This window comes from Pseudanabaena sp. CCNP1317 (assembly GCF_034931345.1).
Classification (GTDB): Bacteria; Cyanobacteriota; Cyanobacteriia; order Pseudanabaenales; family Pseudanabaenaceae; genus Pseudanabaena; species Pseudanabaena galeata.
In genome coordinates, this window is the sequence record NZ_JAYGIF010000104.1 from 1 (window position 1) to 52,774 (window position 52,774).

Annotated in this window: 49 protein-coding genes, 1 tRNA gene, 1 other RNA gene and 1 pseudogene; 32 read left to right on the forward strand and 20 right to left on the reverse strand. The window is 42.2% G+C overall.

The annotated features are described in order from the left end of the window. The first annotated feature begins 804 nt into the window (after positions 1 to 804). A complete protein-coding gene (locus tag VB775_RS18795) occupies positions 805 to 1,764 on the forward strand; it encodes an orange carotenoid protein N-terminal domain-containing protein (protein WP_281007259.1) in 960 nt (319 codons plus the stop codon). Between the two features lie 94 nt (positions 1,765 to 1,858). Further along, the gene (locus VB775_RS18800; RefSeq protein ID WP_281007260.1) at positions 1,859 to 2,602 is read left to right on the forward strand and encodes a fatty acid desaturase; all 744 of its coding nucleotides are present in this window, start codon (positions 1,859 to 1,861) and stop codon (positions 2,600 to 2,602) included. Between the two features lie 161 nt (positions 2,603 to 2,763). Here VB775_RS18800 and VB775_RS18805 read toward each other — a convergent pair whose 3' ends face one another. Beyond that, positions 2,764 to 3,651, reverse strand: a complete 888-nt coding sequence (locus VB775_RS18805; protein ID WP_407073009.1) for a phytoene synthase — start codon at positions 3,649 to 3,651, stop codon at positions 2,764 to 2,766. Between the two features lie 4 nt (positions 3,652 to 3,655). Beyond that, on the reverse strand, positions 3,656 to 5,095 hold the full coding sequence (gene pds / locus VB775_RS18810) for a 15-cis-phytoene desaturase (protein WP_281007262.1): 1,440 nt from the start codon (positions 5,093 to 5,095) through the stop codon (positions 3,656 to 3,658). Positions 5,096 to 5,310: 215 nt separating this feature from the next. Between pds and menA the strand changes: the two genes are divergently transcribed. The 5 genes from menA (at position 5,311) to VB775_RS18835 (ending at position 11,627) form a co-directional block, all read left to right on the forward strand. Further along, the gene (menA, locus tag VB775_RS18815) at positions 5,311 to 6,225 is read left to right on the forward strand and encodes a 2-carboxy-1,4-naphthoquinone phytyltransferase (RefSeq protein WP_281009447.1); all 915 of its coding nucleotides are present in this window, start codon (positions 5,311 to 5,313) and stop codon (positions 6,223 to 6,225) included. 245 nt (positions 6,226 to 6,470) lie between these two features. Next, the gene (locus VB775_RS18820; protein ID WP_281007263.1) at positions 6,471 to 7,418 is read left to right on the forward strand and encodes a glycosyltransferase family 8 protein; all 948 of its coding nucleotides are present in this window, start codon (positions 6,471 to 6,473) and stop codon (positions 7,416 to 7,418) included. A 495-nt stretch (positions 7,419 to 7,913) separates the two neighbouring features. Then, positions 7,914 to 9,053 carry a glycosyltransferase family 4 protein gene (locus tag VB775_RS18825; RefSeq protein ID WP_281007264.1) on the forward strand — a complete coding sequence of 380 codons (1,140 nt, stop codon included), beginning with the start codon at positions 7,914 to 7,916 and terminating at the stop codon, positions 9,051 to 9,053. 64 nt (positions 9,054 to 9,117) lie between these two features. Continuing rightward, positions 9,118 to 10,263: a glycosyltransferase family 4 protein gene (locus VB775_RS18830; protein WP_281007265.1), complete on the forward strand. Its 1,146-nt coding sequence runs from the start codon at positions 9,118 to 9,120 to the stop codon at positions 10,261 to 10,263. Positions 10,264 to 10,520: 257 nt separating this feature from the next. Further along, positions 10,521 to 11,627, forward strand: coding sequence for a glycosyltransferase family 4 protein (locus VB775_RS18835; protein WP_281007266.1), 1,107 nt, complete (start codon positions 10,521 to 10,523; stop codon positions 11,625 to 11,627). Between the two features lie 36 nt (positions 11,628 to 11,663). Here VB775_RS18835 and rpaB read toward each other — a convergent pair whose 3' ends face one another. After that, positions 11,664 to 12,401, reverse strand: a complete 738-nt coding sequence (gene rpaB / locus VB775_RS18840; protein WP_103668290.1) for a response regulator transcription factor RpaB — start codon at positions 12,399 to 12,401, stop codon at positions 11,664 to 11,666. Between the two features lie 346 nt (positions 12,402 to 12,747). On the opposite strand from rpaB, the gene VB775_RS18845 reads away from it, so the two are divergent. The 4 genes from VB775_RS18845 (at position 12,748) to VB775_RS18860 (ending at position 15,165) form a co-directional block, all read left to right on the forward strand. Beyond that, positions 12,748 to 12,921, forward strand: a complete 174-nt coding sequence (locus VB775_RS18845; RefSeq protein ID WP_094532635.1) for a hypothetical protein — start codon at positions 12,748 to 12,750, stop codon at positions 12,919 to 12,921. A gap of 62 nt (positions 12,922 to 12,983) precedes the next feature. Next, a complete protein-coding gene (lspA, locus tag VB775_RS18850; protein ID WP_281007267.1) occupies positions 12,984 to 13,466 on the forward strand; it encodes a signal peptidase II in 483 nt (160 codons plus the stop codon). 328 nt (positions 13,467 to 13,794) lie between these two features. Beyond that, positions 13,795 to 14,436: a ParA family protein gene (locus VB775_RS18855; RefSeq protein ID WP_190577028.1), complete on the forward strand. Its 642-nt coding sequence runs from the start codon at positions 13,795 to 13,797 to the stop codon at positions 14,434 to 14,436. Positions 14,437 to 14,493: 57 nt separating this feature from the next. Beyond that, the gene (locus VB775_RS18860) at positions 14,494 to 15,165 is read left to right on the forward strand and encodes a hypothetical protein (protein WP_281007268.1); all 672 of its coding nucleotides are present in this window, start codon (positions 14,494 to 14,496) and stop codon (positions 15,163 to 15,165) included. 123 nt (positions 15,166 to 15,288) lie between these two features. Here VB775_RS18860 and VB775_RS18865 read toward each other — a convergent pair whose 3' ends face one another. Further along, positions 15,289 to 15,504 (reverse strand): hypothetical protein, encoded by a 216-nt coding sequence (locus VB775_RS18865; protein ID WP_281007269.1) that lies wholly within the window; start codon positions 15,502 to 15,504, stop codon positions 15,289 to 15,291. Positions 15,505 to 15,565: 61 nt separating this feature from the next. Further along, positions 15,566 to 16,678 carry a quinone-dependent dihydroorotate dehydrogenase gene (locus tag VB775_RS18870; RefSeq protein WP_281007270.1) on the reverse strand — a complete coding sequence of 371 codons (1,113 nt, stop codon included), beginning with the start codon at positions 16,676 to 16,678 and terminating at the stop codon, positions 15,566 to 15,568. A 71-nt stretch (positions 16,679 to 16,749) separates the two neighbouring features. Between VB775_RS18870 and VB775_RS18875 the strand changes: the two genes are divergently transcribed. Together VB775_RS18875 and VB775_RS18880 are read left to right on the forward strand one after the other, a co-directional pair. Continuing rightward, positions 16,750 to 16,977 carry a gas vesicle protein GvpG gene (locus VB775_RS18875; protein ID WP_281007271.1) on the forward strand — a complete coding sequence of 76 codons (228 nt, stop codon included), beginning with the start codon at positions 16,750 to 16,752 and terminating at the stop codon, positions 16,975 to 16,977. A gap of 190 nt (positions 16,978 to 17,167) precedes the next feature. Beyond that, positions 17,168 to 17,899 carry a pentapeptide repeat-containing protein gene (locus VB775_RS18880; RefSeq protein WP_281007272.1) on the forward strand — a complete coding sequence of 244 codons (732 nt, stop codon included), beginning with the start codon at positions 17,168 to 17,170 and terminating at the stop codon, positions 17,897 to 17,899. An 83-nt stretch (positions 17,900 to 17,982) separates the two neighbouring features. On the opposite strand, the gene VB775_RS18885 is transcribed toward VB775_RS18880, so the two are convergent. The 3 genes from VB775_RS18885 to VB775_RS18895 form a co-directional block, all read right to left on the reverse strand. Continuing rightward, positions 17,983 to 18,597, reverse strand: coding sequence for a precorrin-8X methylmutase (locus VB775_RS18885; protein ID WP_281007273.1), 615 nt, complete (start codon positions 18,595 to 18,597; stop codon positions 17,983 to 17,985). A 136-nt stretch (positions 18,598 to 18,733) separates the two neighbouring features. Further along, positions 18,734 to 19,777: a response regulator gene (locus VB775_RS18890; protein ID WP_281007274.1), complete on the reverse strand. Its 1,044-nt coding sequence runs from the start codon at positions 19,775 to 19,777 to the stop codon at positions 18,734 to 18,736. Between the two features lie 155 nt (positions 19,778 to 19,932). Further along, positions 19,933 to 23,502 (reverse strand): PAS domain S-box protein, encoded by a 3,570-nt coding sequence (locus VB775_RS18895; protein WP_281007275.1) that lies wholly within the window; start codon positions 23,500 to 23,502, stop codon positions 19,933 to 19,935. Positions 23,503 to 23,859: 357 nt separating this feature from the next. Here VB775_RS18895 and mnmE point away from each other — a divergent pair, with 357 nt between their 5' ends. After that, on the forward strand, positions 23,860 to 25,263 hold the full coding sequence (mnmE, locus tag VB775_RS18900; RefSeq protein ID WP_281007276.1) for a tRNA uridine-5-carboxymethylaminomethyl(34) synthesis GTPase MnmE: 1,404 nt from the start codon (positions 23,860 to 23,862) through the stop codon (positions 25,261 to 25,263). Between the two features lie 328 nt (positions 25,264 to 25,591). Continuing rightward, a complete protein-coding gene (locus VB775_RS18905) occupies positions 25,592 to 26,773 on the forward strand; it encodes a rhodanese-related sulfurtransferase (protein ID WP_281007277.1) in 1,182 nt (393 codons plus the stop codon). Here the strand turns inward: VB775_RS18905 and VB775_RS18910 are convergent. After that, positions 26,763 to 27,575, reverse strand: coding sequence for an inositol monophosphatase family protein (locus tag VB775_RS18910; protein ID WP_281007278.1), 813 nt, complete (start codon positions 27,573 to 27,575; stop codon positions 26,763 to 26,765). The genes VB775_RS18905 and VB775_RS18910 overlap by 11 nt on opposite strands. A 174-nt stretch (positions 27,576 to 27,749) precedes the next feature. Between VB775_RS18910 and VB775_RS18915 the strand changes: the two genes are divergently transcribed. The 3 genes from VB775_RS18915 to VB775_RS18925 all read left to right on the forward strand — a co-directional run bounded on the left by VB775_RS18915 (position 27,750) and on the right by VB775_RS18925 (position 30,493). Next, positions 27,750 to 28,547, forward strand: a complete 798-nt coding sequence (locus tag VB775_RS18915; protein WP_281007279.1) for an ABC transporter permease — start codon at positions 27,750 to 27,752, stop codon at positions 28,545 to 28,547. A gap of 93 nt (positions 28,548 to 28,640) precedes the next feature. Continuing rightward, a complete protein-coding gene (locus VB775_RS18920; protein ID WP_281007280.1) occupies positions 28,641 to 29,768 on the forward strand; it encodes an aldo/keto reductase in 1,128 nt (375 codons plus the stop codon). Positions 29,769 to 30,001: 233 nt separating this feature from the next. Beyond that, positions 30,002 to 30,493 carry a YajQ family cyclic di-GMP-binding protein gene (locus VB775_RS18925; RefSeq protein ID WP_190577005.1) on the forward strand — a complete coding sequence of 164 codons (492 nt, stop codon included), beginning with the start codon at positions 30,002 to 30,004 and terminating at the stop codon, positions 30,491 to 30,493. Between the two features lie 178 nt (positions 30,494 to 30,671). Here the strand turns inward: VB775_RS18925 and VB775_RS18930 are convergent, their stop codons facing one another. Beyond that, a complete protein-coding gene (locus tag VB775_RS18930; protein WP_281007281.1) occupies positions 30,672 to 31,154 on the reverse strand; it encodes a DUF4079 domain-containing protein in 483 nt (160 codons plus the stop codon). A gap of 306 nt (positions 31,155 to 31,460) precedes the next feature. Here VB775_RS18930 and VB775_RS18935 point away from each other — a divergent pair, with 306 nt between their 5' ends. After that, positions 31,461 to 32,423 carry a hypothetical protein gene (locus tag VB775_RS18935; RefSeq protein WP_281007282.1) on the forward strand — a complete coding sequence of 321 codons (963 nt, stop codon included), beginning with the start codon at positions 31,461 to 31,463 and terminating at the stop codon, positions 32,421 to 32,423. A 37-nt stretch (positions 32,424 to 32,460) separates the two neighbouring features. On the opposite strand, the gene VB775_RS18940 is transcribed toward VB775_RS18935, so the two are convergent. From VB775_RS18940 to VB775_RS18950, 3 genes are all read right to left on the reverse strand, one after another. Continuing rightward, positions 32,461 to 32,907, reverse strand: a complete 447-nt coding sequence (locus tag VB775_RS18940; protein ID WP_281007283.1) for a CopD family protein — start codon at positions 32,905 to 32,907, stop codon at positions 32,461 to 32,463. A 67-nt stretch (positions 32,908 to 32,974) separates the two neighbouring features. Beyond that, positions 32,975 to 33,397, reverse strand: coding sequence for a hemerythrin domain-containing protein (locus tag VB775_RS18945; protein ID WP_281007284.1), 423 nt, complete (start codon positions 33,395 to 33,397; stop codon positions 32,975 to 32,977). Between the two features lie 224 nt (positions 33,398 to 33,621). Beyond that, positions 33,622 to 33,996, reverse strand: coding sequence for a group I truncated hemoglobin (locus tag VB775_RS18950; protein ID WP_281007285.1), 375 nt, complete (start codon positions 33,994 to 33,996; stop codon positions 33,622 to 33,624). 339 nt (positions 33,997 to 34,335) lie between these two features. On the opposite strand from VB775_RS18950, the gene VB775_RS18955 reads away from it, so the two are divergent. After that, complete coding sequence (locus VB775_RS18955) at positions 34,336 to 35,016, forward strand: Crp/Fnr family transcriptional regulator (protein ID WP_281007286.1); 681 nt, start codon at positions 34,336 to 34,338, stop codon at positions 35,014 to 35,016. An 83-nt stretch (positions 35,017 to 35,099) separates the two neighbouring features. Here the strand turns inward: VB775_RS18955 and ispE are convergent, their stop codons facing one another. Both ispE and pipX read right to left on the reverse strand, forming a co-directional pair. After that, complete coding sequence (gene ispE, locus VB775_RS18960; protein WP_281007287.1) at positions 35,100 to 36,008, reverse strand: 4-(cytidine 5'-diphospho)-2-C-methyl-D-erythritol kinase; 909 nt, start codon at positions 36,006 to 36,008, stop codon at positions 35,100 to 35,102. Then, positions 36,005 to 36,274, reverse strand: a complete 270-nt coding sequence (gene pipX, locus VB775_RS18965; protein ID WP_281007288.1) for a transcriptional coactivator PipX — start codon at positions 36,272 to 36,274, stop codon at positions 36,005 to 36,007. The genes ispE and pipX overlap by 4 nt, the downstream gene beginning before the upstream one ends. Positions 36,275 to 36,521: 247 nt before the next feature. Here pipX and VB775_RS18970 point away from each other — a divergent pair, with 247 nt between their 5' ends. The 4 genes from VB775_RS18970 to VB775_RS18985 all read left to right on the forward strand — a co-directional run bounded on the left by VB775_RS18970 (position 36,522) and on the right by VB775_RS18985 (position 39,712). Next, positions 36,522 to 36,929, forward strand: a complete 408-nt coding sequence (locus VB775_RS18970) for a hypothetical protein (protein ID WP_281007289.1) — start codon at positions 36,522 to 36,524, stop codon at positions 36,927 to 36,929. Between the two features lie 222 nt (positions 36,930 to 37,151). Then, entirely contained in the window at positions 37,152 to 37,334 is a 183-nt protein-coding gene (locus VB775_RS18975; protein ID WP_190576992.1) for a hypothetical protein, read from the forward strand. Next, entirely contained in the window at positions 37,334 to 38,368 is a 1,035-nt protein-coding gene (locus VB775_RS18980) for a fatty acid desaturase (RefSeq protein WP_281007290.1), read from the forward strand. The genes VB775_RS18975 and VB775_RS18980 overlap by 1 nt, the downstream gene beginning before the upstream one ends. 162 nt (positions 38,369 to 38,530) lie before the next feature. After that, the gene (locus tag VB775_RS18985; RefSeq protein WP_281007291.1) at positions 38,531 to 39,712 is read left to right on the forward strand and encodes an RtcB family protein; all 1,182 of its coding nucleotides are present in this window, start codon (positions 38,531 to 38,533) and stop codon (positions 39,710 to 39,712) included. A 175-nt stretch (positions 39,713 to 39,887) separates the two neighbouring features. On the opposite strand, the gene VB775_RS18990 is transcribed toward VB775_RS18985, so the two are convergent. Further along, positions 39,888 to 41,480, reverse strand: coding sequence for an NAD(P)H-quinone oxidoreductase subunit 4 (locus VB775_RS18990; RefSeq protein WP_281007292.1), 1,593 nt, complete (start codon positions 41,478 to 41,480; stop codon positions 39,888 to 39,890). Positions 41,481 to 41,805: 325 nt separating this feature from the next. Between VB775_RS18990 and psbU the strand changes: the two genes are divergently transcribed. The 5 genes from psbU to VB775_RS19015 all read left to right on the forward strand — a co-directional run bounded on the left by psbU (position 41,806) and on the right by VB775_RS19015 (position 46,472). Continuing rightward, entirely contained in the window at positions 41,806 to 42,189 is a 384-nt protein-coding gene (gene psbU, locus VB775_RS18995; protein WP_281007293.1) for a photosystem II complex extrinsic protein PsbU, read from the forward strand. A gap of 172 nt (positions 42,190 to 42,361) precedes the next feature. Then, positions 42,362 to 42,712: a hypothetical protein gene (locus tag VB775_RS19000; protein WP_281007294.1), complete on the forward strand. Its 351-nt coding sequence runs from the start codon at positions 42,362 to 42,364 to the stop codon at positions 42,710 to 42,712. 199 nt (positions 42,713 to 42,911) lie between these two features. After that, positions 42,912 to 44,654, forward strand: a complete 1,743-nt coding sequence (gene ftsY / locus VB775_RS19005; protein WP_281007295.1) for a signal recognition particle-docking protein FtsY — start codon at positions 42,912 to 42,914, stop codon at positions 44,652 to 44,654. Between the two features lie 134 nt (positions 44,655 to 44,788). Continuing rightward, positions 44,789 to 46,177 carry a PP2C family protein-serine/threonine phosphatase gene (locus tag VB775_RS19010; RefSeq protein WP_281007296.1) on the forward strand — a complete coding sequence of 463 codons (1,389 nt, stop codon included), beginning with the start codon at positions 44,789 to 44,791 and terminating at the stop codon, positions 46,175 to 46,177. A gap of 16 nt (positions 46,178 to 46,193) precedes the next feature. After that, complete coding sequence (locus tag VB775_RS19015) at positions 46,194 to 46,472, forward strand: hypothetical protein (protein ID WP_281007297.1); 279 nt, start codon at positions 46,194 to 46,196, stop codon at positions 46,470 to 46,472. A 41-nt stretch (positions 46,473 to 46,513) separates the two neighbouring features. Here VB775_RS19015 and VB775_RS19020 read toward each other — a convergent pair. From VB775_RS19020 to VB775_RS19030, 3 genes are all read right to left on the reverse strand, one after another. Beyond that, positions 46,514 to 46,587, reverse strand: a tRNA-Met gene (locus VB775_RS19020). 115 nt (positions 46,588 to 46,702) lie between these two features. Then, positions 46,703 to 46,889, reverse strand: a non-coding RNA gene (gene ssrS / locus VB775_RS19025) — 6S RNA. A gap of 156 nt (positions 46,890 to 47,045) precedes the next feature. Beyond that, positions 47,046 to 47,786: a DUF554 domain-containing protein gene (locus VB775_RS19030; RefSeq protein ID WP_281007298.1), complete on the reverse strand. Its 741-nt coding sequence runs from the start codon at positions 47,784 to 47,786 to the stop codon at positions 47,046 to 47,048. 401 nt (positions 47,787 to 48,187) lie between these two features. On the opposite strand from VB775_RS19030, the gene VB775_RS19035 reads away from it, so the two are divergent. From VB775_RS19035 to bchL, 3 genes are all read left to right on the forward strand, one after another. After that, on the forward strand, positions 48,188 to 49,468 hold the full coding sequence (locus tag VB775_RS19035; RefSeq protein ID WP_281007299.1) for a ferredoxin:protochlorophyllide reductase (ATP-dependent) subunit N: 1,281 nt from the start codon (positions 48,188 to 48,190) through the stop codon (positions 49,466 to 49,468). Between the two features lie 135 nt (positions 49,469 to 49,603). After that, on the forward strand, positions 49,604 to 51,295 hold the full coding sequence (gene bchB, locus VB775_RS19040; protein WP_281007300.1) for a ferredoxin:protochlorophyllide reductase (ATP-dependent) subunit B: 1,692 nt from the start codon (positions 49,604 to 49,606) through the stop codon (positions 51,293 to 51,295). 93 nt (positions 51,296 to 51,388) lie between these two features. After that, the gene (gene bchL, locus VB775_RS19045; RefSeq protein ID WP_190579856.1) at positions 51,389 to 52,261 is read left to right on the forward strand and encodes a ferredoxin:protochlorophyllide reductase (ATP-dependent) iron-sulfur ATP-binding protein; all 873 of its coding nucleotides are present in this window, start codon (positions 51,389 to 51,391) and stop codon (positions 52,259 to 52,261) included. A gap of 358 nt (positions 52,262 to 52,619) precedes the next feature. Here the strand turns inward: bchL and VB775_RS19050 are convergent. Continuing rightward, a pseudogene (locus VB775_RS19050) lies at positions 52,620 to 52,774 on the reverse strand (IS982 family transposase); the annotation flags it as partial.

Consider the following 52,774-nt stretch of genomic DNA (forward strand, 5'->3'; position numbering starts at 1 on the left):
CAGAGACGACTCTATCTACATTACGGGCTTGGTGTCCCTAGGGGTTGAACGAGTTTATCTCTGCTTTTGCTTTTTCGGATTTGAGTAAAGATTTTATCCTTTACTTTTCTTCCTAGATACAAGGGGTAGGTTTAGTAGATCAGTGATTGGCTTACAGCAAAGATTTTAGCAAAACTGCCCCTACGGTAAGATGCGGATTTCCACAGTTTTGTCAGTCAATCAGGTATGTAGGCAATGAATGAGAAAAGAGAGATTCGCAAACTTTATTTTATTTGGTTTTAGTAAAGCTCTATCTTTGAGAATAGATCTACCTATATCCTCCGACATAATTATTAGGATAAATCAAAATTTTAAGATCTGAAGTTTTCTCTTCATGAAGCGCTTATATATTTGATTTCTAAATCCTAATAAACATGATGATCCATTTGCTCTGTCTAATGATCATCATGTTTATTAAACTCATTTTTATTACTAAGCAACTAATTTTTTAGATAGATTTAGATGAACAAAGTAAAATTTAATATCTATCCTTAGAGGTTTTGTAAGTGTAAACAGATTATGAGTATATATATCTAAGGAAATCTAAACATCAAGGAACTATTGCAGCCCTCGCTGTTCTTGATAAGTCTAGTAAATGATTCTAATAGAAATTTTCTGATTACAAAGCCTGTAACGTTTTTTCTTGAATCTTTTATTAGATTTTAATTCCTAACCCTAAGTTTCCGTATTTTTGAATATAGAGCCAAATTTTTCTGTATAGGAAAATACGAACTCAAATCATCTAGTTGAACCAAAAAAACACCCATGACATACACAATTAACTCAGCCAGAAGCATTTTCCCTAGCACTTTAGCAGCCGATGTTGTACCTGCTACTACAGCTCGATTTAACCAACTTAGTCCTGAAGATCAACTTGCTTGGATTTGGTTTACTTACATTGAGATGGGTAAGACTGTAACGATCGCTGCTCCAGGTGCTGCAAGTATGCAACTAGCTGAGTTGACCTTGAATGAAATCAAGAAAATGAGTTTTCAGCAACAAACTCAAGTTATGTGTGACTTGGCAAATCGTGCTGACACCCCTATCTGTCGTACCTATGCAATTTGGTCACAAAACATCAAACTAGGCTTTTGGTATCAACTTGGTCAGTGGATGGAGCAAGGAATCGTTGCGCCAATTCCTGAAGGTTACAAACTTTCAGCTAACGCTTCAGCAGTGTTAGAAACTCTTAAAAGTCTAGAACCAGGACAACAAATCACAATTCTCCGTAACTCAGTTGTAGATATGGGATACGACCCTAACAAATTGGGCGAATATACTCGTGTTGCTGAGCCTGTTTCTGCTCCACAAGAAATGTCTAAGCGCACTCAAGTAAGTATTGAAGGTGTAAACAACCCCACAATCTTGTCTTACATGAATAACATGAATGCCAATGATTTTGATGCTCTAATTGCTCTATTTCTCCCAGATGGTGCTTTACAACCTCCTTTCCAAAGACCAATCGTTGGTAAAGATGCAGTTTTGAGATTTTTTAAAGAAGAATGTCAAAATCTTGTGCTTGTGCCAGAAAAAGGTGTTTCTGAAGCAGCCGATGGTGGTTATACCCAAATCAAGATTACTGGTAAAGTGCAAACTCCTTGGTTCGGCTCTGGCGTTGGTATGAATATTGCTTGGCGCTTTCTGCTCGATCCTGACAGCAAAATCTTCTTTGTAGCGATCGACTTGCTTGCATCTCCTAAAGAGTTACTGAACTTCGCTCGTTAGTTTTAGTTACATTTTGAAAAAAGCCGCGCGATCGCGCGGCTTTTTTCAAAATTTCTCTGGGTTAAAAAAAAGCGCTTAGCGCTGTAGTATGCAAATGTTTATTTCATCACAACAAAAGGTATTGGTAGCGGATGATTGGAGCGGATTACTAATAGCCGTACTTATTATTGCTCTATGGTTTGTTAGCCTATTTGAACTACTTACGATTCCAATCTCAAATACTTCTTGGTTCTGGTTGATTAGCGCGGTTTTGGTACGGACTTATTTGCATACAGGATTGTTTATTCTTGCCCATGATGCTATTCATGGCAATTTAGTTGCCCATAATCGCAATCTCAACCATCTGATTGGGCGTTTTGCGGTTACTGTTTATGGTTTTTTATCCTACGACCTCTGTTTTAAAAATCACTTTAAACACCATCAATATCCTTCCCAAAGCGAAGATCCTGATTTTCATGGCAGTGCAGCTAGCCCAGTACTTTGGTATTGCAAGTTCATTTATGAATATTTCCCAAGGCGATCGCTGATCATTTTTTTAGTAAATATGATTCTAATTGCTGGTGTCTTAACAACGATTTTCCATGTTCCATTGGCAAATTTAATATTTTTTGGACTGCTGCCCCTAGTCTTGAGTTCTTTGCAACTATTCTTTTTTGGGACTTATCTGCCCCATCACCAAGTCTATGGCAATCCCAATTTTTCTCCTCGTTTGCAAAGCAGTTATGGCTCTAATCTATGGTCATTTTTTAGTTGCTATAACTTTGGTCATTACCATTGGGAGCATCATCAATATCCTGAAATTCCTTGGTATCGACTACATCAAACCCACAAAAACTAAGAAAGAGAGCAAAGCTCTCTTTCTTAGTTTTTAGCCACAGATTTATAGCAATGTAAGTTTTGCTTAGAACATCAACCCGCAAAGATAAGTGGCGGCGCTTCACGCCATCACTTATCTTTGCGGGTTTGATTTTTCTAGCTATCACTTGGTTCTAAATTACTTTAAGAAGTTTGAGCTTTAAGCCATGCCCAAGGAACAGCAAGCATTTTGTTGGAATTAGGGACAAAAGCCCGTTTCTTAAAAACTTCGTAATGATTGTGTTCGATCGCTTTTAAAATATTGCGATACAAAATTAGAGAAGACCATACTGGCCATCGAGCATCTCGACATAATGCCGAAATACCATCCTCAGCATGTTGATAAAACTGTCGCGCTCTCTGAATTTGAAAACGCATCAACTCAATCCAACGTTCATCAACCGTACCGCTTAATAAATCTTTTTCGGTATAGTCAAAATAATGCAGATCCTCAAGGGGCAAATAAATCCGTCCTCGCTGAGCATCTTCACCAATATCACGCAAAATATTAGTTAACTGCATGGCAATACCTAAGGCGATCGCCGCCTCAGTTGCCGTACTGATTACCGATGGATCTTTAGTCTCAAAGCCCATAATTGCAGCCGACATCAAGCCCACAGTGCCTGCAACGCGGTAGCAATACAAATGCAGATCATCAAAGGTCTGGTAGCGATCGTATTTTAGATCCATTCGCATTCCAGAAATCATATCTTTGAAAGGCTGAATCGGCATCGGGTACTTCTGGACAGTATCGGCTAAGGCAATATCTGAGGCATGGATAGGATCGCCACGGAACGTCGCCTCTAACTGTTTTTCCCAGTTAAAAAGCGTTTCGGCATCGGTGCTTTCTGCCTGCATACCGTCTACAAGCTCATCAGTACGACGACACCAAGCATAAATCGCCCAAGTAGCTCGCCGTTTTGCTTCAGACATCAGCATCGTACCAAGATAAAAAGTCTTGGCGTACTTTGCCGTGATGCAACGACAAATCTCGTAGGCTTCCTCCAGACTGACTGGCTGACGCATTCCCATCGACTTAGGCACTGACGACAGATGGATTTGACTGGTTTTGGTTAGAGGTTCGACCAAGGACTTTACTTCCAGAAGATTGACTTGCTTTATGAATTTCCTGTGCTGTTAGCTTACCAGAAAGTACCGCCCCTTCCATACTGCCAAAAAAGGGCTGGGCTGTATAGCTACCTGACAAAAAGAAATTAGTGATCGGCGTTGCTTGACTAGGACGGAACTGCTCACGGTTTGGAGTAGCGGTATAAATTGATCTCGGAGTCTTAACGACATGAGACTTTAAGACTTTGGCAGGACTGGGGAGATGCTGCGGAAATAGTTTCGCAAGTTCATTCAGCGTTGCTTCCACGATTTCGCTGTTGGGACGATCAATCCAATCGGCAGCAGGGGCAAACACTAGCTCTAGCATCGATTTGTCAGGGTCAGCATATGCCTTACAGGAGTTACTCATATCGGAGTATACGCTGAGCAGGGGCGATCGCGAAAATAGGGTGTGATCAATATCCGTAAGCTTGCGATCGAACCAAAGCTGCACACTGATTACGGGTACACCTTCTAGATGATCTAGCTGTTGAAAATAGGGCAAGCCTTGCCAAGTTGAGGGGATGTAATTTTTAAAAGCGTCCACTGACATCGCCGAAACGTATGCATCCGCGTAAATCTCACGACTAGGCGAACCATCTGTGCTTTGGATGATCAACTTTTCGATATTGCCATCTTGATCGGTGACAATTTCCTTGAGGGCAACACCTGTATGCACTTCGCCGCCTCTTGCCATGACATAATCAACGATCGGCTGACAGAGACGCTCAGGAGGTGCGCCATCTAAATAAGCAATTTTGGAGCCGTCCTTTTGTTGGAGAAACTTATTGAGGGCGCGGAGGGGAATCGTTGCCGAAATCACATTGGGATCGATAAATTTGAGGGATTTACAAACAGCAATAAAAATGTCAGTGGTAATGTCCTTGCCGATGCCACGCATTTCTAGCCATTCTTCAAAGGTGTATTTGTCCATCGACACAACATAGTCATCGCCGCGAATAATTGCAGGAATTAGCCCGATCGCAAACCGAATCTTTTGATTCCAAGTGAGCATATCGTTGTTGCGTAGAATCGAGGTAATGATATTGAAAGGAGCGGGGATATTAGGTACGTCAAACCATGACAATACCCCTGGCTTTTCAGGTTGATTAAAAATTAAAGCATGGCGTTTCCATTGCAGGCGATCGAGGATATTTAGCTCACCCATCAGTTGCAACATATTTGGATAAGCGCCAAAAAAGTTATGTAGCCCTGTTTCGATCCAGTCGCCATCGGCATCTTTCCATGCTGCTACTAAGCCGCCGAGAACGTTACTGCGCTCTAGCAAAATCGGCTGATGTCCTAAATCCACCAAATACTTGGCACAGGATAATCCTGCTAACCCTCCTCCAGCGATCGCAACGCGCATACTTTTTCGATACCTATACGTTTAATTTTTTATGTTTAATTATCTCCATCTTACTTTGCAAAGCTTAATAATTCACTAAATTTTGTCAGTAAAACCCAGAAAGTAGAGTGGGGCGCTAAGCGCCCCACTCTACTTTCTGGGTTTTATATTGATGAACCATTGGATAATCGCATTTTTGTTTTAAGATGGCGATCAGCACTTCAATCTTAGCCAGTATGGTAAAAAGCCTCATTGATTCCCCTGAGATATCTAGTAAGCCATCTCGTAGATTATGGATGGCGGCGATTAAGTTCCCGATGTATAGTGTGGCGATCGTGCCGATCGCTACGGGTACGGCTGTTGCTTATCGCAATATAGGGGCGATTAACTGGAGTATTTTTTTCATGTTTCTGGTTTCCGCAGTCTTGATTTTAGTCTGGGAAAATCTCTGCAATGACGTATTTGATTCGGAAACAGGCATTGATATCAATAAGGCGCATTCAGTTGTCAATCTTACGGGCAAGAAGAATTTAATCTTTGCGATCGCTAATATTTGTTTGCTTCTAGGCATTAGTGGCGTATTGGCTATTTCTTGGATACAGCAAGATATTGTGGTGGTTAGTGCGATCGCCCTTTGCTGTTTTCTCGGCTATATTTACCAAGGTCCCCCATTTCGGTTGGGATATCAAGGATGGGGCGAGGTTTTATGCTTTTTTGCCTTTGGACCCTTAGGAGTTTCGGCAGCTTATTATAGCCAAACTAAATCTTGGTCTATTGGCGCGATCGCCGCAGCAATCATTGTTGGAATTATTACTAGCCTGATTTTATTCTGTTCTCATTTCAATCAAGTTGCCGATGATCTTGCCGCAGGTAAGCGATCGCCTGTTGTGCGTTTAGGCACTAAGCGCTCAGCCCAACTTTTACCTTGGATTTGTGCTGTGATCTATGGGATTGCGATCGTAGCGATCGCTCTTAATTTTTTCCCCATCTGGACTGCGATCGTTTTAGTTAGCTTACCGATTGCATGGAAATTGTCTAGATTCATTTTAGAAAATCATGATCAAGCCGATCTATTACTAGATTACCGATTCATTGCAGTGGCACTACATTTTGTTATCGGTTCATGTCTGAGTATTAGTCTGATTTTTTAGAAAATGCATCTATTGAAACTTAGGGTCTATCGGTCATAAGTTTGTTGGAAATCCACTAGCATAATACTTCTGGCAGTTTCAAAACTTCGTATCACCTATAAAGTTCTTGAGAGAAAAACAAGCCAATTTATAACAGATAAACTAAAGAAAGAAAGAAAGAAACTTTATAAAAAGAATTAACTGTTTTTTAAGTTTACATTTGGGTTTCAGTCATTATAATATTGGTGTAACAGCTTCTAACGATTATGAATCACAATTTAGGAAAGGAAAATATTACTGTGGTTTGTGTGGCTGACAACAATTATGCGATGCCAATTGCTGTCACTGCCTGCTCAATTCTCAAACATCTACCACCCGAACAATCACTAGATCTGTATATACTTGATGCTGGGATTGAACCTATTAATGTTAAAAAGATTCTTAAATCTCTTGACTTATCTAGATGTAAGGTTAACTTTATCAATACCAAAGATCAATTTAAAGACGTTCCCACATCCGATCATCTTACTGAGTCAACATTTCATCGACTTTTAATCCCTCAGCTTCTTTCTCAAGATTTGCACAAAGTCATTTATTTAGACTGTGACCTGTTAGTTCTAAGTGATCTCAGTATTTTATGGAATATTGACATTGGAGACAAACATATTTTAGCAGTCCAAGACCTTAGTATAAAAACAATAGCTAACGCTATCAAAGATTATCAACTACTTGGCATACCTCCAGATTGCAAATACTTTAACGCTGGTGTTCTAGTATTTAATTTAGACAAATGGAGAGAATTTGACACTTCATCAAAAATAATAGAATATGTTCGTAAACCTCGTAAATCTTTATTGTTATATAATGATCAGGACGCTCTAAACGCAATTTTGTGGGATAAATGGCTGGAGCTTGATCCTAAGTGGAATAGACAATTTAAATCTGATGCTAATGAAGATCGTAAACTTGTTGATTTGCTTACTGAAAGGTATGGAGAAGATGCTTCATTAGAGATTGCAAATAATCCATACATTATTCATTTTATACAGGATACAAAACCTTGGCAATATTATCGCCATCCCAAGAAAAATCTTTTTTATGAATATCTTGATCTGACTGATTGGGCTGGATGGAGATATAGTATATGGACAGTTCTTTGGCGCAAATTGAGCAAAATATTTAGCAAATACTTTGTAATTAGAGTAAAGACCTAAATATAAATAATTAGATTGATTTGTATTACGAGTCTGAAGATATAAAACTATTTTTTATATAGTTAATGATTGATTAGTTTTAGGGTTACCATCAAATTTAGAAGTGAGGCATTGGGTAGTTAGTGGGGATAATCTTAGTGGTGCAGAAGATTTTGAGATCTTAGATAAGACAATGACCTACTTATTAAGATATCCCCGCAAGCACCTAATTACTTGTTGAGTTTGCTATTAGTATCTGAATAATCACAAAAAAAATTTAGATTAGCCTATTTATAAAAAACCTTGGCAAGAAATAATGTGGGAAATACCTAGAGGTTTCTGAAGCACTAAGGAGGATAGTTCAAGCTAACGAAAAAGTTGCAAATACGTTGATCACGATTCAACTAGTTAGCACTTATTTTTCAACCAGTTAAGCCTATCGTGTAAAGCTAACTATTTATTTGCCAATTCACCAAAAGTTTACTATCTTTTCAACTGTACTTTTCAGAAACTTAAATGAAAATCTTACTTGCTATTCATCATCCATTAGATCCTAATCTAGGCGCTCCAGGAGTGACTTGGAGACTAGGACAAGAATATATAAAACTTGGACATGAGGTAAAGTTTTTTTCTTTTGACGACATGCCCAACTTTCTACCTGAATTAGTAAAGGCTGTCATATTTCCTGAATTCTTGGCATCTAAAATGCCGACTCTCATCAAACAAGAAGGTATTGATGTTATTGATGCTTCTACAGGGGATAGTTGGGTATGGGCAAAATGGATAAAGCCACTCTCAAAAAAAACGCCACTATTAGTCACACGCAGTCATGGTCTAGAGCATACTGTCCATCTTCAGTTGCTTAAAGATGTGAAGTTAGGCAAAGCAAAAGTCAGTTGGAAATACCCTATCTACCATGGTGGTTTTCATCTTTGGGAAGTCGCAAAATCCATGCAGTTAGCTGATTTAGTACTTTGTCTTAATCAGCATGATATGCAATATTCGATCAAACAATTGGGTGTTTCAGCAGAACGAGTCCATGTTGTGAATAATGGCATCTCAAGTAGTCTATTAGGACTATCAATGGAGAGATTATCTGAGGATAGCAAAATTCGGATTGCACATATTGGTAGTTATATTCCCCGTAAAGGTATTGAGTACAGTGTGCCTGCGTTAAATCGGATTTTACAAAAATATCCCGATATAGAAGTTAGTTTCTTAGGAGCTATGGTTCCGCCAGAAAGGGTCTTAGCCGATTTTGATCCGTCATTTCACGATCGCATTCATGTTATTTCTAAATATCAAAATAGTGATTTGCCATCTCTATTAGCAGGGCATAGCATCCACTTGTTTCCCTCTCTTTCAGAAGGATGGGGATTAGCAGTTGTTGAAGCAATGGCTTGTGGTTTAGCTCCAATCATTTCAAATATTCCTGGTCCAACAGAAATGGTGAAACATGATTTTGATGCGCTGGTAGTTCCGCCTAGAGATACTGAAGCAATTGAAGAAGCAATTACAAAATTAATTGGAGATCGGGCTTATTTAGAAAAACTACGTAACAATGCGTATAAGACTGCTCAAAGCTACTCATATACCAATATTGCTAAACAAAATTTGGATTTGTATAACAGAGAGCTTACTAAAGTTAAAGGCTAAAGCATTGTAAACTTGTTTTATGTAAAATCAAGCCGAATTTTCTAAAATAACCAAGTCAAAAAACATGGATTACACCACTAAGGTTTTGGCGATCGCTGAGTCTTCTATGGGGCATAAGACTCACATCATGACAATGCAAAAATATTTTGAGTCTTCATTATGCTACGTTGATATCTATTGGAGTGATCAAGAAAGAGAGATATTTACCAGAGTTATTAATAAGATACTTAACTTACGGGTTCCAAATAAATTTGTACAGTCCTATAATTTAGACTTATTTCGATTTCGTGCACAGCTTGGTTATGCATTACTTGCCAAAAGATTGATAGCTAGAAAAATTAGTCAAGCTGATTATAATGTTTTGTTCTTCCATACTCAGCCATTAGCATTTCTGTCACTAAATTTAATGCTAAAAATGCCATCAGTAGTCAGTATTGACATGACTAACAAGCAAGCAGCAGAAGAGTCTACGAATAAACATAGATGGACTTATAGTCCCAACAAGTTTTTGGAGAAACAAGTATATCAAAACTGTTCCAAAATCTTAACTTGGACCGAATGGGCGCGTAGTTCAGTCATTAATGATTATGGTATTCACCCAGACAAAGTAAAAGTGGTTCCTCCAGGAGTGGATACAAATCGCTTAGTATTTACAGATAGGAACCATAAGTCAAGTCAAGGTTTATATAACATCTTATTTGTTGGTGGAGATTTTAAACGCAAAGGGGGAGAAGATCTCCTTGCTGTTTTTTTAGCGCAATTTGCAGATCAAGCGATACTGCATATAGTTACTAGTCTAGGTGCAGTTAGTTGTGATCATCCAAATGTTCGTATATATAATGGTGTAGAAGCTTATAGCTCTTTGTGGTTTGATCTATATAGACAAGCAGATGCTTTTGTTATGCCAACATATGGAGATGCTTTTGGCATAGTCTTTATTGAAGCAATGGCATCTGGCTTGCCTGTAATTGCATCTAAACTTACTCAAACCACTGAAATTGTTACTGATGGAGAAACAGGGTTCCTTGTTACTCCTGGGAATCGTCAAGATCTAGCTCATAAACTGCAACTATTAATTGATGATCCTAGCTTGGGTAGACAAATGGGAAAAAGGGCAAGGGAAGTAGTTGAAGAAAGTTTTGATACTCAAAAGAATTTTCAAAAAATAGAGTTAATATTTGAAGATTTAAGTACATGTTTGAAAAATTAAGCAAAGACGTTGAGCGTTTAGGTTTTACAGCGCTTTGCGCCCAAACCCAAACCAAGAAGACTTTTAAAAGCGTTGCAAAGCAACGCTTTTAAAAGTCTTCTTGTGGTTCGTTTGATCGGTAATTGCTGTATAAAAAGTAATGTAGCGCTCTTAAATGAGTTGTAAGATTTTGAGTGTTGTGAGAGTGCGCCGCGCACTCTCACAATCTATTTAGGATTGCTATAAGTCAATAAATATGTCTCTAGAGTATTACCAAAATGAATAGGGTTCATCATTGTGCTAACTATTTAGCAACTTCTGGCGGCGGCGTGAAATCCTATGTGGATGGACTTTTGACGGAATTACCAGAGATGTTTGCTCATGAGATTATTCCATCATTAAAGAATTTTGATCAAAGTCAATACAAGTTATTGCACCTCCATGAAGGAGAGATGATTTTAGACCTTAAGGATCAATGTCCTGCTGTTTATACTCTACACAATCACCATCCCTACTGCCCTAGCGGCTCAAAATATTTCCCACAGCAAGGAGTTTGCGATCGCAAAATGTCTGTTATTGGATGTACATGGGGACATTTGATCGATGGATGCGGAAGTCGGCGACCAAAAAAAATTATTTCTAACTTTAAGAGAGCCTATAGTGCGTTGGATGTCCTCAAAAAGTTAAAGATTACAGTGATTGCAAATAGTGATTATGTGCGATCGCAGTTGATTGCCAATGGGTTACCAGAATCACAGGTAATAACTTTACGGTGTGGGATAGCTGCAACTTCCTCTAAGCATGAGCCTTTAGATCAAGACATACACGCTCAAAAGCGAATTCTCTTTGCAGGTAGGATAGTGCCAGAGAAGGGGCTGGATTGGTTATTAAGAACGATGCCTCTTTTAGATCAGCGTATTCATCTTGATATTGCAGGTGAAGGGTGGGCTATGCCACAGGTTCGGAAGTTAGCAGAGTATTTGAATATTGGCGATCGCCTTACTTGGCATGGCTGGTGTCAAAAAGAGAAGCTAGAGGAGCTATATCGTCAAAGCTTTGCTGTAATCTTTCCTAGTGTTTGGCCAGAGCCTGCGGGATTAGTTACTTTGGAAGCCTATGCAAGATTTCGCCCAGTAATTGCTAGTAACGTTGGCGGGATTCCTGAACATGTTCAGGATGGGAAAACAGGAATTTTAGTGGAGCCAAATAATAGTCAAGATCTAGCTGCGGCAGTCACGGATTTGGCTAATAATTTTGGCAAATCACGCGAAATTGGTATAGCTGGCAATAATTTATTTCACTCAGAATTTACCCTTGCTATTCATGCTCAAAGATTGCAAGAAATTTATGATTTAGCGATCGCTAAGTTTCATAAATCTTTTTGATAAAAGCCTGTCTGCGGCAGACTTTTATCAAAATTTTTAAGCTTGTTTCGATTCTGATCCATCGATGATGCGTTGGAATAGATAGCCTGTCCCACGAGCTGTCAAGATCAATTCAGGATTGCTAGGATCTTCTTCGAGCTTTGCCCGCAAGCGAGAAATATGAACATCAACAACGCGAGTATCCACATGGCGTTCTGGTGTATACCCCCAGACCTCTTGCAAAATTTCTGCTCTCGAAAAAGCTTCACCCGATCGCCCGACCAATAGCTCTAACAAACTAAACTCCATACCCGTCAAACGGATACGCTCATCGGACTTATAGACTTGACGCTTATTAGTATCAATCTTGATCGTGTTGATATGGATCACGCCAGAACTGGGGATGCCTGATGTGCCATTGCGATCAAAGCGCCGCAATACTGAACGAATCCGCGCTTCTAATTCCTTTGGTGAAAAAGGCTTAACAACGTAATCATCTGCACCTAATTCGAGTCCTGTAATGCGATCGGCAACATCACCTAAAGCGGTCAGCATGATAATCGGGATATCCGATTCTTTGCGAAGCTCTTGACATACCCCGTAGCCGTCGAGCTTTGGCATCATTACATCAAGAACCACCAAGTCAGGGTTTTCTTTATGAAAAACTTCGATCGCTTCTTCGCCATCTGCGGCGGTGACGACCTCGTAACCGATCATCGACAGACGTGTCTCCAGAATTCGACGGATACTAGCTTCGTCGTCTACAACTAGAATTTTTTCCTTATGGTTTTCCAAGCCAGTTTACACTCCACTATGCTGCTAGCTACAATTCAGTAAAATTTTATAGTTTTACATATTTATTTAACTAAGTTTACAAGAAATCGGTCGTTACAATCCGAAAACAAAACTTAAAGTTTCAGAATAAACTTAATCTGGGGTTTACCTGATTTATAGCTACAGTCACCTGTCTCATGGACAAATCAAAAACCAAGAATTGATTGGCGGAGCTTTGCGCCGCCAATCAATTCTTGGTTTTTATGTCCTACACTTGGCAACTTGTGCTGTCGCTTCTTTCCGATTTTATGTAAGCGATTGCGATAAAATTGTATGAAGTTTTATGCACAATGAGGATTTTGCGATTATGACTGAACCAACTCAAGTACCACAAGCTACTGATCCAAAAATGGGATTTAACACCTATGCAGAAAGGTTAAATGGTAGAGCCGCTATGGTTGGTTTTATCATTGCCGTTGCGATCGAGCTTTTCACTGGTAAAGGTTTGTTAGCATGGCTAGGTCTAATTGATATAGGCTAATGAAATAAGGGCGTGAAGCGCCCTTATTTCGGTTTCTAGTTTTTTTAATTCTTTTTTTAGTTATGGCATCTGGCAAAATCGAGAACTCTCTGTACTGGACTGCGGCAATTTTGGGATTAGTTCTCGATCAAGCCTCCAAATATCTAGTTGTGCAATATCTCAAACCCCTAAAATCAGTCCCCTTGATTAATGGGGTATTTCATTTTACCTATGCGACTAACACAGGTGCGGCTTTTAGCTTGTTTAGTGGTCAGATTGATTGGCTCAAATGGGTATCGATGATTGTGAGTTTGGGGCTAGTAGCCTTTGGGGTTTTTGGTAAAAACTTAAATCGCTGGGAACAAGTTGGCTATGGCTGCATTTTGGCGGGAGCCGCAGGCAATGGCATCGATCGCTTTGTGGCGGGTTATGTAGTTGACTTTATCGATATACGGATTATTCGCTTTGCGATTTTTAATATTGCCGATATCTCCATTAATATCGGTTTGGTTTGTCTAGCGATCTCGGTTTTATTTCTAACCAAACCATCTAAGTCAAAAAACTAGATAAAAATAGGAGCCGATGAAAAGTAGCCTGCGGCTACTTTTCATCGGCTCCTATTTTAGTTTTTAAGTTAACGTGAGTTCGATATAGCCATTTGCGGCGTGCGAAGCACGCCGCAAATGGCGAAAAATGGTAAGAATCGCTTAGCGATTCTTACCATTTTTCGCTTTCGTCGAACTGACGCTAATTTATAAAAGTGTCGTCACACTTTTGTAAATTAAAAACTAAACCTAATCCAAGAAAACAAAACGGCTACGCCGTTTTGTTTTCTTGGATTAGAGCGTGAAGCGCTATATTGCTAGTTAGAAGTTATTTGAGAGGCTTAAGAGTATGGCAAATTCCCCAAAAATTGTAGTCGTTACTAATGGTAAAGGGGGGGTGGGTAAAACAACAACAGCGATCGCCTTAGCGGGTATCTTGGCTCAGGACACAAAAGTATTAGTCGTGGATGCTGACATCCAAGGAAGCTTGTCTTGGTGGGTAGGACGTAGCAACAAGGACATGGGTTTTGATATTGCCAAAGAAATTGATCCGACTCATTTAAAAAAACTACCGAAACTCAGCAGTTACGATCTAGTATTGGTAGATACACCACCTGCGCTACATTCCCATGCACTTGCCACGGTTGTTGCGATCGCTGATTATTTGGTTTTGCCAAGTCCACCTGCTCCGATGGATTTAACAGCTCTAATTGATACTGTTAAAAGTACAGTGCGACCTGCCCAAGTTCCCCATCGAGTTCTCCTCACCCGTGTTGATCCGCGATGTCTGAACGAAGCGCTTGAAGCTCAAAATACTCTATTAGAGGTGGGAGTACCTGTTTTTCATGCGTTTGTAAGAGCTTACAAAGCCCATGAACGCGCTGCTTTAGAAGGGAAATTGGTTACAGAATGGAAAGGCAAAAATGCTAGAGAAGCGGAAGCAGACTATCGACGCGTAGTTGATGAACTGCGTCGGGACATTTTAAAGTGATATGAGGTGTCAAGTACCACATATTAAGGAATGAAATAAAAAATAAAAAGTAAAACTATGTCAACTAAAAAGAAAGTCGGAATTTCGGATTTATTACGTGATGAAGTTCAGAAGGAACCTGAAGCTTCAGTTAAGAATATGTCAACTGAACAAACTATTGAAGTAAAAGCAGAAACAATCTCTGATGGGATTAACAAAATTGCTAGTGTTCCTAATTCACAGAAGGCGATAGCGGATTCTCCAAATATTGATGATCGCACAAAAGCAAAAATTTCTGAATTAGAGCTATTACTTGCTCAATCACTAGAAAGGGAAACTGTCCTTTCGCAAACTGTAACCGATCTAGAAAAAGATTTGAAATTTAGCCACACTAATGTTGAGCTTTTGCAGAAATCACTGGCGGCGATCGAGAGCCTCAAAAATGAGCTAGATCAACAACTTGTAGAAGTAAAACGTGACAACTTACGCTTGGCTGAAGCAAATATTCAATTATCGGAGCAGGTTAAAGCGTTAGATGCTGCAAAAACACCAGTAACTGATACTTCTAATTCTTCTCAATTGGTGTCACAAAATCCGCAAAATGCTTCCCAAAATAATAGAGCAACTCCTCGAAAGCAACCTGTCGAGCAGCCCTATGCCCAACGCGATCGTAGTCTCTATGCCCGCCCAACTGGCTCTAACGAACAATTGCAGCGTATAAACAATAAAAATATTGGTTGGATGGACTAATAGCAAAACACAAAGTGGCTAAGCTATTTTGTGTTTTTAAACCCTTAATGGGTTTGCAGGGTGGTTTCATTTTCGGAAAAGCAAATAGGAAGGGAGGTGCAGTAAAATCAGAGGGAAGAAGAGTTAGTCAGAGTATCTAAGAGAGACCGTAGTTTGATGTAAATTGTCCAAAGTCTTGCCCAGATTGGGCTGATTATTTTTGAGGGCAATCAAATAATGCTGTTCCTGCTCAGCAATTAATTTCACCGTATCTTTTTGACGAGATTGTAAAGTGAAGTGTGTAAACGTCAGTTCGACGAAAGCTAAAAATGGTAAGAATCGCTTAGCGATTCTTACCATTTTTAGCCATTTGCGGCGTGCTTTGCACGCCGCAAATGGCGATATCGAACTCACGTTCTTTTTATTTATGGGCTAGCCCGATCGCCTGTTGAATATTCTCTAAGCCATTAGCTTCTAACTTAGCAACCAAACCTTGCAAGATCTGCTTAACAATCATTGGTCCCTCATAAATTAAACCCGTATAAACCTGCACGATCGCCGCTCCAGCCGTAATTTTTTGCCAAGCATCTTCTGCCGTGAAAAGACCGCCCACGCCGATGATTGGAAGACTGCCCTGTGTCGTCTGCCAGATCAGGTTGATCACTTCCAGAGAGCGATCGCGCACAGGCTGACCACTGATACCGCCTGCTTCTTCGGTGACAGCTTTACCCGTCATTACTAGATGCGTAGTCGTTAAGTTTTGGCGTGAAATTGTTGTGTTTGTAGCGATAATTCCTGCTACGCCATAGGCTTGACTTGCCTTGACCACTTCAATAATGTCAGCATCATTTAAGTCTGGGGCAATTTTTACTAAAATCGGTTTGTTCTGGGTGTTAATTGGATTTAGCTCCGCAAGAATTCCGCATAACTGGTCAGTTGCTTGCAAGTCTCGCAAATTGGGCGTATTTGGTGAACTGACATTAACTACAAAATAATCACCAAACTCATAGAGCGATCGCAAGCTTTCGGCATAGTCTAATTTTGCATCGACAATCTCCGTAATTTTAGACTTGCCCAGATTAATGCCAAGGGGAATACTCAGTTTATGGACTTGTAAATAATTTTTGAGATCTACTGCTGTTGCGGCTGCGCCACGATTATTAAAACCCATACGATTTAAAACAGCGCGATCGCTGGGTAAGCGAAACAAACGTGGTTGTGGATTGCCAGACTGAGCATGGGCTGTAATCGTCCCCACTTCTGCAAAGCCAAATCCCAAATGTTCCCATGCACCGATCGCTTCTGCATTTTTATCAAAACCTGCTGCCAACCCAACGGGATTCTCAAATTTTAGATTCCATAAAGTTTGTGACAGCCGCGAATCGCTATAGTAAAGGGTAGACTTGGCGATCGCTTGCAGTATGGATGACTCACTAATCCGCCGACAAGTGGCGATCGCTAAATGATGAGCAGCTTCAGGATCGAGGGAAAATAACAGGGGACGCACCCCATATTGATAGGCAGCACTTAACATAGGTTTAGTTAATTAGCTTTTCTTGCGAAGCAAGAAAAGCGGCAATAAGGAATTAAGGAGTACATTTCCCAATGATATGGCAACTACTGACAGCACCCCTCGATGGACTAGTCTGGATTGCAGAGCAAATCGAAGAAAGGGCGACTACTGAATTAGAAAAAACCGAAAATCTGCAAAAACGTCTCACTACTTTACAACTAAAGTTTGATCTTGGTGATATTAGTGAAGAAGATTTCATGGCTCAAGAACAAGAAATTTTAGAAGCTATGGAAGCAGAAATAAATGAACAAGACGAATAAACAGCAATTCTCACTATGAAACCGATTTTGGTATTTCCAGCGCCGAAGGCGCTGGAAATACCAAAATTGTTTTTTTGAAAGTACGCCATTGGCGGACTTTCAAAAAACCGATTTTTATAATGAGAATTGCTGATGAATAAACCAGAGCAGAACGCGCTCTAGTTTATTCTTAACAGAAACGGTAAATCTAATGGAAATCAGTGAACTAATCAATAGCTACCATGCTGGTCGCCGCAATTTTGCGGGAGTCAACCTCAGTAAAACGGATATGAATGGAATTGACTTGAGTCATGCCGATCTCAGTGGTGCAAATCTGAGTGAATCTAGTCTCTACGGCGCAAACTTAAGCAACGCTAAGCTAAATGGTGCAGATTTTAATGGTGCAAAGCTATATCGCGCTAACCTTGTCAGCGCTAATTTCAGTGGCGCTGATTTAGGAGAGGCGGATCTCAGCGAAGCCAATCTCAGTGATGCCAAGCTCTATGGGGTGAATTTGTATGGAGCAATTTTGAACAAAGCTAAATTACCCCGCGCTAAATTAAATGGTGCAAATATGGGTAAAGCTAAGCTAAATAGGGCTGATCTTAGTGAGGCAATTCTCAGGGATGCGCGGTTATTTGGCGCAGGGCTAAATGAGACGATGTTGCAACGAGCTGATCTGAGTAGGGCTAGTCTCAATGGTGCAAATCTAAATAAAGCCATGCTATGTGAGGTGGATCTAACTTTTGCGAGTTTGTACGGTGCAAGTTTATGTGATGCTGATCTGAGCGAAGCCGATCTCACTAGTGCCAATCTCCAAGGCTCCGATCTATCTCGCGTAAATTTTTATAAGGCTAACTTAAGTAAAGCAAAAATGGCAGACGCTGTTACTGAGGGGATGTTGACCCAAGAGGCAAATTTAACAGGCATCATCTGGTCATAAAACCCAAGAATTGATTGGCGGCGCTCCGCGCCGCCAATCAATTCTTGGAGCTATAAAGGTGACGCGAAGCGTCACCTTTAAAATTACTTATTGCCGTAAGCTTGCCATGCCAAATTGACTAGTGAATTAAATATAGCGGCAGCAGCGATCGCATTGCCTTTCCGACCATCAACACGAATATGGGGAATTAATGAGTCATTTAATCGTGACTTGATCACATCGGTATCAATAAACCCCGCAGGAGTTCCAATTACCAGAGCAGGTTTAACATCCTCCATCTCGATCAAATCCACCAAGGTTGCCAATGCTGTTTGCGACTCACCGATCACAAAAATGGCTTCAGGATAGCGTTTTGCCAAAGTTTCAATTCCCCAAGCTGCTTGGGTTTTACCTTTTTGAGGACGGGTAATCGCTTCAACACCACAATAAATAGGATTGGCAAAAGTATCACAGATTTTAGGAAAGATCGCCGCTTGCACCGTTGGGACATCTACGATAATTGTGGTGCGTGTAGCGAGGGCTGTGGCTCCAGCCTGCAGGGAATTTTCAGAAAACCTGACGAGATTTTTATATTCAAAGTCTGCGGTCGCATAAATTACTTGGCGCACAATTTCATATTCAGATGGTGAAAGTGAATGTTCACCAATCTCGTTATCGATTATTGCTAAGCTTTGTGCGTCCGTAATATGCCATTCCATAAAATTATGCGATTACCGTAGTTTAGTCATATAGCATTCAGCTATGACCGTACCATATTTTAGAGAATGTCGCGATTTTTGCACCCAATAGGGAGAGGCAGCGCGAAGCGCTGCCTCTCCCTATTGGGTTTTGAGATTATTCTGGAACATAAGCATTTTGCCTAACACAATTTCGCCCTTCGGCTTTGGCGAGATACAAGGCTCGATCTGCTGACTTGATTAGATGAATCACTTCAAAATCTTGAGTGGGTAAAATTGTCGCAACGCCACAGCTAATCGTCATATACTTAGCAACTTTAGAGTAATCGTGAGGCAATTGCAGCGATCGCACAATTTCTATAGCTCGCATTGCCACATTCATTCCCCCCTCGGCATCGGTATTCGGTAAAATAATCGCAAATTCTTCCCCCCCATAACGAGCCACCAAATCCGCAGGACGATTGGTTGATTTACTAATTGCTTGGGCAACCTCCTGTAAACAGCGATCTCCCTCTTGATGTCCGTAATTATCGTTATAGTTTTTAAAAAAGTCGATATCGCATAGCACTAATGAAATTGGAATTTGTTCTCTATGCGATCGCTTACATTCCTGCTCCAGATATTCATCTAAGCAACGACGATTAGCCACTTGCGTTAAGCCATCGATGGAAACCAATCTTCTTAGCTCTTGCACCACAACTGCTAATTGTTGGTTGGCGGCTTCAAGCTGTTGGCGGAGATTGGCTTGCTCCAGCAAACGCCGCACTCTCTGCCGTAGCACCGCCCAATGAATGGGCTTAGTCACATAGTCTGAAGCCCCCACATCATAGGCGCGATCTACTGATTCGCGATCTTCCAGCGCCGTAATAATTAAAACAGGCGTATGATCGCCATGAGGCAGTTTTTGCAGCCGTGAACAACATTCAAAGCCATCCAAGACAGGCATCATGGCATCCAGTAAGATGATATCTGGTAGATGTTCTTGATAAACTTTTAATGCCTCCATCCCGTTAGCAGCCTCAATCACGCGATAATTTTCCCGTTCCAAATAACGTACTAAAATTTTTCGCATAAACAAATCATCATCCACTATTAAAATCTGAGCAGTCTTGGATGATGATTTTTCGAGGGTATTAATTTCTTGACTTACTTTTGGGCTAGGATGCTGCTTATGGCGATCGCTAATATCATCGATTGTCATTACATGGTTAGACGGTAAAATTGACGTTAACAGACATGCGTCTACCTGAAGAGTTTAAGTGGTTCAGCCTAATTAAAACCTGAAACCAGAGATTGTTCCGCCCGTGTAGCGGGCGGAACAATCTTCTAGGTTTCTAGTGTACTTATCTTAGCTACTTAGTGATATTTTTCATGCTCTAATTCAGATTTAACATTTGCATATTCATCAGTAATTTTATTGATTTTGATATCTAAGTCCTCATATTTTTGATTGCGTAGACTTGTTTCCAATTCGCGGCATAGAGTTGATAGATCTTCTGCACCAATTACACTACTGCTGGATTTTAAGGTGTGAACAGTCCGCACCATTACCTCAAAATTTTTCTGTGCAAGGCTAGTATATAACTCTTGGAGGAGTGATTGCGTATTATCTAAGTAACTATCAATCAGTTCAATCAAAAATTCTGGATCTTCGCCGCCAATATCACTGGCGACTTCATGAAGAGTAGAAATATTAATTGAAGATAATGGTCTGGATTTATTTGGGATGACAGGTGGACATTCTCGTAAAACCCTCACAAGTTCAGCGTTAAGGATAGGCTTGCTGAGATAGTCGTCCATACCTGCGGCTAGACAAATCTCACGATCGCCTTGCATGGCATTGGCGGTCATCGCCACAATCCTCGGCTTGGAGATGAGTTTACCGTTTTGCCAATTCTGCTCAATTAGTTGAGTGGCTTCGAGTCCATCCATCTCTGGCATTTGCATATCCATAAACACTAAGTCATAGGGCTGCTGCGAAAGAGCCGATAGTACCTCTAAGCCATTAGCGGCCACATCAGCCCGATAACCCATACGTTGCAAAATATGTATGGCTACTTTCTGGTTAACCACATTGTCCTCAGCTAGCAAAATTCGCAATGGATGATTTCTTGCCATAAGTGGATCAAAGGCAAAACTTTGCTTTGGTGAGCCTAGAGTAATTCGTGCCGTATTTGATTGATTAGCTAAGTTTTGAGCAATATTTTGACTGATGGTTTGACTAATTGACTGAGGCGATCGCACCGTGGGTGAGATTAGTTGCGAATCACTAACATTGATCGGTGCAGGTTGTTCCCAAATGTTAACGGGAGCCGTAATCGTAAAGTAAAAAGTAGAACCTTTCTGCTCACTGCTTTCCACCCACATTGTGCCGCCCATCAGTTCACATAGGCGCTTACTGATCGCCAGACCTAGCCCAGTCCCCCCATATTGTCGAGTGGTTGAGGCATCTACTTGGCTAAAGGGCTGAAATAGTCGATATAGGCGATCGCTAGGTATACCAATCCCTGTATCTTTTACAGCAAACTGTAGGGTTCGCAGCAACTGAGTTTCTTCATGATGATCGCTCAGTTCACACCGCAAATAATGCGAAACAAGCATTTGCGTAACTGAAATATTGACAGAGCCGCGACTTGTAAATTTGATCGCATTGCCAATTAAATTTGCTAAAACTTGCCGTAATCGAGTCATATCACCGATCACAATCAAATCCACATCGGGATGAATCAAATAACCGAGTTCAATGCCTTTTTCCAATGCCTTAGCTGAGAGCAACTCGATCGTATCTTCTAAACAAGTTCGCAAATCAAAGGTTTGTTCTTCTAGTTCTAAATGTCCTGATTCAATTTTGGAAAAATCTAAAATATCATTGATGATCGTCAGTAATGTGTTACCCGCATTCCGAGCAATCTCCACAAATTCCCGTTGCTCTCTGGTCAAATTTGTATCTAGTAACACCCCTGTCATCCCAATGACCGCATTCATAGGAGTACGAATCTCATGACTCATAGTCGCTAAGAAATCACTCTTAGATCGATTAGCCGCTTCTGCGATCACTCGTGCTTCTTCTAATTCTTTATTTTGTTTAATTAGTTGTTCCCTCTGACGGGTTTCTTGCATTAGTAAATTGGCTTGTGACAGGGCGATACTAACTTGATTTGCTACGGATTCAAGCAATTCTTTTTCTTCAATTGTCCATTCGTGAAAACTATTACAGTGATGTAATAAAATAATCCCATTGGTTAATCCATGGGATGAAGTACGGATCGCTAAAAGCGATCGCAATTGCATTCGATAAAATAGTTCACCAAACTCATCTAAGTCTGACTCAGTATAAACATTAGTAATAGCGATCGCTTGATCTTGACTGGAAATTTTTTTGCCAAAAGCACTATCTAACAAAGGTAATTCAAGATCTTTAACCGAAAAAATTCTGTCTGCTAATTGTTCAGACATTAGCGAAATTTGAGATTGTAAAGCTGAATCATGGTTTTGGTAATCGAGTTTATAAATCAGGCAGCGACTAGCATGAAAGGCTAACTGAATTTGATGAGCAGCTGTTTCAAAAATACTGTTTATATCCAAACTTTGACGAATTTCATCAGTAATACGGTTAAGTAATACGGTAAGACGCATTTGCCTTTTTAAATCTTTTTCAGCCTCTTTGCGGGCTGTAATATCCATTTGAATACCAATAAAATGCGTTACCTTATTGGTGTCATCACATATTGGAGAAATATTTAACTCATTCCAAAATAAAGAGCCATCTTTGCGATAGTTTCTAATGACAACGCTACAAGCTTCTCCTTTCAAAATTGCATTTTTGAGGATATCTTTTTCAGATTGAAATACATCACTTCCTTGTAAAAAACGACAATTTTTGCCCATTACGTCACTAGCTTCATAGCCAGTGATTTTTTCAAACGCAGAATTTATATAGACAATCGGATTGTTTGGGAGGCGAAAATCAGTAATGACGATACCATTGTGGCTTGAAGCGATCGCCCGTTCTTGGAGACGCAGCGTTTCTTCAAATTTTTTGCGATCGCTAATATCAAAGCGAATGGCGAGATATTGCATTGGCTTACCATGATCATCAAGCAGGGGAATGATCGTGCTGTCAGTCCAATAAAATGTGCCGTCTTTAGACGCATTGCGAATTTCACCGCGCCATACATTACCGCTGATGATGGTATTCCAGAGGTTGGTAAAAAATTCTGGTGAATGATAATCGGAATTGATAAATCGATGATTTTTCCCAATTAATTCATCTTGACTATAGCCAGAGATTTCGCAAAATTTATTGTTTGCATAGGTAATCGACCCGTGCAAATCTGTAACGGCAACGATCGCAGCTTGGTCAAGGGCAAATTTTTGAAATTCTAATTCGTGCAGAGTGGTTTGCAACTTAGACTCTGCAAGCTTGCGGTTTGACAAATCGCTGGCAATACCTAAAAATCCTGAAATTTGATTATCGTCATTTCGCAGTGCTGAAATAGAGAGCATCACAGGAAATCGCGATCCATCTTTACGGATATATGTCCATTCTCTTTCCTCTATTTGTCCTAATTTCGCTTTGGCGACAAACACCTCAAAGCCTACTGGAATTGGTCGGCCTAGCTCTTCAGTTAAGGCGATCGCCCGTTGTTGAACCTCTGACAAATCATGAAAGCGCTCAGGAGAGCAATTGCCAATTATTTCTGATGCTGCATAGCCTAGCCAACGCTCAGCCGTGGTATTAAAAGCACAAATTATTCCATCAACAGTTGTCGCAATAATTGAGTAGTTGGCACTATCTAAAATTGCTTGGTGCAATTTCAAGGTCTCTTGGACTGTATTTTTTGCCGTTCTTACCATCCCATTATTTAAAGAATTTCTGCGTTTTTCTGGATAGGTTGGCAAATCACCATCAGTAGATTTAGACATAATTCAAGAAGCCCCCAGATATGAAATCTATCCAAAAATAGATGAAGGGTTGATATTAGGTCAGCAAAAGAAACCTGTAAATGCCCAGATCCCCGACTTTTTCTAGGCAAGCAAAGACAGTTTGCAAATTCACAAAAAAAGTCGGGGATCTTAATCTTTGCTATTTAAGTTTTCTTATGCCTAGCTACTTACACAACAAACATGAATTGTGAATGAATTGCGAAAAATTAAGTTTCACAGTGCGGAGCCTAAGCTCCATGCTTTGTTTACAAATGATTTAGGATTGCTATGTAACAATCATAAAATCATTTTCTATAACAATCATAAGCCATTTATTCAGTTTTTGAGAGCAACGGTATGAGTTTATCTGAGACGATCGCTGCCATTGCCACAGCGATTTCACCCCAACAGGGCAGTGTGGGCATTGTGAGATTATCGGGCGATCGGGCGGTGGCGATCGCGCAGCAGCTTTTCCATGCAGGCGGTAAACAAGTTTGGGAAAGTCATCGTATTCTTTATGGCTATGTGAAGCATCCAGTCTCGGAAACTATTGTCGATGAAAGCCTATTGCTGTTGATGAAAGCACCTCGTTCTTTTACTCGCGAAGATGTCGTAGAGTTTCATTGTCATGGGGGAATTATGGCAGTGCAGCAGGTGTTAAATCTTTGTTTAGAGCAGGGTGCAAGACTAGCAGAAGCAGGGGAATTTAGTTTAAGAGCTTTTCTCAATGGTCGAATCGATCTTACGCAAGCTGAAAGTATTAATGATCTCGTCGGTGCTAAGTCAGCCCAAGCAGCCCAATCGGCGATCGCCTCTCTTCGTGGCAAGCTCGCGCAGTCTTTAAAATATTTGCGTGGTAAATGCTTGAATGTCTTAACTGAAATCGAAGCGCGGATTGATTTTGAAGATGATTTGCCACCCCTTGATGTGGAATGGGTCAAAGCTGAAGTTAAGACGGTTTCTCAAGAATCGCAACAGATTTTAGCCACAGCCGATCGCGGTGAACTATTGCGAACGGGTTTAAAAGTAGCGATCGTTGGTCGTCCCAATGTCGGTAAATCAAGTTTATTAAATGCATGGAGCCGTAGCGATCGGGCGATCGTTACGGATTTGCCAGGAACAACTCGTGATGTCGTTGATTCGCAATTAGTGGTGGGTGGCATTCCCATTCAAGTTCTCGATACCGCAGGGATTAGGGAAACAGAGGATATAGTCGAAAAGATCGGGGTGGAGCGATCGCGGCAAGCGGCTCAGTCTGCGGATTTAGTGTTGATGGTAATTGACGCAAGTGTGGGCTGGAGTGAGAAGGATTTAGAAATCTATGAGACTGTACGTGATCGCCCAGTAATTTTGGTGGTGAATAAGATTGATCTTGTTCCTTGTCCCAGTGAGCAAGAAGCCCTCACCCCCAGCCCCTCTCCCATGGGGAGAGGGGAGCAGGAAATTCTCATTGTCAAAACTGCGGCTTCTCAACAACAGGGAATCGAGGATCTAGAAGCGGCAATTTTAAGATGTATTCACCAAGATGCGATCGCGGCGGCAAATATAGATGTTGCCATTAATCAGCGTCAGAAAGCTTGTTTACTAAGGGTGGTGCAATCCTTAGCTAATGTGCAAATTACGATCGCCGATCAATTACCGCTTGATTTCTGGACAATTGATTTACGCGATGCCATTAGTGCGATCGGTGAAATTACAGGCGAAGAGGTTACCGAATCAGTTCTAGATCAAATTTTCAGTAGATTTTGCATTGGCAAATAAACTACCTACAGCGCTTTGCGCTCAAAACCAAACCAAGAAATTTAAAAAAATTTCTTGTGGTTTATTTGATAGCTGATGTTAGGTGGAAGGAATTCTTGCGATGGCGTAAGTCTATGGCTGGCACGGGGGATTGACCCTACAAGATCTAAAATTTACAGGTAGGGGCAATCCCCCCGTGGTTGCCCTACTTCGCTAGCAGCAAGAGATTCATCATCTAAGTTCCACAAAACATCAGTGATAGGTGATTGCGGTAAATCGAACTATCCTTTTTGATCTAGAGTAGAGATGGGTAGCGCGAAACGCTACCCATTCTATAAATATTAAAACTATGCTAATTCGATTATTTCAAAAACAAGACAGCGACCAGATCGCCCAGTTGTTCCATGACACTATCCGCGAGGTAAATATTCGTGACTATTCTTCTGCACAGGTACAGGCTTGGGCTCCAGATGATTTATATTTCACCAATTGGACAGAAGACTGCACTAGCAACTTTACCTATGTTGCGGAAGAAGAAAGCGAAATCATTGGTTTTGCTCAACTCGAAACTAATGGTCATATTGATTGTTTCTTTTGCCATAAGGACTATCAGCGCTGCGGTGTAGGAACACGGTTATATCAAACGATCGAGGCAAAGGCTCTAGAATTAAAAATAGAACGCTTATTTGTAGAAGTAAGTATTACAGCGAGAGCATTTTTTAAGAGTCGGGGATTTTCTGTAGTTAAGGAACAGCAGGTAACTTGTCGTGGTGAAAAGCTGACTAATTTTGTTATGGAAAAGTCGCTTGCCAAGTATTTAGAGAAGTCTGAACCTTTCGTTGTCGCTACGTTCTATCATTTTGCTGCTCTAGCTGATTATGTATCGATGCGTCCTGCAATTACAGATTTTTGTAATAGTCACGAACTCAAAGGGGTAATTTTATTAGCAAGGGAAGGAATTAACTCCACGATCGCAGGTAGTCGAGAGGGAATTGATGCCCTGTTAAGCTACTTACGATCTGACTCACGTTTACAAGGTTTAGAGCATAAAGAGACCTATTGTGATGTTATGCCCTATAACAAGCTAAAGGTAAGACTCAAAAAAGAACTTGTAAAGTTTGGAGTTTCTGATATTGATCCTAGTAAAGAAGTGGGAACCTATGTAAGTCCTCAAGATTGGAATCAATTAATTAGCGATCCTGATGTATTAGTCATTGATACACGCAATATTTATGAGGTGGAGTTTGGTACTTTTAAAGGAGCGATCGATCCCAATTTAGATTTCTTCCATGATTTCCCTAAGTATGTTGAGGAGAATTTAAGCGATCGCAAGCAGCAAAAAATCGCCATGTTCTGCACAGGTGGCATCCGTTGCGAGAAGGCAAGCGCCTATATGTTGGCTCAAGGCTTTGATGAGGTTTACCATCTCAAGGGAGGCATTCTCAAATATCTAGCAGAAGTTCCTCCCGAAGAAAGTCTCTGGGAAGGCGAATGTTTTGTCTTTGACGATCGCATTGCGACTAAGGGATAAATGGCTTGGCTATTTCCTGAGCCATTGGCAAGAGTTCAGGATGGCTCACTACTAAGGTGGGAAAACTACGGCTACTGTAATCTTTGCCAAGTTCTAATGGAAAGATATTTTGAGAAGCTTCTAAGGGAACCCAGATCGCGCCGATCGCTTTGATAATTACCCATACAGCCGCGATATCCCAAATTTTTGGAGTTGCTTCTACTGCGCCAATCGTAGAGCCGATCGCTACCGTCAAAATGTTATAACTAGCCACGCCCAACATTCGCAATTTAAAAGGGAACTTGGATCGTCCCATTTTTTCGAGACTGCGGGAACAGGCGCTAAAAAAGTAATTGCCAAGTGCATCAGGATCAGGTGAAGTCTCAGGTAAATGAAGCGGTGTGTCGTTGAGAAATGCTGCTGAGCCATGCTCATCTGACCAACCATAAATATTTTGACGCAATGGCGGTATGGCAACATAGCCAAACACAGGTGTCCCACGATGCAATAGCCCCAAGGATATGCCCCAAATCGGAATCCCTCTGGCAAAATTGGTAGTACCGTCAAGGGGATCGACTACCCAAGCCCATTCGCGATCGGGCAAAATTTGCGTTGACTCTTCAGTTAAAATGCCATATTCAGGAAACTCTTTTTCCAGCGCCGCTTTGATATAGGCATCCGCCCAACGATCGCTTTTAGTTACAAGGCTACCATCATCCTTAGCGATCGCTACTCGCGCCTGATCAAAATCAGCAAGGAGGTGATCGCCTACCTGCCTAGTTAATTCTTGGATAAAGGGAAGAATTGCGGTCCAGTTATTCATAGGTTGTTAAGTAGCTCGACGCAGGATAAACTAAAAGGCAAAAAGCTGTGGCGCACGCTGCGCGTTCGCCACAGCTTTTTGCCTTTTAGCATACTGCACGGTTGGCGCGAAGCACCCCTCTAATTGTGCGATAAAATGCAATCATATTAGGACGTATGAGGATTCTTTAGACCTATGAACTTGAGCCTGAACCTGAGTCTAAGTTTAGGTCGCGTTTGGGCGATCGCCACCAACGTATTTCGCGAAACTGTGCGCGAACAGGTGCTGTATCTATCTCTGCTATACACGGCGATCGTGGTATCAGCGATGCTGATGTTGCCAGAATTTTCCTATGACTCATCAGCAAAGATGATTGTCGATGTTGGTATTGCCGCGATCGAAGTGGTGAGTTTGATTGTGGCAGTGTTAGTTGGTACGAATCTGATCAATAAGGAAATCGACAAACGCACAATTTTTATCTTGATTGCTAAGCCCATGCATCGTGCAGAATTTATGCTAGGCAAACACCTAGGCTTAACGGCTGTGGTTGGTGCTTTGGTATCAATTATGACGGTAATTTTTATTGTATTGATGGCGATCAAAAATATTCCGATCCCAATTCCTGCAATTCTTACGGCTAACTTTTTTATCTTTTGGCAGATCATGCTGCTAGGGGCGATCGCCATTTTCTTTGGTTCCTTTTCAGGTTCCCTAATTGCCTCTTTACTGACCCTTGCCGCTTATTTCATCGGTAACTTTAGCCGTGATTTGTTGTTATTGGGTGAGATTTCTAAAAATCCCAGTTTGCAATCTGTAACCCGCACTTTGTATATGATTCTGCCCGATTTGTCCCGTGCTAATCTTAAAAATGAGGCAGTTTACAATATTTTGCCAAGCTTGCCCGATATGTTTAACAATGGCGTGTATATCCTAAGTTATGCGCTGTTGACCTTAGCGATCGCGATTCTCATCTTCGCCCGTCGCCAATTTTAAAAGAACAACATTTTTTTCTTTAAGAATGGCGGCGCATCGCGCCGCCATTCTAATTTTGTGGATTAAGATTAAGTATATTTTAGTGAATTATCTATGCGCTATCGTCGTTTTGGCAAAACTGAGATGCTCCTGTCCGTCTTTTCATTAGGAGCAATGCGCTATATGGAATCGGCAGACAATGCCCACAAAACGATCGCAAGAGCTTTAGAAGTTGGCATTAATCATATTGAAACTGCTCAAGGCTATGGCAAGAGCGAAGAGTTTATCGGCAAAGCGATGCGAAATGGATTGAGCCAACAACGCGATCGCTTTTATCTGACCACCAAAATATCGCCAACCAAAGACGCAGACTCCATGCGTCGCCAAATCGAGCAGTCCCTAAAAAAGATGAATGTGGACTATGTTGATAACTTCGACATACATGGCATTAACTTACAAGAACATCTCGACTTAGTAACCAATCCTAATGGCTGTATGAAAGCTGTTAGAGAAGCCATCGATCAAAAGATGATCGGTCATGTCGGCTTCTCTACCCATGCGCCCCTTGACGTAATTCTCAATACGATCAACACCGATTTGTTCGAGTCAATTAATCTCCATTATTACTACTTCAATCAACGCAATGCCCCTGCGGTTCAGCTAGCCCACGAAAAAGATATGGGCGTATTTATCATCTCGCCATCGGATAAAGGCGGAATGCTATATAAACCCTCCGAAGAATTAGCAGGTGTGAGCTATCCCTTCACGGCTCTGTATATGTGCGATCGCTTTCTGCTCAGTGATCCCCGTGTGCATACCCTTAGCCTTGGTGCAGCCAATCCTGCCGAAATCGACTCGCATCAAGACGCATGGGATCACATTGAGCCTATGTCCGAATTGGAGCAAGCAGTTCTCGATTGTATCAATCGCCGCTATACCATCCTTGAAGGCGATCGCTGTTCTCAATGTTATGAATGCTTACCATGTCCTGAAGAGATTAATATTCCTGAAGTGTTGAGGCTCAGAAACTTAGCAGTCAGTTTTGATATGGTGGAGTTTGGCAAATATCGTTACAAAATGTTTGAAAATGCAGGGCATTGGTTCCCAGGTCGTAAAGCAATTCGTTGCACAGACTGCGGTGATTGCTTGCCCCGATGTCCAGAGAAATTAGATATTCCCAAGCTTTTGCGTGATACCCACGATCGCTTACAAGGAGAAGAAGGCAAGCGGCTTTGGGAATAAACCCCAAAAAACTGTGGCGCACGCACAGCGTGCGCCACAGTTTTTTGGGGTTATGCCCAGCTACTTATAGCTGTTAAGACATAAAACCCAAATAGTGTGAAGTGGTGCTTCGCGCCACTTCACACTATTTGGGTTTTGATTTGTCCTGATACAGGTGGTTATAGCTATATTAGTTTTTTGGTAGGATGAGATACATTCTGCATTTAGAAATAAATAAAATCTAAAATAAATCTATGGCTTCCAGTTATTCTTTCGATGTGGTTAGCGATTTTGATCATCAAGAACTTGTCAATGCGATCGATCAAACTCGTCGTGAAATTGTTAGTCGCTATGACTTAAAAAGCACTAAAACAGAAGTTGAACTTGAAAAAGAATCAATAACCATTAACACAAATAGTGAAATGACGCTTACTTCTGTGATTGATGTGATGCAATCTAAGGCGATTAAGCGTGGTTTGTCTCTAAAAATCTTTGACTACGGCGAAGTGGAATCTGCTAGCGGTAATCGCGTAGTTCAAAAGATTAAGCTGAAGCGCGGAATTGAGCAAGAGCAAGCCAAGAAACTCTCGAAAACCATCCGCGATAATTTCCCTAAAGCTCAGGCTTCCATTCAAGGCGATGCATTGCGGGTTACTTCCAAATCAAAAGATGAACTTCAAGAAATCATCCAACTTGTAAAGACAGAAGACTTTCCCCTCGCTCTACAATTTACAAACTATCGTTAATCACTGATGTTACGGCGAACAAAGATAGTCATAAGGTTTCAATGTCATCTTGAAAAAGGGCTTGGAGACCAAGCCCCTACCATTACAAAAATGTAGGGGCTTGGTCTCCAAGCCCTAATCTCTGCTTGTTGATAACATGATTAATCTAATAAAAAAGGGCGCTTCGCGCCCTTTTTTGTTAGGAAACTTTGAACATTTTTTCTAAAATTCTCTGCACGATTTGCCAACCTGTGAAAGTTTGCCAAGCAAAAACACCTATCAAAGCCGTATTTACAGTGATATGTGTGACTCGCGCCCATTCTTTACCCTGTTGCAATAATGGTGCAAGCGCCGCCGACAATGCAGCTAAAAATGCTAAGCCCAAACCTGCTAGCAGATGTCCACCCACAAATAGTTTGCCACTATCGTTATAGGTGACTGCCATACCGCCGACAGCACCTGCTACCATCAACACCAAAAAGACTGATCCAAGTTTGTGATGCAGGATGTTGTAACGCTTCGAGATCAAGGCTTTTTTCTCTTCCCCTTCAGTGCTGCGAATCCTGCGATATTGCCAGCCAACATATCCTGCATAAAGTGCCAAAAATAGAGTTAAGAGCATCAGAATTGGGTGAGCAAAGGTCACCACAGTTTTAAATGGTTCTGGAATTGCGACAATCATAGTTCTTAGTTGAAATTAGCAGTGTGAAGACGCTGTATCAAATCTTATCTTATGTTAATATTCCCACCAAGGAAAGTTATAGCAATGTAAGTTTTGCTTAGGACATTAAACCCAAAAGATGAGTGGCGGCGCGAAGCGCCGCCACTCATCTTTTGGGTTTTGATTTTTGTCCGAGCTATCTCTTACATTGCTAAAGTGTTGAAATTAACCTGTTATGGATTTTGAGTTTGAGATTAGCTTTATACAAACTTACATAGCGATCGCTGTTACCATCAATGATAATTTCTGGAAAGGAGCAAGCATTCGATGTCCGTAGTCAATCAGCAAGAAGTTTTGGCAAGCTTTAAAGTTTTGGTAAGCATGGCAAAAGCCGACGGCAAACTGCTCGAAGAAGAGTTTGCCAGTCTTGCCGATACCTTTGAAGAAATTCATCTGCCCGAAGGTGTTACCGTCGATCGCCTCTTGAATGAAGAAGATGCGCCAATTGATGAATTACTGACCCAAATTACCAGTGAAATCGCACAGGAGATGGTTTATCAGTCAGCCTATGCGATGGCAAATATCGATGGTGAGTGTAGTTCCGAAGAAAAAGAACTGCTAGATAAAATTGGTAAAACTTTTACTAGTTCTAAGCTTTGGGGCAAACAAGAGTGGCTAGAAACCCTAGAGCGTCGCTCCACCAAATCCTCAATTTCAGAGCAAGTACGTCAAATCGACGATCCTGATAAGCGTGCGGCTGAGGTCGAGAATGCTACTACCGATGCCTGTTTTTTAAATGCTGTTTTAGGCGCATTCCCGATCCCAGGGATCGCGATCGCCTTTGACATGCTGATCTACTGGAATCAACTCGATCTCGCCCAAGCGATCGGGCAAAGCTGGGGCTATGACCGCAATCGTGACGATTTCCGCAAAGCTATCTTTGGTAGTTTGGGGATCACTGGCACTAGAATCGCAGTGAGTAACCTAGCCAAGCTAGTTCCTGTATTCGGAATGGTTGTTGGTGCAACTACTGCCTATGCCAGTACATGGGCATTGGGCAAGGTTGCCAATGAATACTTTGCTTCGGGTGGTGAGATGGATGCTTTTAGCATTCGTCAAGCCTTTAAAAAAGCGAAGAAAGAGGGTGAAGCGATCTACAAAACTAAAGCTGAAGAAATTGCCGCCAAGAAAAAAGCGATTGAGCCTCAAGTACAGTTGCTCAATGAGGAACTAAAAGCAGGAAGTATCACCCCTGAAGAATATCAAGAGAAGCTAAAAAACCTTCTCTAAATCTAAAAAGAAGGGGCGCTATGCGCCCCTTCTTTTTTTATGCAAAGCCGCCAAGGCGAATCCCTGCGCCTAAAATCGCAAATAAAACGGCTAGGGTTGTGACTCCAATAATGTGATAAGCCAAGGAGTTCAAAGTTTCTTTAGTGAGATTAGGAATGATAAAAAAGCGGGCATGAATCGCCAGTGCGATCGTTCCTAACAAAAGTAATAACTTGAAGCCAATATAAGTTGACAGATACGAATCAAAGGCGAGGAAGTTCTGGAAATTCGGAAAATAAGTCCATGTGAGCCATAGTCCTGTAACCACCTGCAACAACAGCGCAGTGAGTCCAAATCCTTCAAAATGTTCTTCAAATTGATGGATGCGATCGGGATCGCGATGTTTGAGAGCTTGGGGTAGAACGGTTGTTGCTAATACAAGATGCCCACCTGTCCAGACCGTGGCTCCTAAGATATGCAAAACAACTAAAATTTTAAATAACATTTTGTGCTTTACAGGCGCAACCTGCCTTGGTCTAGGTTTTATAAATATAGCGATCGCTTAATTCTGATTAGCTTTGACTAGCTTTGCTTTTCTCTAAAGCGATCGCTTTAGGAAAAAGCACATTATTTTCCTTATGAATATGCTGATGCATATCCTGCTCAAAGTTCAGCAAACTATCAAGCATGGCGCGATAGGTGTTACAAGCCCATTCAGGGGGCGTGTAATTATCGGTGAGTTGACGCAATTGACCGAGGGCAACGCCAGCTTCATCATGCTCAAATTCCATCTGATGTACAGGATTAGCGATCGTGCCGCAATGGAAAGAGGGAACGGTGTCGCTAGATTCTAACTGACGGATCATTGGGAACAAAATCTTTTCTTCCTTCTGCAAATGCGTCTCTAGTTCTTGAGATACCGCGAGAAATATATCCTTGATTTGATGGAGGCGTGGTTCTTTTTCCCCATGTACCGCCGCAACTTTGGCTACCATCTTTTCCAAGCGAGGTAGCTCAGTATGTAGGTAAGCATGGTGAGTTTGTTCGATATGGTCGGCTAGTAATAGTCAACTTTGGCTTGTTCAAACAGTCGCGAAAGGGAAGGGCGATCGCGAACGATTTCGCCTACGGTATCGCTGATTTGAAAAGTTGCCATATATTTAGTCTCCTGTTTGTTCTACTTCGAGAGTGCAGCTTTGCCGCGCTCTCGACAAAATAATTAGCCGTTCAAAACATCTTTTTTGTGTTGAGGAGCCGCCGCTACTGCCGCCACCTCTGCCAAAAGATCATCAGAAACTCCCATCTCTTTGAGGGTAATCATCAAATCCTCGGCAACCGCATCAAAGTGGTCGCTGTTTAAGCCCTGCATTTCTACCAACTTCTTGTGAGCTTCGCGCATATAACGCCCGTCATATTTGTCTGTACCACCAAAGGCATAGGTGAGGAAGGCTTTCTGATGCGCCCTTTGCTTCACCATATCTGTATCTGCAAAAAAGTGTTTGATGCGATCGTCTTGTAATACTCTTTCGTAGAAGCGATCGACGGCTACATCAACGGCTGCTGCGCCACCAAGCTTTTCAAATAATGTTGTCATATGCAATTTCTGTTTATCTAATGTCGATAGCATAGGAGAACATCATCTGAGAAGTCTTTGACTTAAGTCAAAAAACTTAAAAAATCCTTAACTCTAGAGCTAATCTTGACGCACCCCTCATCCCCCAACCCCTTCTCCCGCAGGAGAAGGGGAGAAAAATTAGATTTCTTGTTCCCCTCTCCTGCGGGAGAGGGGCTAGGGGTGAGGGCTTAGCGCTTTGGTGTGTTAAGTATATGAACACCTTAGCAAAGGTAGGGGCTTAGTCTCCAAGCCCCAATCTCATCTGTGATTTTTTGATTGGAAGTATAGTTGTTGAACGCAACGATCGCATTGAGGAAAATGTTAAACAAATTAGACTTGAGCCATTGGTTGCAGACGATTCTAATTTTTCGAGGATTATCACCAGAGCAAATCATTCCTTTAGCTCAAATTGCTCAACTGCAAAAATTTGAAAAGGGTGAAGTAATCTTCCAGCAAGATAGTGAAGCAACAGGATTTTTCATAGTCCAAACAGGACGAGTCAAGGTTTTTAAAATGGCTGCCAATGGCAAAGAACACATCTTACATTTGCTTAATGTGCAAGATTACTTTGCAGAAGTACCAGCCTTAGATGGTAGAGCCTTCCCTGCTTCGGCGATCGCATTGGAATACATAGAATTAATTTTCTTTCCTCGACTTCCCTTTCTCGAATTACTTCACCAATATCCTGCGATCGCCATCAATATGTTGATGAGTATGGCAAACCACTCACGCAAACTCGCGCATATGGTTGAAGAACTCTCCTGCAAAGATGTACCACAACGATTAGCGTCCTATTTATTGGCTTTGAGCGATCGCGAATTTGGCGCTAATGTCATCACTCTAGATGTCACTAAAACACAATTAGCTGCAACTTTAGGAACGATTCCAGCCACCCTATCTAGGGCTTTTTATCGTCTTAGTAGTGAAGGATTAATTGCCATTAATGGTTCACAGATTGAGTTATTAGATCGCGATCGCTTGCAAGATACCAGCGATTAGCATCAAGAACCGATTATTTGTGGCGCGGCTTCGCCGCGCCACAAATAATCGGTTCTTGATTTTGTTAAGCCCCTTGTATGTGATCAAGCATCAAAGATCGATCTAACTAAGCTCTTTACCACCCATACATCAATGTCATCGGTTCTTACAGCCTCAGCAATTTGCTGAGCGCGATCTAGATCGGGCGCGATCGCAAATACCGTTGAGCCTGAACCAGACATCATTGCACCAAGACATTCTTGATCTAGTAATTTATTTTTTAGTTCAGCAATTGCAGGATACTCAGGCAATACTACTCGTTCGAGATCGTTGTAAAGTAAGCGCCCAATTTTATGAGGTGCGGATTCACCACCAGAAGCGATCGCCGCCACAATTTGGCTAGAGAGATTTTGATTTTTGACTTGACTCGTTGCAAGCAACTCTTGCTTGCGGAAAGTTTGATAAGCCCATGCAGTCGCGATCGCAATCTGACGTGGCTTGCAAATCACTAATACTAAATCAATGAGATCGGGCAAAGGTGAAAGTACTTCGCCACGACCTGTCGCTAAAGCAGTGCCACCAGAAACACAGAAAGGAATATCAGAACCTAACTGAGCTGCAAAATCACAAAGCTGTGATTGGGTGAGTCCCAAATCCCAAAGGCGATCAATCCCTACAAAAACTGCGGCGGCATTGGCTGAACCACCAGCTAAACCAGCCCCCATCGGAATTTTCTTGTCGATCGCAATCTCCATGCCCCCAATCTCTGGATAGACACTCTGCATCAAAGCAGCAGCTTTGTAAGCCAGATTGGAGCGATCGCAAGGTACTTCAGGGTTAGTACAAAGGATTTGAATTTCATCTGTACCGATTTTACGAATATCAACGCGATCGCATAGATCGATACTCTGCAAAATCATCACTAGATCGTGGTAACCATCAGCACGATTCCCCGTAATCTCCAGATAGAGATTAATTTTTGCGGCAGCTTTGAGAGAAATACGCGAGGTCATTGGGAAAAAGTTCGCTTGTATATGTGCTGTAAGTTTTTTTGATCGGTATCAGTGCCACCACGCCGTAGCGATCGCATTTGGTTTTCGACCATGAGTTTGGCATCTGCTCGAGAGACAGGCTCAAACTGAACACCGTCAGGACCAGTAGTAATTAGGAAAAACAACCTTTGAGCGTAGAGAGTGGTAAACAAACTACGAAACTCATCTACCCTACATAAGCGAGATAGCAAGCCAAAAGTAGGATGATTTAGATAGTGTTCGGACATTTGGCAGGCTAGAAAATTTAGTAAATTTGATGAACTAGGAGAGGTGAATTTTTTCTGTATCGTAAACAACATGAGTTTAACGAAATAATCAGGGAGGAGGATTTATCAAGAAGCTAAAAAATCCCCAGAGATCAGACAATACAACCTATTCGATAATATTACGATTACTATTTTGATATGTTAAGTGCGATTAATCAGGAAATGTTATCAAACCTTAACGACTTTTTAGCTAGACTTCGAGTAAATTATGACTCAAATTTTTAATTTTCATATTCTTCCAAGACTTGTTTTAGTTGTAGTCATGCTCTTTACCCTTTTGACCGCACCCTATCAAGCGATCGCTGCTGAACGTCGTCCTGTGATCCCCGCTAATGGTCAACCAATTCTCAGTGGTAATATGCATGGCTCTGACTGGATTGCGGCTTCCCAAGATTCTAAGCAAGCCTATTGTGAAGAAGCCTTTGCCGCCTTTCGTGGCTCTGCGGCTCAAAGCTATATCATTAGCCACAATATCCAAAGTCTGAGTCCAGAAGGACTATGCGATCGCATGGATCAGTACTATAGCCTCGAAGAATATGCCGATGATCGGCTCGGATCAGCCGCCGCGATCGCCCCCATCCTCTTTGCTGATACACCCCTTGGCACAAAATACTAAAATAAATTGGTCAAATTGTAGCCTTACCTTTGGGGCGAGGGAACAATGAGATTAAGTCCATTGTCTGTGTGCTAAGTGACAGTTAATGAGATTCCGCTCCGTATAATTACTCATTAGATATGTTTATGGGTATACAAAAATACACATGACATAAGCTAAAATCTGAGGCATAAATATTTTTGTGGTGTGATCGTAACGTTTTAAAAGCGTTTTAAAGGAAGTATGAGCAAACAAACTGAAGCCCTAACCAAAGAGATTTCTACATTGAACGTAACCGCTAAAAAGTTATATTCCGAAGAAGTTCAAGCCGAACTGGCGGAATTGCAATCTGATATCGATGTTCTTTTCCAGCAATTACAAAGCTTGAGCCGTCAACGCCTGACCACAGTAGGGAGTGCTCAGTAGTGGTTGCCATACAAAATTCCTCACACACTCTTACCCCTGAGACCACCCTCCGCGACATCATCAAAACCATTCCTTCTGAGTACTTTGAGAAAAAACCTCTCAGAGCTTGGTTGAGTGTACTATTTTCCTTGACGACTGCCGCACTTGGTTATGCCAGCATTGCCTTCTCGCCTTGGTATCTGTTACCCTTTGCTTGGATCTTTACAGGTACGGCTCTCACTGGCTGGTTCGTAATTGGTCATGATTGCGGACATCGTTCCTTCTCCAATAAGATTTGGATTAACGATCTTGTCGGTCATATTGCTTTCTTGCCATTAATTTTCCCTTTTCACGGTTGGCGCTTCAAGCATGATCACCATCATCAACATACTAATAAGATGGGCGAGGACAATGCTTGGTATCCTTTCACCGTTGAAGAATATGAAGAAGGCAAAGGTTTGATTTCTGGGGTATATCGCCTAATTCGTACTCGCTTTTGGTGGATAGGTTCAATTATTCACTGGGCAAATTTGCATTTTAATTCCAGTCTTTATCCTGAGCGTCAGCGCGAGCAAGTTAAGTTTTCCTATCGTTTGGTTATCGTTTTTGCAGCGATCACCTTTCCAGTTTTGATTTACACCACGGGTTTCTTAGGATTTATCAATTTCTTTTTGATGCCTTGGTTGGTTTATCACTTTTGGATGAGTACATTCACGATTGTTCACCACACGATGCCAGATATCCAGTTTAAAGATAAGGATAAATGGCACGCTGCCACCGATCAGCTAACAGGAACTGTCCATTGCGACTATCCTGCTTGGGTAGAATGGCTATGTCACGATATTAATGTGCATGTTCCTCACCATATTTCTACTGGTATTCCTTCGTATAACTTGCGTCTAGCGCACAAGTCTCTCGATGAGAATTGGGGTCAATATATGTACAAGACTAAGTTTTCTTGGGAATTGATGAAGGATATTGGCGATCGCTGCCATATCTATGACGCAGAAAAATGCTACAAAACCTTTACTGAAGTTGATGCTAAATCAGTTTAACTAGCATTAATTTTAATCCCAAAAAAACAGACGTTGCTAAGCAACGTCTGTTTTTTTGGTTTCGGGGCATTGCTTTGCACTGCCCTGAACTTTTTGGATCAATGCTATTGCGCGATTATGTTTCATATTGTAGTATGCATACTACAATATGAAATTAAGACTATGCCTTATCAAAAGTTAAATATCTCCACACCCAAGCCTGTGTTGTCTTGGGCTGCTCATGATCTAGGTTATGAAGAAACCAAAATGGCAAAAAATGTTGCATCCTTGCCCTTCGTGTTTAAGCATGTAGCGCTTATGCCTGACGTACATCTCGGTAAGGGCGCTCTCGTTGGTTCCGTGATTGCCACTAAAGAAGCGATCGTACCTGCGGCGGTAGGCGTAGACATTGGCTGCGGCATGGCAGCAATTAAAACTCCATTTCGTTATGAACAGCTAGAAGGTAAGCTTAAGCAAATTCGTCTAGAAATTGAAGCCGCAATTCCCGTAGGCTTTAATGACAATAAAGAAGTTGAAAAGCCAGTGCTAAATTGGCAAGGATGGCGAGAATTCCGCGAATTACATTCAGGAGTTCAACATCTGGAAGGTAAAGCGATGAAGCAAATGGGTTCTTTAGGTGGAGGTAATCACTTCATAGAGGTTTGCATAGATACAGATAATCAGGTGTGGCTGATGCTGCATTCTGGTTCTCGAAATATTGGCAATATGCTGGCTCAAAGACATATCGATACAGCCAAAAATCTCGCACGGTTAGCAGAAAATTCTTTGCCTGATAAGGATCTTGCCTATTTTATTGCGGGTACTGCTGAATTCGCAGCTTATTGGCGAGATTTACAATGGGCGCAGGAATATGCGCGTTTCAATCGCGATGTCATGATGGCGAGATTTAAGAAGATCATCGAGAAGTTTGCTAGCGGTGGTAAGCCTGTGAAGCCTTTACTAACTGTAAACTGTCATCATAACTATGCAGAAAAAGAAACTCATTCCGGAGAAGATGTCTATGTCACCCGCAAAGGTGCAGTAAGGGCAAGAACTGAGGACTATGGTATTATCCCTGGCTCAATGGGAGCGAAATCTTTTATTGTCAAAGGAAAAAGTAATGCCGAAAGTTATTGCTCCTGTTCTCACGGGGCGGGGCGATTGCTATCGCGGAGTAAAGCGAAGGATCAATTCACTTTAGATGACCTAATTCAGCAAACTCAAGGCATTGAGTGTCGCAAGGATACAGGCATCATTGATGAAATTCCTGCGGCTTATAAACCAATTGAGCAAGTGATGAATCAGCAATCTGATTTAGTGGAAGTTATCGCAACTTTGAAACAAATTATCTGTGTCAAAGGTTGAATTAACGTGAGTTCGACGCAAATGGCTATATCGAACTCACGTTGTCTAGGACATAAAATCCAAAATAAAAGCGGCGGCGCAAAGCGACACCACTTTTATTTTGGATTTTGATTTGCCCTATAGCAATTTGCGCTCAAACAAAAAAAGAAGGTTCGCCATGCGAACCCTCTTTAGGCTATTTGCTTAAACTTGGTGAAGGTTGAGTTTGTAGACTCGCCAAACGCTTGTTATCGCGTTTATTAGCTAGAGCGGGAACCGCCTCACGCAGAGTAGTCGCTAGTTGTGTCGTGGTCGAATCATAGATTTGTGTCACGATTTTAGGATAGAAACCGATACCAATAATTGGAATCAACAGACAAGCAATAATAAAGACCTCACGAGGTTCAGCATCAACGAGATCTTGATGAGAAGTGAGCGCTTTATTTTCTTGACCATAGAAAATTTCGCGCAACATCGAGAGCAGATATACAGGCGTTAAGATCACACCCACTGCCATCAACAAGAGGGCAATAACTTTAAATGTGCCGCTATAAGCATCACTCGTAGCAAAACCAACAAAAATCATTACCTCAGCCACAAAACCACTCATCCCCGGTAAAGCCAGAGATGCAAGGGAGCAGGTCGTGAACATCGCAAAGATTTTGGGCATCTGCTGACCGACTCCACCCATCTCATCAAGGATCAATGTGTGGGTGCGATCGTAGGTTGCCCCCACTAGGAAAAATAAGCTCGCGCCAATTAGTCCATGGGAGATCATTTGCAACATTGCGCCACTTGTACCGAGATCGGTGAATGAAGCTAAACCGATTAGCACAAAGCCCATATGCGAGATCGATGAATAGGCTATCTTGCGTTTGAGACTGCGCTGAGCAAAAGACGTAAGCGCCGCGTAAATAATATTAACGATTCCCAAAATTACTAAGATCGGTGCAAAGTAAGCATGGGCTTCAGGTAACATACCTGCATTCATCCGCATTAGGGCGTAGCCACCCATTTTTAGCAAAATACCTGCAAGGAGCATGTGAACTGGTGCGGTTGCTTCACCATGAGCATCGGGTAACCATGTATGCAAAGGGAAAATTGGCAACTTGACTCCATAGGAAATCAAGAATGCGCCATAGGCTAGCAGTTGGAAGGTGAGGGGATAGTTCTTATTAGCAAGGGCGGCCATGTCAAAGGTGACAGTATCACCATAAAAAGCCATCGCCAATCCAGCTACAAGGATGAACAGGGAGCCGATCGCTGTGTAAAGAATAAATTTGGTGGCAGCATATAGTCGCTTATAGCCCCCCCAGATTGACAGCAACAGGTATACAGGAATTAGCTCTAGTTCCCATGTTAGGAAAAACAGCAACATGTCCTGCACAGCAAATACGGCAATCTGTGCGCCATACATTGATAGTAGTAAAAAATAAAATAAGCGAGGCTTCAGAGTGACAGGCCAAGCTGCCAAGGTTGCTAATGTGGTGATAAATCCAGTCAGCAAGACCAAAGGCATCGAGAGTCCATCAACGCCCACTGACCAATTTAGCCCCAGTTGCGGAACCCACGAATAACTCTCAACGAGTTGGAGGTTGGGGTTGCTGTAGTCATATTTTGTGCAGAAGGCATAGGCGATCGCCGCAAAGTCAATCAGTCCCACCACTAGTGCAAACCAGCGAATGTTTTTGCCATCACCTTTGTCTGGGACAAAGGCAACCACGAGGGACATAACTATGGGAAAGGCAATGATAAACGTGAGCCAAGGGAAGTTTTCGAGACTTAACATATTCAAAAGTAACCGTTGTAATTACCCACCCATTTCTAGACAGTCATTTTACCTATGGTCACTTACCGACTCTGTAGTTGTTTATAGTTACTTAAACCTAGGCGATCGCCATAAATTTAAGATTTCAGTCTGGGATCGTTATAGGGTAGGGGATTAAGGATTTTTTGTTGGTTTGAAATTTATGTAAATGTTTGTAAAGGAGAGTTAACAAATAGAGACAATTGTTTACATATTCTTGATTTGCTACACCTAAGGCTTTGGGTTTCCAATTTTCTGCTAATCTCGAAAGTGAATAAATTAATTTTTTAATAGAGAGATTTTGGGCATGAAAGCACTTATACGCTTTTCTGTTTTACTAGTGGCGATCGCGTCAATTTGGACAACTGGCTTTTTAGGTTCTTTTGGCAGTAACTCTGCATTTGCCGAAGAATTACCTGCTACCAATTTTTACACACAAGATCTTAGCAAAATCGACCTGAACAACGCTAACATCAACACTTTTCGTCAAGTACGTGGTATGTATCCCACATTAGGTAGGATCATCATTGAAAATTCACCTTATAAATCCTTAGATGAGGTGCTAGCAATTAATGGTTTAAATGAATCACAAAAAGAACTGATCAAAGCAAATGCTGATAAGTTCACCCTCAAAAAGCCTGATGAGTCTATGGGGCGTGAGCGAATTAACAATGCTAACTACAGATTGTAGATTGTAATTAAAAGATGCGCTTTGCGCCATGAATAAAAAAAGCAGCACGTAGTGCTGCTTTTTTTATGTTGAAAATCATCCCGATCGCGATCGCACGGTATGTTGCTAAAATGTTACACATCGCAATAAAAAGACAAATTCAACCCAATTTTAGGAAAATAGGTATAAATACATGGCTCTTTTCGGATTATTTGGCAAAAAGGATGAGAAGAAGGATGCAAACAACACAGAATCATCTTATTTTCTGGATGAAGACTCCGCCAAAACCTTTGGCAACATCGATTACATGCGTACACCCAAGGCTGTCAAAAAAACATTCCCTACGGTTAACGGTGTCAAAGGCGCTGAAATTACTGAGATTGTATCAGCAACCGAGAAAATTGAAGGCAATGAAATTGATGTTCCTATCAGCAATGTTTCTGAACCAAAACCACAATCCACATTTGAGCCAAAGATTAACACTCGTGTAGATTCGAGTATGGATATCTTTCTCAACATGGCAAAAGATATTAAAAAGAAATAAATCCATAAAAAAAGAAGCGACGCTTTGCGTCGCTTCTTTTTTTATGGATTTCGGAAAACCGTCTAGATCTGATTTAGTACTAATAACCTATACACCGTAAACTATCTTAGTAAGTTGACCAAATATTCAATTTGTAGAGAGCGCTTCGCATCTTCTACAAGTTGAATACAGATTCAAGCATGGCGCAAAGGGTATTAGCATGGTGTTTAACTGGTTTCGGCGAAAGTTTGACGATGACAAAAGTGTAAATGATCAATCCGTAGAGTCACCCCAAGCTGAAGAAAAGACACCTGAATCTACACCTGTTGAAGATCCTAGCCCGATCTCAACGCCAGCATCACAGGATTTATTAAATTGGGCAAAGGCTGCCTATGCCAATGTGCAGCAACAAGCTGAAGTTGCGGAAGATCAAGCGACTGAGGCAGAGGTCCCAGAGCCAGAAATTACTGAGCAAGAAGCCAAGGTTGCTGAGCCTGAACTGGTTGAAGCGACTCCAGAAATTATTCAGCAAGAAGCCAAGGCTACTGAGCCAGAAATTGCTGAGCCTGAGATTGCAGAACCAGAAGCTGCTCTAGAAATTAGAGAGCCTGAAGTCATTACTGAATTGCAAGTTGATGAACCTGCAATGTTTGAAGCTGAGCTAGAAATTAGTGAGTCAGTTGCTGAGTCTTCTTTAGAAGTATCTCCAGAAACAACCACTGAAGTTCCTGCATCAGTTGAACCTGCGATTGAACCAGCGATCGCTGAAGTTATTTCCTCAGAAGTAGTTTCTCCAGAAGTAACTACTCCTGAACCTGAAGCAGTGCCTTTTTGGATGCAGTCCGAAAGCGATCGCCAAGCGAGGATTGCCGCTCTCGAAGCCACAGCGATTATTGAGCCAGAGCCAGAAGTTAAACCTGTAGCTACTTCCAGACGCAAAGCCACGATCAAGTTTGATGATGATTTTATCTGGTCAGCCGAAGTCCTCGCCTCCCAAGGTCGTCGCCCCGAAGAAATTTCTGTCGAAGAAATCACATGGCTGAATCGGTTACGTCAAGGTTTAGACAAAACTCGATTATCGCTAGTCAATCAACTTAAGGCGATCGTCGGACAAGGTCCCCTCAGTGCTGATTCCGTTGATGATATTGAGGCTTTGCTCTTGCAGGCTGATGTTGGCGTTAAGGCAACCGATCAAATTATTGCCAAGCTGCAAGATAAACTCCGCAAAGAAGTACTGCCCCCAGAAGAAGCGATCGCCTATCTCAAACAAATTTTGCGCGAAATGCTTGATGTATCAGCGCAGAAAGGTGGTGAACCGATCCCCATGTTGATTCCAGAGAAGAATCAACTAAATATTTGGTTGATCACTGGCGTAAATGGGGCTGGTAAAACGACGACGATCGGTAAACTATCGCATCTCAGTGTCAAATCTGGCTATAAAACCCTCATCGCCGCCGCCGATACTTTCCGCGCTGCTGCGGTTGAGCAGGTCAAGAGTTGGGGACAAAGATCGAATGTAGATGTAATTTGCAACCCAGCCCAAAATGCCGATCCCGCCGCCGTGGTTTTTGATGCGATTAGCGCGGCTCAAGCCAGAGGCACTGAGTTATTGCTTGTAGACACTGCTGGCAGATTGCAAAACAAGAAGAATCTGATGGAAGAACTCAGCAAAATCCGCCGCATCGTCGATAAAAAATCAGCCGATGCCAAGATCGAATCTTTGCTAGTGCTAGATTCCACCCTTGGACAAAATGGACTTAAACAAGCCGAAGTTTTTGCCCAATCCGCAGGGATTACGGGCGTGATCCTCACGAAGCTTGATGGCACGGCAAAAGGTGGGGTGGCGATCGCTGTCGTGCAACAACTTGGTTTACCCATCAGATTTATTGGCGCAGGTGAAGGGATTGAAGACTTGCGTCCCTTTTCAAGCTATGAATTTGTCGAAGCATTATTAAGTAACTAGTTTTTGCGGTGCTTCGCGCCGCAAAAATACTTTTAAAAAATTACTGAAATCGTTTGTTAATTTTTGTCCAACTAAGGCTAAACTGTTTGACTAAATTAGCTTTCGTACAAACCACCTAGCGTTGCAGCATTGGTATGTCTCTATCATTGCCACCTAGAAATAGATCACTCCCATCACAGCCAGATATCGACAATGCCTCTGTGATGGTGATGAAGGATCTCAAAGACCTGCTCAGACGGATGAGTCAGGATCAAAATAAAATCCATGAGCTACTTAGCTTTTTGGGTTACGCTCTCCGCAGCTTTAGTAACCTCAATCAGTTTTTAGAATTAATTCCCCTGATTGCCAGTCGTGTGACTGACTCAGATGGTGGTGCGCTAATTTTATTTAAGGCAAGTGGACAAATGCGCCTAGAGTCTTTGCATTGTCCTGAGCGCAATCAAGGCGGCATGAAAGCGCAACAAGTAAGAACGGCGATCGAACGAGCGATCCAACAGGTCTTAACAGGCAGTCCAACCGCTCTTGATGAGATGGTCAGTCGCTATCTAGGTGCAGATGTCCATTTGTACGGCACATCGGTTTTAGTCAAAAATGCAGTGCGCGGTCGCCTTTATATTTTCAGCCGTAAACCTGATTATATTTGGACAGATAACAAGCGGACTTTGATGCGCCTTGTTGCCGATCAAACCTCAGTTGGTTTAGAAAATCATGAACTCACTACCGAATTAATCAAAAAAGAGCGTCAAGATCGGGAGATGGAGATCGGCGCAGAAATCCAGCGCCAACTCTTACCACGCACCTGTCCCAAGATTCAAGGTATTGAGATCTCAGCGAAATGCTCTACGGCTAGCCGAGTAGGTGGCGACTATTATGACTTTATCCCGATGCAAAAGGGCGATCGCTGGAGTTTTGTGGTCGGTGATGTGATGGGCAAGGGCGTTCCCGCAGGATTAATCATGACCATGACAAGAGGGATGTTGCGAGCAGAAGTATTAAATAACCATTCTCCCAGCAAAATTTTGGAACATCTCAATGAGGTGATGTATGAAGATTTAGAGAAATCTCATCGCTTCGTGACCATGTTTTATTCAGAATATGATCCCGAAACGCAGATTCTTTCCTTTAGTAATGCCGCCCATACTCCTGCCTTACATTGGCGAGCCAAGACAAGATCTGTTCATGCCCTCGATACCATGGGGGCTTTGATCGGCTTAGAGGCTGGGTCGAAGTATGAAGAACGCAGCACTCACCTAAATTCAGGTGATGTCGTCATCTATTACACTGATGGCTTCACTGAGGCGGCTAGTCCAGAAGGCGATCGCTTTGACGAAGAAAATCTTCGCAAAGCCCTAGACTGGGCTTGTCAAAATTGTTTTCCCCTTTCTGATGATGTGACTCGTCCACAAATGATTCTTGACTACATCTTCCAAGAAGTGCAAAACTTTATTGGAGAAGGGCATACTCACACTGATGATATGACCCTCGTGGTTATGCATATAAAAGATAAAGCCCTAGTAAATTAACCCAAGACTAAAAATTATGTTTGACTTAGCCCAAGCCCAGCATTTGGTAACTAGTGTGACTATCACTGACTTATCATTTCATTTGTCAGCACTCAATATTCCTAGCAATTTACATCTCAATATTGCAGATTTGCATTCACATATAAATATGGATTTGCTTGCTCAACAGTTTAATCAGGATGTCATGGGAGACTTAGGAAAAGGCTGGAATAACTTTGTAAAATCTGGCCAAATTTGGGCGCTGATGATTGGTGTCGTCGTCGGCTATCTATTTAGAAGCATTACCAACACTTAGAACACAAAAAAAGCTGCACTCAGTGCAGCTTTTTTTGTTAATGGCGGGGGACGGATTTGAACCATCGACCTTCGGGTTATGAGCCCGACGAGCTACCAGGCTGCTCTACCCCGCGTTGTTTCGCTTAGCTAATATAGCATGGTTTTATGGGAACGCAAGCATTTTCTCAAAGTTTTTTAAAAATGGCTCTGTACATTGTACAGAGCCATTTCTAAAAAACTTTGATTTTTCACCCCTCCGTAACGCCGTCTTACCTCAGTTGTTTGACCCGGTAAAACCAGGTGGAGGCTTGGCTCTCAGCCTAACTTAAGTTCCCAGATGCAAGTCTGGTTTACTGCGGCGGAGATTACGAAGACTCCTAGAAAACAATTATCGATCAAGACACATTATCGGTAGTCACGCACGCCACAGAGGAGCTTGACTAATTATAGCAATCTAAGCCAACAAAATAGGAAAAGTGCAAAGCACCCAGTAACTCTCAATATATGGCTGTCGCCATTCTTGAATAGTGTGAGGCGGCGCTTCGCGCCGCCTCACACTATTTTGTTTTTTCCAGCGCCGCAGGCGCTGGAATTATTGAAGACTATCTGCTAGCCAGTAAACTAATGGCGCGATCGCTAAAGCTGGTAAAAAAGATGCAACTCTGACTTTAGCGAGTTCTAACAAGTTTAAACCTAGCCCCAAAAGCATTAAGCCCCCAACGCCTGTAATAATTAGTACGGGCTGAGCATTAGTGGGATCGGGTAAGCTTTGCGCTAAATTTCCTGCAAGCAAAGATAAACTGCCTTGATACAGAGCAACGGGCAAAGCCGAGAATCCAACACCGATTCCATAGGTGCTAGCAAATACGATTGAAATAAAACCGTCTAGAGCCGACTTGAGAACCAAAAGATTATCTTCGCCTCTGAGTCCGTTATTGAGGCTGCCAATAATTGCCATTGGTCCAATACAGAATAAAAGACTCGCCGCAACAAACCCTTCTGTAAATTTACCTTTGCCCTTAAATTTCGCTTTTAACCAATCGCCAACCGATTCTAAACGTTTCTCGATTTGCCCTAATTCACCAATCACACCGCCAATGATTAACGCAATCAGCGATAGAATCACACCATCTAAAGCGCCAGCTTTAACCTTAAGTAAGCTATTTGCCATATTTATGCTGACAAACATGGTGATTAGCCCGATCGCTTGTTTGAGAATGGGTAACGACTGAGAAAGAAAACGACCGCGTAAAATGAGTCCGAGGAATGTACCAAAGGCGATCGCCAAAACATTAATCCAAGTCCCACTGGTTTTAGTCCAAAAATCTAACATTTAGTTACGGTAATTTTGTGCTGATGAGCAAGTCATATAATTTCTGAGCAAGATTGTAATTAAGTATATTTACTTGCGATCCCCATACTCATTTCCCAGAAAAGAATTGGCAATGTGGTATTTCTCCTTGTATCACCAATTTTCAACTTTAATGACATCTATTTTTTAGGTGGGAAGGGAGTAGAATTCCCATATGTAGAGATTGTAGATCCTTATACTCCTGTAAACCTTTGCAACTTTTTAACCAGTCTCTTGGTTTTACTAAATATAGTAAAGAGAATTAACTCATTGATCGCGTTGCGATCGCGCACTTTTGACAGCAAACATCGGCTAGCCCTTTCAGAATTAGGGTATAGCCTTTTAAGAAAAACTAGGGATTTAGCCCAAAAGGAGAGCAAAACATGGCTCTAGAGCCTTGCACGGAATTACCTGTCAAAATTACTGCTGATATTCCCGTACTTAAGGAACGGGGACAAAGAGAGGTTTTTTGTGGCTTGACGGGAATCGTTTGGCTACATCGCAAAATGCAGGATGCTTTTTTTCTGGTAGTCGGTTCTCGTACCTGCGCCCATTTGATCCAATCAGCAGCAGGTGTGATGATTTTTGCCGAGCCAAGATTTGGCACAGCAATTCTCGGCGAACGAGATCTGGCTGGACTTGCGGATGCTAACGAAGAACTTGATCGGGTTGTCGATCAGTTATTAGAGCGTCGCCCTGATATTGGGACTTTGTTCTTAGTGGGATCATGTCCCTCTGAGGTAATTAAGCTTGATCTCGCCAAAGCTGCCGAACGCATGAATCAGAGATTCTTTCCAAAAGTCAGAATCCTCAATTATTCAGGCAGTGGTATTGAAACTACATTTACTCAGGGTGAAGATGCTTGTCTGGGATCAATGGTTCCCGTATTGCCCCGTAGCCAAGATGAACCAAGCCTAATGGTGGTTGGTAGCCTTGCGGATGTGGTGGAAGACCAATTCCGAAGACTATTTGACAAGATGGGCATTGGCCCTGTTTATTTCTTTCCACCTCGTCGTGCGGCAAATTTGCCGCCCATCGGGAAAGGTACGAAATTACTACTAGCGCAGCCATTTTTAAGCGAAACTGTGCGATCGCTAATAGCTCGCGGCGCAACCCTGTTACCATCGCCCTATCCCTTTGGGATCGAAGGGACGACTTCATGGTTAAAGACTGCTGCTGATGCTTGGAATATTGCTGATGACCAGTTTGAACAGGCGATCGCCCCCTCTGTAAGCCGTGGCAAAATTGCTTTAGAGCGCTATCGTCAAGCCTTGACAGGTCGAAAAGCATTTCTATTCCCTGACTCACAGTTAGAAATTCCTTTGGCACGTTTTCTGTCTAGAGAATGTGGCATGGAGCTAGTCGAAGTCGGTACGCCTTATATTGATCGCCTATTGATGGACAGCGAGATTAACCTACTACCAGTTGGCACAGCACTTTCAGAAGGTCAGGATGTGGAAAAGCAGCTTGATCGCTGTCGCGAAGCTAGACCTGATATTACCGTCTGTGGTTTAGGGCTTGCCAACCCTCTCGAAGCTGAAGGTATGGCAACTAAATGGTCAATCGAATTAGTATTTTCACCGATTCATGGTTATGACCAAGCTGCCGACTTAGCAGAATTGTTTGCTCGTCCACTTGAGAGACGACGACGACTGACAGTTTAAATATTAGATCCCCCCCAGCCCCCCTTATAAAGGGGGGAGAATCAAGAATTATCTTCTTCCCCCTTTATAAGGGGGATTGAGGGGGATCGTTACCAATCAACAATTTCCAATCACCAATTTTCAATCATTCAACCTATGGAATTAACCCTCTGGACTTACGAAGGTCCTCCCCATGTGGGAGCGATGCGAATTGCAACTAGCATGGAAGGAGTGCATTATGTACTTCACGCACCACAGGGCGACACTTACGCCGATCTACTGTTTACGATGATCGAGCGACGCGATCGCCGTCCGCCTGTAACCTATACGACTTTTCAAGCTCGTGATCTGGGTGGTGATACTGCCGAGATGGTCAAGACTTCAGTACGTGATGCCTATGAAAGATTTAAGCCTCAAGTAATGTTGGTTGGCGAGAGTTGCACTGCTGAGTTGATTCAAGATCAGCCAGGCTCTCTCGCCAAAGGCATGGGCATACCAATTCCGATCGTCAGTTTAGAATTGCCAGCTTATTCCAAAAAAGAGAATTGGGGCGCGAGTGAAACTCTATATCACTTAGTTCGCACTTTACTTTTGCCTGTTGTCCCTGCACCAAACACACCAAGACCTAAGCGCGATCCTCATATTCGTCCCAAAGCTAATATCTTAGGCCCAACAGCATTGGGCTTTAGGTGTCGTGATGATATTCGCGAAGTGATTAAGTTGCTTGGGGAAATTGGCGTTGATGTGAATGTAGTCGCACCAATGGGAGCAACACCAGATGACTTAATGCGGATTCCCGATGCTGATTTTAATATTTGCCTCTATCCTGAGATCGCCCTCACAACTTGTACTTGGTTGACCCGCAGTTTTGCCCAACCAGTCGTCAAGATAGTGCCAATCGGTGTTGGCGCAACTCGTGACTTTATTGCGGAAATTGGTAGGGTTGCAGATATTGATGTTAGTCAAGCTCTAGCGCGATCGCAGTCCGACACTTTAGGGAACTGGGATGCTGCGCGAGTCTCATCGGGGGCTGAAGCTAATGCTTCCAGACTTCCTTGGTATTCGCGATCGGTTGACTCCACGTATCTAACGGGTAAGCGCGTATTCATCTTTGGTGATGCGACTCATGCCTTAGCGGCAGCAAGAATTGCTACGGAAGAATTGGGCTTTACCCTTGTTGGTATTGGAACCTATAGCCGAGAATTTGCGCGAGAAGTACGCGAAGTGGCGAAGAAGCATGGACTCGAAGCCGTGATTAGTGATGATTATCTTGCTGTGGAAGCTAAAGTTGCTGAAGCCGCTCCAGAACTAGTGCTTGGCACTCAGATGGAACGACATATTGCCAAACGCTTGGGTATCCCTTGCGCGGTAATTTCTGCACCAATCCACGTTCAAGATGTACCTGCTCGTTACTCACCTCAAATGGGTTGGGAAGGTGCGAATGTGATTTTTGATAGCTGGGTGCATCCTTTGATGATGGGTCTAGAGGAGCATTTGATTGGGATGTTCCGTGAAGACTTCGAGTTTGCGGAAGGACATATGAGCCATTTGCATACTGCTCCATCACAGGAGAATCGCCGCGAAACGTTGACAACAGAATCAGTGGGAGAGGCGATCGCGATCGCCTCGACAGGTGGTTCTAATCAAGCCGTTCTTACGCCCGTGGAAGTGACTCAAGAGTTGCAGGGAATTACTTGGAGCGCTGATGGTGAAGCTGAGTTGAAGAAGATTCCCTTCTTTGTACGTGGCAAAATCAAGCGCAATACTGAGAAATTCGCTAGCGATCGTGGACTCACTTCGATCACCGTAGAAACTCTCTACGACGCAAAAGCAGCGATCGGCAAGTAATTGATTTGGGAGCAAAGCTCCCAATCAAAGTTTATTAATATAGTTGTTTTATAGGAGTTCATTTTGGCAGTTTTAACAGCGCATCCACCATCAATCACTAAATGTGAAGATGGAGAAGGTAGTGTTCAGGTACATCAAGATCCAGGAATGGTTATTGAAGGTGCTTTGGTAATTGCCGTCTACGGTAAAGGCGGTATCGGTAAATCTACCACTTCCTCGAATCTATCAGCAGCATTCTCTCACCTTGGCAAGCGCGTCCTCCAAATTGGGTGCGATCCTAAGCATGACAGCACCTTCACTCTCACTAAGAGAATGGTTCCAACTGTAATCGATGTTCTCGAAACCGTTGACTTCCATTCTGAAGAGTTACAGACCAATGACTTCATGTTTGAAGGCTATAACGGAGTCATGTGTATTGAAGCTGGTGGTCCCCCTGCTGGTACTGGTTGCGGCGGCTATGTCACAGGTCAAACCGTTAAACTCCTTAAAGAACATCATCTACTTGAAGATACTGATGTTGTGATTTTTGATGTATTGGGTGATGTCGTCTGTGGTGGTTTTGCAGCACCATTGCAACATGCTCACTACTGCTTGATTGTTACGGCAAATGACTTTGACTCCATCTTCGCAATGAATCGCATCGTCGCCGCGATTCAATCAAAAGCGAAAAACTATCGTGTTCGCCTCGGTGGTATTATTGCTAACCGTAGTGAAGGAACTGATCAGATTGACAAGTTCAATGATCGCGTTGGTCTGAAAACCTTGGCGCATTTCCGCACCGTTGATGCCATCCGTCGCAGTCGGTTGAAAAAATGCACAGTGTTTGAAATGGAGCCAGATCCTGAAGTTCTCGAAGTACAGCAAGAATATCTCAAGCTGGCTAAGGGGATGCTGGAAAATGCTGAGCCACTGTATGCTCAACCACTGAAGGATCGTGAAATTTTCGACCTCCTTGGTTTTGACTAATCACTGATGTTACGTGGAAAGAATTCCTTCGATGGCGGAAGTCTAGGGCTGGCACGGGGGCACAGCCCCTACAAAATCTGCAATTTACAGGTAGGGGCAATCCCCCCGTGGTTGCCCTGCTTCGCTAGCAGTAAGAGATTTATCATCTGCGTTCCACGTAACATTCATAATCATCAAAAAAGCCCTCGCTAAGCGAGGGCTTTTTTTAGAGATCTAGCGATCGCGTAATCGCATACATCTTTACATCCCACGATCGCTCTTTATAAAAAAGATAGTTATGCAAAATCCCCTCAAATTGCATTTCTGCTTTTTCTAAAACCCTAGCGGAGGAAACATTATTTAACGTGAGTTCGACGCACTAAAAGATGGTAGGAGGAAGAGCAGGCAAGCCTTTGAAGAGAAGATCTAAAGCAGGTTTAGTCTCTCGATATGTATAAGCAACCAACCCAGCTAAAAGGTTGACAAGAAAATTAAAAAAACTGCGATGTCTTGAATGCTCAATCTGAGAAATGT

Excerpts from the sequence above, each read along its gene's own strand:
- VB775_RS18795 (WP_281007259.1), top strand. The coding sequence starts at position 805 with ATGACATACACAATTAACTCAGCCAGAAGCATTTTCCCTAGCACTTTA.
- VB775_RS18800 (WP_281007260.1), top strand. The coding sequence starts at position 1,859 with ATGTTTATTTCATCACAACAAAAGGTATTGGTAGCGGATGATTGGAGC.
- VB775_RS18805 (WP_407073009.1), bottom strand. The coding sequence starts at position 3,651 with ATGGGAATGCGTCAGCCAGTCAGTCTGGAGGAAGCCTACGAGATTTGT.
- pds (WP_281007262.1), bottom strand. The coding sequence starts at position 5,095 with ATGCGCGTTGCGATCGCTGGAGGAGGGTTAGCAGGATTATCCTGTGCC.
- menA (WP_281009447.1), top strand. The coding sequence starts at position 5,311 with ATGGTAAAAAGCCTCATTGATTCCCCTGAGATATCTAGTAAGCCATCT.
- VB775_RS18820 (WP_281007263.1), top strand. The coding sequence starts at position 6,471 with ATGAATCACAATTTAGGAAAGGAAAATATTACTGTGGTTTGTGTGGCT.
- VB775_RS18825 (WP_281007264.1), top strand. The coding sequence starts at position 7,914 with ATGAAAATCTTACTTGCTATTCATCATCCATTAGATCCTAATCTAGGC.
- VB775_RS18830 (WP_281007265.1), top strand. The coding sequence starts at position 9,118 with ATGGATTACACCACTAAGGTTTTGGCGATCGCTGAGTCTTCTATGGGG.
- VB775_RS18835 (WP_281007266.1), top strand. The coding sequence starts at position 10,521 with ATGAATAGGGTTCATCATTGTGCTAACTATTTAGCAACTTCTGGCGGC.
- VB775_RS18845 (WP_094532635.1), top strand. The coding sequence starts at position 12,748 with ATGACTGAACCAACTCAAGTACCACAAGCTACTGATCCAAAAATGGGA.
- lspA (WP_281007267.1), top strand. The coding sequence starts at position 12,984 with ATGGCATCTGGCAAAATCGAGAACTCTCTGTACTGGACTGCGGCAATT.
- VB775_RS18855 (WP_190577028.1), top strand. The coding sequence starts at position 13,795 with ATGGCAAATTCCCCAAAAATTGTAGTCGTTACTAATGGTAAAGGGGGG.
- VB775_RS18860 (WP_281007268.1), top strand. The coding sequence starts at position 14,494 with ATGTCAACTAAAAAGAAAGTCGGAATTTCGGATTTATTACGTGATGAA.
- VB775_RS18865 (WP_281007269.1), bottom strand. The coding sequence starts at position 15,504 with ATGGTAAGAATCGCTAAGCGATTCTTACCATTTTTAGCTTTCGTCGAA.
- VB775_RS18870 (WP_281007270.1), bottom strand. The coding sequence starts at position 16,678 with ATGTTAAGTGCTGCCTATCAATATGGGGTGCGTCCCCTGTTATTTTCC.
- VB775_RS18875 (WP_281007271.1), top strand. The coding sequence starts at position 16,750 with ATGATATGGCAACTACTGACAGCACCCCTCGATGGACTAGTCTGGATT.
- VB775_RS18880 (WP_281007272.1), top strand. The coding sequence starts at position 17,168 with ATGGAAATCAGTGAACTAATCAATAGCTACCATGCTGGTCGCCGCAAT.
- VB775_RS18885 (WP_281007273.1), bottom strand. The coding sequence starts at position 18,597 with ATGGAATGGCATATTACGGACGCACAAAGCTTAGCAATAATCGATAAC.
- VB775_RS18890 (WP_281007274.1), bottom strand. The coding sequence starts at position 19,777 with ATGACAATCGATGATATTAGCGATCGCCATAAGCAGCATCCTAGCCCA.
- VB775_RS18895 (WP_281007275.1), bottom strand. The coding sequence starts at position 23,502 with ATGTCTAAATCTACTGATGGTGATTTGCCAACCTATCCAGAAAAACGC.
- mnmE (WP_281007276.1), top strand. The coding sequence starts at position 23,860 with ATGAGTTTATCTGAGACGATCGCTGCCATTGCCACAGCGATTTCACCC.
- VB775_RS18905 (WP_281007277.1), top strand. The coding sequence starts at position 25,592 with ATGCTAATTCGATTATTTCAAAAACAAGACAGCGACCAGATCGCCCAG.
- VB775_RS18910 (WP_281007278.1), bottom strand. The coding sequence starts at position 27,575 with ATGAATAACTGGACCGCAATTCTTCCCTTTATCCAAGAATTAACTAGG.
- VB775_RS18915 (WP_281007279.1), top strand. The coding sequence starts at position 27,750 with ATGAACTTGAGCCTGAACCTGAGTCTAAGTTTAGGTCGCGTTTGGGCG.
- VB775_RS18920 (WP_281007280.1), top strand. The coding sequence starts at position 28,641 with ATGCGCTATCGTCGTTTTGGCAAAACTGAGATGCTCCTGTCCGTCTTT.
- VB775_RS18925 (WP_190577005.1), top strand. The coding sequence starts at position 30,002 with ATGGCTTCCAGTTATTCTTTCGATGTGGTTAGCGATTTTGATCATCAA.
- VB775_RS18930 (WP_281007281.1), bottom strand. The coding sequence starts at position 31,154 with ATGATTGTCGCAATTCCAGAACCATTTAAAACTGTGGTGACCTTTGCT.
- VB775_RS18935 (WP_281007282.1), top strand. The coding sequence starts at position 31,461 with ATGTCCGTAGTCAATCAGCAAGAAGTTTTGGCAAGCTTTAAAGTTTTG.
- VB775_RS18940 (WP_281007283.1), bottom strand. The coding sequence starts at position 32,907 with ATGTTATTTAAAATTTTAGTTGTTTTGCATATCTTAGGAGCCACGGTC.
- VB775_RS18945 (WP_281007284.1), bottom strand. The coding sequence starts at position 33,397 with ATGGTAGCCAAAGTTGCGGCGGTACATGGGGAAAAAGAACCACGCCTC.
- VB775_RS18950 (WP_281007285.1), bottom strand. The coding sequence starts at position 33,996 with ATGACAACATTATTTGAAAAGCTTGGTGGCGCAGCAGCCGTTGATGTA.
- VB775_RS18955 (WP_281007286.1), top strand. The coding sequence starts at position 34,336 with ATGTTAAACAAATTAGACTTGAGCCATTGGTTGCAGACGATTCTAATT.
- ispE (WP_281007287.1), bottom strand. The coding sequence starts at position 36,008 with ATGACCTCGCGTATTTCTCTCAAAGCTGCCGCAAAAATTAATCTCTAT.
- pipX (WP_281007288.1), bottom strand. The coding sequence starts at position 36,274 with ATGTCCGAACACTATCTAAATCATCCTACTTTTGGCTTGCTATCTCGC.
- VB775_RS18970 (WP_281007289.1), top strand. The coding sequence starts at position 36,522 with ATGACTCAAATTTTTAATTTTCATATTCTTCCAAGACTTGTTTTAGTT.
- VB775_RS18975 (WP_190576992.1), top strand. The coding sequence starts at position 37,152 with ATGAGCAAACAAACTGAAGCCCTAACCAAAGAGATTTCTACATTGAAC.
- VB775_RS18985 (WP_281007291.1), top strand. The coding sequence starts at position 38,531 with ATGCCTTATCAAAAGTTAAATATCTCCACACCCAAGCCTGTGTTGTCT.
- VB775_RS18990 (WP_281007292.1), bottom strand. The coding sequence starts at position 41,480 with ATGTTAAGTCTCGAAAACTTCCCTTGGCTCACGTTTATCATTGCCTTT.
- psbU (WP_281007293.1), top strand. The coding sequence starts at position 41,806 with ATGAAAGCACTTATACGCTTTTCTGTTTTACTAGTGGCGATCGCGTCA.
- VB775_RS19000 (WP_281007294.1), top strand. The coding sequence starts at position 42,362 with ATGGCTCTTTTCGGATTATTTGGCAAAAAGGATGAGAAGAAGGATGCA.
- ftsY (WP_281007295.1), top strand. The coding sequence starts at position 42,912 with ATGGTGTTTAACTGGTTTCGGCGAAAGTTTGACGATGACAAAAGTGTA.
- VB775_RS19010 (WP_281007296.1), top strand. The coding sequence starts at position 44,789 with ATGTCTCTATCATTGCCACCTAGAAATAGATCACTCCCATCACAGCCA.
- VB775_RS19015 (WP_281007297.1), top strand. The coding sequence starts at position 46,194 with ATGTTTGACTTAGCCCAAGCCCAGCATTTGGTAACTAGTGTGACTATC.
- VB775_RS19030 (WP_281007298.1), bottom strand. The coding sequence starts at position 47,786 with ATGTTAGATTTTTGGACTAAAACCAGTGGGACTTGGATTAATGTTTTG.
- VB775_RS19035 (WP_281007299.1), top strand. The coding sequence starts at position 48,188 with ATGGCTCTAGAGCCTTGCACGGAATTACCTGTCAAAATTACTGCTGAT.
- bchB (WP_281007300.1), top strand. The coding sequence starts at position 49,604 with ATGGAATTAACCCTCTGGACTTACGAAGGTCCTCCCCATGTGGGAGCG.